Annotated in this window: 33 protein-coding genes and 1 tRNA gene (1 of these 34 cut by a window edge); 25 read left to right on the top strand and 9 right to left on the bottom strand. The window is 51.7% G+C overall.

Annotation, left to right across the window (positions count from 1 at the left end; all coding sequences use genetic code 11):
* Positions 1-337: 337 nt before the first annotated feature.
* From ACYU87_RS25245 to ACYU87_RS25235, 3 genes are all read left to right on the top strand, one after another.
* Positions 338-1,564, top strand: coding sequence for a metallophosphoesterase family protein (locus tag ACYU87_RS25245; protein ID WP_461136786.1), 1,227 nt, complete (start codon positions 338-340; stop codon positions 1,562-1,564).
* Entirely contained in the window at positions 1,561-4,650 is a 3,090-nt protein-coding gene (locus ACYU87_RS25240; protein ID WP_461136785.1) for an AAA family ATPase, read from the top strand. Before ACYU87_RS25245 ends, ACYU87_RS25240 begins: the two co-directional genes overlap by 4 nt.
* A 273-nt stretch (positions 4,651-4,923) precedes the next feature.
* A complete protein-coding gene (locus ACYU87_RS25235; protein ID WP_461136784.1) occupies positions 4,924-5,946 on the top strand; it encodes an alkaline phosphatase D family protein in 1,023 nt (340 codons plus the stop codon).
* 117 nt (positions 5,947-6,063) lie between these two features.
* Here ACYU87_RS25235 and ACYU87_RS25230 read toward each other — a convergent pair whose 3' ends face one another.
* The 3 genes from ACYU87_RS25230 to ACYU87_RS25220 all read right to left on the bottom strand — a co-directional run bounded on the left by ACYU87_RS25230 (position 6,064) and on the right by ACYU87_RS25220 (position 9,470).
* Positions 6,064-6,879, bottom strand: coding sequence for an enoyl-ACP reductase FabI (locus ACYU87_RS25230; protein ID WP_461136783.1), 816 nt, complete (start codon positions 6,877-6,879; stop codon positions 6,064-6,066).
* A gap of 117 nt (positions 6,880-6,996) precedes the next feature.
* Entirely contained in the window at positions 6,997-8,034 is a 1,038-nt protein-coding gene (locus ACYU87_RS25225) for an alpha/beta hydrolase (RefSeq protein WP_461136782.1), read from the bottom strand.
* Positions 8,031-9,470, bottom strand: coding sequence for a methyltransferase RsmF C-terminal domain-like protein (locus ACYU87_RS25220; protein WP_461136789.1), 1,440 nt, complete (start codon positions 9,468-9,470; stop codon positions 8,031-8,033). Before ACYU87_RS25220 ends, ACYU87_RS25225 begins: the two co-directional genes overlap by 4 nt.
* A gap of 80 nt (positions 9,471-9,550) precedes the next feature.
* Between ACYU87_RS25220 and ACYU87_RS25215 the strand changes: the two genes are divergently transcribed.
* The 3 genes from ACYU87_RS25215 (at position 9,551) to ACYU87_RS25205 (ending at position 11,515) form a co-directional block, all read left to right on the top strand.
* On the top strand, positions 9,551-10,063 hold the full coding sequence (locus ACYU87_RS25215; protein WP_461136781.1) for a KdsC family phosphatase: 513 nt from the start codon (positions 9,551-9,553) through the stop codon (positions 10,061-10,063).
* 51 nt (positions 10,064-10,114) lie between these two features.
* Positions 10,115-11,386 (top strand): adenosylmethionine--8-amino-7-oxononanoate transaminase, encoded by a 1,272-nt coding sequence (bioA, locus tag ACYU87_RS25210; RefSeq protein WP_461136780.1) that lies wholly within the window; start codon positions 10,115-10,117, stop codon positions 11,384-11,386.
* A gap of 56 nt (positions 11,387-11,442) precedes the next feature.
* Positions 11,443-11,515 (top strand) — tRNA-Gly (locus ACYU87_RS25205).
* A gap of 195 nt (positions 11,516-11,710) precedes the next feature.
* Here ACYU87_RS25205 and ACYU87_RS25200 read toward each other — a convergent pair.
* Both ACYU87_RS25200 and ACYU87_RS25195 read right to left on the bottom strand, forming a co-directional pair.
* Positions 11,711-13,105 (bottom strand): DUF389 domain-containing protein, encoded by a 1,395-nt coding sequence (locus ACYU87_RS25200; RefSeq protein WP_461136779.1) that lies wholly within the window; start codon positions 13,103-13,105, stop codon positions 11,711-11,713.
* A gap of 111 nt (positions 13,106-13,216) precedes the next feature.
* Positions 13,217-14,617: a chloride channel protein gene (locus ACYU87_RS25195; RefSeq protein WP_461136778.1), complete on the bottom strand. Its 1,401-nt coding sequence runs from the start codon at positions 14,615-14,617 to the stop codon at positions 13,217-13,219.
* 279 nt (positions 14,618-14,896) lie between these two features.
* Between ACYU87_RS25195 and ACYU87_RS25190 the strand changes: the two genes are divergently transcribed.
* The 4 genes from ACYU87_RS25190 (at position 14,897) to ACYU87_RS25175 (ending at position 21,450) form a co-directional block, all read left to right on the top strand.
* Positions 14,897-16,033 carry an efflux RND transporter periplasmic adaptor subunit gene (locus tag ACYU87_RS25190; RefSeq protein ID WP_461136777.1) on the top strand — a complete coding sequence of 379 codons (1,137 nt, stop codon included), beginning with the start codon at positions 14,897-14,899 and terminating at the stop codon, positions 16,031-16,033.
* A gap of 55 nt (positions 16,034-16,088) precedes the next feature.
* Positions 16,089-19,319 carry an efflux RND transporter permease subunit gene (locus ACYU87_RS25185; RefSeq protein ID WP_461136776.1) on the top strand — a complete coding sequence of 1,077 codons (3,231 nt, stop codon included), beginning with the start codon at positions 16,089-16,091 and terminating at the stop codon, positions 19,317-19,319.
* Positions 19,297-20,751 (top strand): TolC family protein, encoded by a 1,455-nt coding sequence (locus ACYU87_RS25180; protein ID WP_461136775.1) that lies wholly within the window; start codon positions 19,297-19,299, stop codon positions 20,749-20,751. Before ACYU87_RS25185 ends, ACYU87_RS25180 begins: the two co-directional genes overlap by 23 nt.
* Before the next feature lie 111 nt (positions 20,752-20,862).
* Positions 20,863-21,450, top strand: a complete 588-nt coding sequence (locus ACYU87_RS25175; protein WP_461136774.1) for a fasciclin domain-containing protein — start codon at positions 20,863-20,865, stop codon at positions 21,448-21,450.
* Positions 21,451-21,766: 316 nt separating this feature from the next.
* Here ACYU87_RS25175 and ACYU87_RS25170 read toward each other — a convergent pair whose 3' ends face one another.
* On the bottom strand, positions 21,767-22,846 hold the full coding sequence (locus ACYU87_RS25170) for an alkaline phosphatase (protein WP_461136773.1): 1,080 nt from the start codon (positions 22,844-22,846) through the stop codon (positions 21,767-21,769).
* Positions 22,847-23,320: 474 nt separating this feature from the next.
* On the opposite strand from ACYU87_RS25170, the gene ACYU87_RS25165 reads away from it, so the two are divergent.
* On the top strand, positions 23,321-23,602 hold the full coding sequence (locus ACYU87_RS25165; protein ID WP_461136772.1) for a hypothetical protein: 282 nt from the start codon (positions 23,321-23,323) through the stop codon (positions 23,600-23,602).
* Positions 23,603-23,827: 225 nt separating this feature from the next.
* Here the strand turns inward: ACYU87_RS25165 and ACYU87_RS25160 are convergent, their stop codons facing one another.
* Positions 23,828-25,321 (bottom strand): serine hydrolase domain-containing protein, encoded by a 1,494-nt coding sequence (locus tag ACYU87_RS25160; protein WP_461136771.1) that lies wholly within the window; start codon positions 25,319-25,321, stop codon positions 23,828-23,830.
* Positions 25,322-25,334: 13 nt separating this feature from the next.
* Positions 25,335-26,429 carry a helix-turn-helix domain-containing protein gene (locus tag ACYU87_RS25155; RefSeq protein WP_461136770.1) on the bottom strand — a complete coding sequence of 365 codons (1,095 nt, stop codon included), beginning with the start codon at positions 26,427-26,429 and terminating at the stop codon, positions 25,335-25,337.
* Positions 26,430-26,968: 539 nt separating this feature from the next.
* Here ACYU87_RS25155 and ACYU87_RS25150 point away from each other — a divergent pair.
* From ACYU87_RS25150 to ACYU87_RS25105, 10 genes are all read left to right on the top strand, one after another.
* Positions 26,969-28,348: a sigma-54-dependent transcriptional regulator gene (locus tag ACYU87_RS25150; RefSeq protein ID WP_461136769.1), complete on the top strand. Its 1,380-nt coding sequence runs from the start codon at positions 26,969-26,971 to the stop codon at positions 28,346-28,348.
* A 491-nt stretch (positions 28,349-28,839) separates the two neighbouring features.
* Complete coding sequence (locus ACYU87_RS25145; protein WP_124908155.1) at positions 28,840-28,920, top strand: potassium-transporting ATPase subunit F; 81 nt, start codon at positions 28,840-28,842, stop codon at positions 28,918-28,920.
* Between the two features lie 19 nt (positions 28,921-28,939).
* Entirely contained in the window at positions 28,940-30,700 is a 1,761-nt protein-coding gene (gene kdpA, locus ACYU87_RS25140) for a potassium-transporting ATPase subunit KdpA (RefSeq protein ID WP_461136768.1), read from the top strand.
* Positions 30,701-30,746: 46 nt separating this feature from the next.
* Positions 30,747-32,819, top strand: coding sequence for a potassium-transporting ATPase subunit KdpB (gene kdpB, locus ACYU87_RS25135; RefSeq protein WP_461136767.1), 2,073 nt, complete (start codon positions 30,747-30,749; stop codon positions 32,817-32,819).
* A gap of 63 nt (positions 32,820-32,882) precedes the next feature.
* Positions 32,883-33,446 carry a K(+)-transporting ATPase subunit C gene (locus ACYU87_RS25130; protein ID WP_461136766.1) on the top strand — a complete coding sequence of 188 codons (564 nt, stop codon included), beginning with the start codon at positions 32,883-32,885 and terminating at the stop codon, positions 33,444-33,446.
* A gap of 61 nt (positions 33,447-33,507) precedes the next feature.
* On the top strand, positions 33,508-35,229 hold the full coding sequence (kdpA, locus tag ACYU87_RS25125; protein WP_461136765.1) for a potassium-transporting ATPase subunit KdpA: 1,722 nt from the start codon (positions 33,508-33,510) through the stop codon (positions 35,227-35,229).
* A gap of 80 nt (positions 35,230-35,309) precedes the next feature.
* Positions 35,310-36,473: a porin gene (locus tag ACYU87_RS25120; protein WP_461136764.1), complete on the top strand. Its 1,164-nt coding sequence runs from the start codon at positions 35,310-35,312 to the stop codon at positions 36,471-36,473.
* Between the two features lie 98 nt (positions 36,474-36,571).
* Positions 36,572-37,216, top strand: coding sequence for a DUF1648 domain-containing protein (locus ACYU87_RS25115; RefSeq protein ID WP_461136763.1), 645 nt, complete (start codon positions 36,572-36,574; stop codon positions 37,214-37,216).
* Between the two features lie 29 nt (positions 37,217-37,245).
* The gene (locus ACYU87_RS25110; RefSeq protein WP_461136762.1) at positions 37,246-38,373 is read left to right on the top strand and encodes a sensor protein KdpD; all 1,128 of its coding nucleotides are present in this window, start codon (positions 37,246-37,248) and stop codon (positions 38,371-38,373) included.
* Between the two features lies 1 nt (position 38,374).
* Positions 38,375-40,156, top strand: a complete 1,782-nt coding sequence (locus tag ACYU87_RS25105) for a sensor histidine kinase (RefSeq protein ID WP_461136761.1) — start codon at positions 38,375-38,377, stop codon at positions 40,154-40,156.
* Between the two features lie 178 nt (positions 40,157-40,334).
* On the opposite strand, the gene katG is transcribed toward ACYU87_RS25105, so the two are convergent.
* Positions 40,335-42,632, bottom strand: coding sequence for a catalase/peroxidase HPI (katG, locus tag ACYU87_RS25100; RefSeq protein WP_461136760.1), 2,298 nt, complete (start codon positions 42,630-42,632; stop codon positions 40,335-40,337).
* 930 nt (positions 42,633-43,562) lie between these two features.
* Here katG and ACYU87_RS25095 point away from each other — a divergent pair.
* The 4 genes from ACYU87_RS25095 to ACYU87_RS25080 form a co-directional block, all read left to right on the top strand.
* Entirely contained in the window at positions 43,563-45,092 is a 1,530-nt protein-coding gene (locus ACYU87_RS25095; protein ID WP_461136759.1) for a SulP family inorganic anion transporter, read from the top strand.
* 248 nt (positions 45,093-45,340) lie between these two features.
* The gene (locus ACYU87_RS25090) at positions 45,341-45,640 is read left to right on the top strand and encodes an ArsR/SmtB family transcription factor (RefSeq protein WP_461136758.1); all 300 of its coding nucleotides are present in this window, start codon (positions 45,341-45,343) and stop codon (positions 45,638-45,640) included.
* Positions 45,641-45,653: 13 nt separating this feature from the next.
* Positions 45,654-46,760: an NADH:flavin oxidoreductase gene (locus tag ACYU87_RS25085; RefSeq protein WP_461136757.1), complete on the top strand. Its 1,107-nt coding sequence runs from the start codon at positions 45,654-45,656 to the stop codon at positions 46,758-46,760.
* Between the two features lie 260 nt (positions 46,761-47,020).
* Positions 47,021-47,080, top strand: partial view of a DUF7674 family protein gene (locus ACYU87_RS25080; protein ID WP_461136756.1) — the beginning only. Its footprint extends 309 nt past the window's final position; only the first 60 of its 369 coding nucleotides appear in the window; its start codon is at positions 47,021-47,023; its stop codon lies off the right edge, out of view.

The following is a 47,080-nucleotide window of genomic DNA, read 5'->3' as shown; positions in this document are numbered from 1 at the left end:
GGGTATTGCACGCAATGGGTTGATTGTCAGGGGCTTTCGCTTGTGGTATCAACTCATTCCCGATGTTTGGGAGTGCAAAGGTAGGTGCTTTTTGCCCCCCTGTCAAGCCCTATCCCCAAAATAATTGACGAGTAACCAAATAATATTTGGCAAGCCCCGCAGGATCAATTAGTTACCGGTCAGAACTATTTTCAAACTTTTTTCAATTACCCAGGTTACACCGTGCTTATCGAGCCAAAAGACCCTTCTGAGTCGCTTGTAAGCCTATTATGCAAGCGCTATGAGTTATATTGCATCTTTCTTTTGTATCAATTAATCTGGTACAATTTGTCATCCAATGAAAATACTACATACGGCAGACTGGCATTTAGGGAAGCGACTTCAGGATTTTCAGCGGTTACAGGAGCAACGGGAGGTGCTGGCCGAGATAACTCAGGTAGCCAATGCGGAAGATGTGGATTTGATTCTGGTAGCTGGCGACTTGTTTGATACATTCAACCCCGACCCTAAAGCCGAAGATTTATTATATAGTACGCTAAAAGAATTGACCGCCAATGGCCGGCGGACCGTAGTGGCTATTGCCGGCAATCACGATAATCCGGATCGGATTGAAGCACAGGACCATTTTGGTCGGGAGTGTGGGATCATCTTCGCAGGTTTTCCAAAAACAGAAGTACGTTCGTATGAACTGAGCTGCGATGCAAAGCTGCTGTGCTCAGCGCCAGGATTTATCGAATTGAAGCTTCCCCGCCATGACGCCCCCGTTCGTATTATCATGACACCTTACGCCAGTGAGACCCGACTTCGTTCGTACCTCGGCATGATCAGCATCGACGAGGAGATCCGACACCATTTGGGAGAACATTGGACCGCCCTGGCGACTACTTATATGAATGAGCAGGGCGTCAATTTACTGATGGCTCATTTGTTTGTTATGAAACGTGGTGGCGAACAGCCCGAAGAATCGGACGATGAGCGGAGTATTTTGCAGGTTGGGGGCGCTTCGGTCGTTTATACCGATATGATTCCGCCCCAGGTTCAGTATACCGCGCTCGGGCATTTACATCGATTTCAGCAGATAGCGGGAGGGCCTTGTCCTGTCGTGTATAGTAGCAGTCCATTGGCCTATAGCTTTGCCGAAGCCGATCAGCAGAAATACATCGTTCTTATTGACGCCGAGCCGAATCAGGCGGTAACGGTTACGCCGGTTCCGCTCACCACCGGAAAGCGGTTGTTGCGCCCTCGGTTCAAACGAGTGGACGAAGCCGTTGACTGGCTAAAGGAGAACCCCAACTGTTACGCCGAAATAACGCTGCAAACGCCAACGTTTCTGACCAGCGATGAACGACGTCAATTACAGCAGGCTCATGAATCGCTGGTAACGATTATTCCGGATGTACGCGACGTAGAGGAAACACCCGAGGAAGCAACGCCAGCCATTGACCTTACGCAAAGCATAGAGACGCTCTTTACGAGTTATTTTAAGAACAAGAACAAAGGGCAGGAGCCAAACGAGCGGCTACAGCATTTGTTCCGTGAGATTTTAGCAACCGAACCTGAATGATTCCCATTAAACTGTCCATCCAGGGACTTTACTCCTACCAGGACCTACAGGAGGTTGACTTCCAGCAACTAATTGGATCGAGTGTATTCGGCATTTTCGGTAAGGTTGGCAGTGGCAAAACATCCTTACTGGAAGCCATCAGTTTTGCGCTATACGGCAGAACAGAGCGGCTAAATGCCAGTGACAAGCAAGCGTATAATATGATGAACCTGAAATCGAAGCATCTTATCATTGACTTCGAGTTTCAGGCCGGTGCCGACCAGCATTTATATAAGTTCGTTTACGAAGCCAAGCGCCATCCTAAGAAACACCACGAGATAAGTTCCGGCGAACGACGGATGTTTATTCGTAAGGACGATGAATGGCAACCCATTGGCAACGAGAAAGAGGATGTAGCCATACTATCGAAACAGATTCTGGGCCTCGACTACGACAATTTCAAGCGGACGATCATCATTCCGCAAAACCAGTTCAGGGAGTTTTTGGAGCTTAGTCCTGTCGAACGGACCAAGATGATGAATCAGCTCTTCAAACTCGACCAGTATGACCTGGCCGCACGGGTAACCAAGCTGAGTAAGGCAAACGACGATCAGTTAGCCGAACTTCGTGGGTTACTGTCTCCGCTGGAAGCCGTTACGCCCGATGCTATTGAGCAGGCCAGCGGTACTATTTCTGCCATTTCTGACGCTCTTCTACAGAAAGAGAGCGACATTAATGAGTTGGTTCCTGTCGAAAAACGCTTGCTTGACGACCAAAAGCGGAGTCAGACGCTGATTCTGATGCAGCAGGAGCTGACGCAGCTTCTGCGTAAAGCGGGCCTGTACCAACAACGTGAGCATGATTTGTTACTCTATGAAACCTGTTTGCTCGTCTTTCAGGCCGATTTTGCTAACCTCGACAAAGAAAATAGTCGCAAAACCCGGTTAATCGATCAGGAGCGTACAGCGCAGCAACAGCTTATCTCGGTAACCAAGCGACTGGTCGGTTTACGGAGTTTGTATGAGGCTGCCAAACAGGCTTACGAGAACCGAGAGGAGTTACAGCAAAAAATCAATGAATTAGATACGGTTCAGGAAATACGAACGCTGCAACAATCAATTAGCCAACAGATACGCAACCGGGATGCTTTGGCGAGCCAGCTTGATCGGCATACGCATCAGATTGACCAGCATAGAAAGGATCGTAGTGGTCACCAGCTTATACTGGAGAATGGGCTCGGGCGGGCCTCTGATCTGGAACGTCTGTATAAAGTCAAAAACTGGTTTACGGCGTACAAGCCCCTGAAGAAGCAAGCCGACGATTTTCAGGTGGCCATCGATAAATACGATCTGGCAATTGATTCATTGAAGCAGCAAAAGAATGATGTACTGGTAGGTTTTCCAGCAGACTGGACTGATCTGACGCTTAAAACCTTGCCCAGCCACATTGAGGATGCGTTGGTAAAATTTAAGGAAATACGATCGGAGCGAGAGCTGAAACACCGGCAACTGCTGGTTCAGGACGAATTGCGCAAATATGCCGATGCGCTAACGGAAGGGATGCCCTGCCCCTTGTGCGGAGCCGAGCATCACCCAAATCGGCACCGGGGCGACGCTGACATCGTTGACGTAAAACGAAGCGAAGCGGCCTTGCAAAAAGTAGAACAGCGGATCGAAGCCACATCAACGCTTCAATTAACCATTAAAGAACTGGTCACAAAACTCCGCAGCGAACTGGAAAATGGGAAACGGCTTGTTCAGGAGCGCACCGAAATTGTCAGGCAGTTGACTGAGCACGAGGATAGTTTTGTCTGGTCAGAGTTTTCGAAGGAGCGGGAGGGTGAGGTTGTGGATGCGATCCGGAAGGAAAGTGATGCGCAAAAACGGGTACAGGATGCCCAGCAAGCCGTCCGTGATCTCGAAAAGCGTATTGATGAGCTAACTGTCACCCAGGCCGAACTAACCGGAAAAGTTGCGGATGCGAACAATGACCTTTCCGGTCTCAATGGGCAACTAAAAACAGCCGCTGAATCGCTGGTACATTTTCGGCTCGACGAAGTAAAGGATTGGCGACTGGACCAGATTGCTGACCTCCGCGAATCGTTGAGCCAAGTCTATGATCAGGCGAAAATCCATTTCGATGAGACATCGAGGGAAAAAGGGGAAGCGGAAAAAGCGTTAGCAACCGCTGAAGAGCAAATCCAGCAATTACGCAATCAGCAAAACGACATTAGCCTGGAACTGGATACTCTGGAATCGACCATTGCCCGGAACCTGGACGATCATAACCTTACCCGTGATCAGGTAAAGCAAATTTTACGATCCGGCCTGAACGTCAGTCAGGAACGACAGCAGATCAATGAATACAACGAAAAACGTGGTGGCCTGCAGCTTCAGGTCAACACGCTGGAGGTCGAGCTGGCGGAGCATCCATTCGACCCCATAGCCTTAAAAACGATTCAGGCACAGCTAAGCGCACTGCAGGCCGAAAAAGATGCCCTGAATAAAGAGCACGGCCGCGCGACCAGCGTTCTGTCATCGCTCGAAAAACAATGGCAGCAAAAGCTCGCGCACCAGAAACGCCACGACGAACTTGACCTCCGCAAGCAGGATTTAAAAAAAATGGACGAGATGTTTCGGGCGCAGGGTTTCGTAAACTACGTTTCGTCGGTCTATCTGAAAAATCTTTGTGAATCGGCAAACGAACGCTTTTTCAAGCTGACCAACAATCAGTTGAGGCTGGAACTGGACGAGAAAAATAACTTCCTGGTCCGGGATTACCTCAACAGCGGTGAAGTGCGTAGTGTAAAGACCCTGTCGGGTGGTCAGACATTTCAGGCAGCGCTCTCCCTTGCCCTGGCCCTGTCCGACAATATTCAACACCTGACAAAAGCCAAACAGAACCTATTTTTCCTGGATGAAGGGTTCGGTACGCTCGATAAAGATTCGCTGCAAACCGTCTTTAAAACGCTGAAAGCGCTCCGCTCCGAGAATCGGGTGGTTGGTATTATTTCGCACGTAGAAGAATTACAGCAGGAGGTTGACAACTTTATCCGAGCTGAATCGACCGAGAACGGAAGCCGGATTATTCGAAGTTGGGAAAGTTAGACCTGTGGAAAAGTTGGTTATGTCGAACGGGCTTTACTCGCATTAAATCTGTTTTAAACGTACAGGAAGTAATTTCTCAGCACGTCATGCCGAACTTGTTTCGGCATCTCAAAGCCTCCTAAAAGGCAAGTTGGAGATGCCGAAACAGGTTCGGCATGACGTGCAGCCTAGTGAAATCATCCCTAAGCAGCTTCATTATTAACAAATCTTGAAGTTGCCTGCTAAACAAGCCACCTTTTCTACATTTGCCTCCTACTAACCGAACGCATACGTATGAAAAAACTTGTTACACTTGGCCTGCTCGGCTGCGTAGCGCTGGCCGGGTGCCACACGCCAAAGTCAGGTACAACGTCAGCAGTACAACAGACGCCAGTCACTAAAATCGCCTTTGGGTCGTGTAGCGATCAGAAACGGCCTCAACCGTTGTGGGATGACATTGTGGCTCAAAAGCCGGACGTCTGGGTTTGGCTCGGCGATAACATTTATGGCGACTCGGAAAGCATGGACACGCTGCGCACAAAATACGCCCGGCAGAAAGCCAATCCAGTGTATCAGCAACTACGCCAGTCAACGTCCATAATCGGCGTTTGGGATGATCATGACTACGGCGTTAATGATGGGGGGAAAGAATACCCACGCCGAAAAGAAAGCCAGCAATTGATGCTCGATTTTCTGGATGTACCATCTACCAGCCCATTTCGTACGCAGGAGGGCGGCTATTCGGTTCACACCTATGGCCCTAAGGGTCAGCGCGTAAAAGTGATTCTGCTGGACGGGCGTTATTTTCGTGATCCGCTGAAAAAAGACGGCAAGGCCAACGTTCCGGACCCCTCCGGCGACATACTGGGTGACGCGCAGTGGAACTGGCTGGAACAGCAACTGACCAAGTCTGATGCCGATGTGCATATTATTGGCAGCGGCATTCAGGTTCTACCCGAGGAGCACATTTATGAGAAATGGGCCAACTTCCCCACGTCCCGCCAGCGGCTGCTCGATTTACTGGCTAAAACGAAACCAAAAGGTGTGCTGTTCATCAGCGGTGATCGCCACATGGCAGAGGTATCCAAGATAAGCGTACCTGGCCTGTCTTATGACTTGTTCGACATAACCAGCAGTGGTCTTACCCACGTATCTGCCCCGCACGAAGAACCAAACCGCCATCGGGTTGGCGAGATTGTGTCCAAACTTAATTATGGGTTGATCACCATCAATTGGAAGTCAACGCCTGTAAAAGCCACCGTTCAGATTAACGGCGATGAACAGGCAACATACCTGACACAGGACATTAACTTCTAACAATGAGCTTGTGTCAATTTTCTAAAAGACAGTAAAATGAGTAAGCGGTGAAGGGGACTAAAGATGATGCCAGTGCATTTCTTTAGTCCTCTTCACCGCTTACTCATTTTCAGTTATCTATTCTTTCGTAACCAATGCCATCACCTCTTCCGAAATTCCGGTCATGGAGAAACCACCATCGTGGTATAGATTCTGCATCGTGACCATACGGGTCAGATCCGAGAACATGGTGATGCAGTAATCGGCACACTGGTCTGCGGTAGCGTTGCCCAGTGGAGCTGTTTTATCGGCAAAATCGTAAAATTTGTCGAAGCCGCCGATGCCGCCACCAGCCGTTGTTGGTGTGGGCGATTGCGAAATAGTGTTCACCCGAACCTTATGCGACTTGCCATACCGGTAGCCGAAACTACGGGCAATCGACTCCAGAACGGCTTTGGCATCGGCCATATCTGTATAGAACGGGAATGTCCGCTGGGCAGCCATGTACGTCAGTGCCACCACCGAACCCCACTCACTAATGGCATCCAGTTTATACGCCGTTTGCATCATTTTATGAAATGACAGCGCCGAAATATCAATACTCTGTTTGAACCAGTCGTAATTAAGATCGGTGTACGCTTTTCCCTTACGGATGTTCGGACTCATACCGATGCTGTGCAGGACGAAATCAACTTTACCACCTAACACCTCGGTTGATTTCGTAAACAGGTTTTCGAGATCTTCGACCGATGTTGCGTCTGCCGGAATGATTTCGGCTTCGCATTGTTCAGCCAGTTGTTTGATCGCTCCCATCCGCATCGCAATCGGTGCGTTGGTCAGCGTGAATGTAGCGCCTTCTTCTTTCGCTTTCAACGCGACTTTCCAGGCGATTGATTTTTCGTCTAGGGCACCGGATATGATGCCACGCTTTCCTTTCAGTAATCCGTAAGCCATGTGTCTCTAATGATGACCGGGTCGCCGGTGCGATGACGAATGATAAATGATGACCAGACTGGCGTTTCTGTTTCAGTTAGTCAAAAATTACCATTCCTAATTTGCCCCAAAGTTAGGTTATTTTTTTTCGCCAAGGGCAAGCGTCGGTGTTGATACTGGAACTGGCGGTAATTTTAAGACCGTTGCCATAAACTTTTCTGTAGCCATATAAACCCCTTTCAGATCATGTGACGTGAAGTGCGAGGCAATCACATGCTCACCGGCATTCGGGAAAGCCATTTTCTGCTTTTTGTCGGCTGGCGTACCTAGTTCGTCGTACATCGCCAGCATGGCAGGCACCGAAACGACTTTGTCCTGATGGTCATCGTCTTTGTAGTAATACGCCATAAAGACCGGCTGTTTCACTTGTTGAAACTGGTCGGGCGTCATGAACTGGTCGAGCATCGTTTGCAGCGTAATTAGGCCATTGGTGTGATACTGGGGGAGCCAATACCGGGCACGACCAGCGTTGTAATGGGTATTGACAACGTGTTCACCCTGAAAAACCTGATCCAGAATCTGCTTGCCCCACGGACCGGTAACGAGTTTAAGCGCCGGATTCGCCGTGGCAATACAGGGTGAATACAGAATCAAACCATCAATTTCAGGGTGATGAGCGGCCAGATAAAGCGTCAACATTCCGCCGGCCGATGTACCCATTACAATGACTTTATTGCCCAACGATTTTCCTATTGCCAGAGCCCGCTCGGCCGAAGCAGCGTACATCGAGGGAGTCAGCTTTTCCAGCGCATCGGGTGAGTTCACGCCGTGTTCGGCGGTGCGGGCGAGGTACAAGTTGCAGCCAAAATGGGCCGCAATCTGCTTATGAATGGGATCGCCCTCGGCCCAGGTTGCCGAAAAGCCCGGTATATAAACGATGCTGTACGGCGTTTTGACCTTGTGCAGGCTATCGGCCCAAACGATGCGGGCTTCGTTATCGGGGCGTAAGTTGGCCTCTCTCTCCGACTCCGCAATACGCTGTTCCAGTTTTACCAGATCAGGATCAAGCGTCACCGTTTCCTCTTTGATACCGTCGGAGTGGGTGGTTGGCCCAAGTAGGTAACCAACCGCAAGAACGGCCCCCAGTAAGCCTGCAATCAGGAAAAACCGTTTCATACGTATTCTTTTATATCCATTCGGATCCGCCAGTCCTTCGGCAGGTAATTATTGACACGCGTACCAACGCCTTTTACCCACCCCAGATTCATGCCCTGATAACGAGCTAGCAGCCAGCCCTTAACAGGTTCGTCGAACACCAGATTCTCCTTCTTAAAGTATCGCAGCGCATCTTCCTTACTCAATTCCAGACCGGGTAGTTGCTGATTGACCGCTGTACTGAGCGCCAATGCGTGGGATGGAATAAAGTCCTGCCCCTTGAACTGTCCCATATCCAGCCCGAATCCCTTACTTTTCAGGGCACTATCGAGAAACAGAAAGGTTTTTTCCAGCGCTTTCGGCAGCGCCATTACATCGCCATTGGGTTTCTCCCAAAGCGAAAAGTCAGCTGGCTTTTCGAGCCATTTCGCAGCCGACGCCGTTTCACGCGGACGGAGCGCCCGTATGGTGCGGAAGGTGCGCGCATCCAGTTTCACCACCGGGGTGAAGGCTGTTTTCTGAAAAACACTGATAAAGAACCCCTCGCCCCGAACCCGATGCGGATAGCACTGGTAGCCCACGGCGTCGCCCGTTTCCGGATCGCCAGCTTGTTTCTCTACGATGTTCCAGTCGGCAGGCAGTACCAGCGGTCTATTTCGAAAACCGTTCTCGGTCAGGTAGCGAACGTTCTCGGTGTTTTCAGTATCGTTGTAGGTACAGGTGCTATAAATCAACACACCGTTGGTATCCAGCAGGGGGGCAGCCGCAGCCAGAATCCGTTTTTGCCGGGCCGAACATAGATTCACACTTGCTTCCGACCATTCCTGCATGGCATCGGGATCTTTCCGAAAAAGCCCTTCGCCCGAGCAGGGTGCATCGACCAGCACGACATCGAAAAAACCGGCCAGATTGGCCATATCCTCCGGATCGTGATTGCTGACCACCACATTCGGATAGCCCCATTTATCCAGATTTTCGCGCAGCACAGACACCCGGCTACGGATCACTTCATTACAGATCAGCAAACTGTCGGGGTGCAGCGCCGATGCCAGTAACGTGCTTTTCCCGCCGGGAGCCGCGCATAAATCCAGCACGCGCAACGGACGACTCAGGTTAACGGTTTGCCGTAAGGCCTCATGCAGCAGCATCGAAGACGCTTCCTGAACATAGTAAGCCCCGGCCTGAAAAAACGGATCGAGCGTAAAGCTTGGTCGCTCGGGCAGGTAAAAACCCTGCGGACACCAGGGTACCGGCACCAGGCCCGTTGTAGTATAGCCCGGATTGGCCACCTTCCGGGGATTCATCCGAATACTTACGGGCGTCGGTTGTCGTAATGCTTCCTCAAACTCGGTGAACTCGGCACCCGACTGGATAGTCTCCAACTGCGCCTTCATTTGCGCCAAAAAAGCGGGGGGCCATCCAGCCGGGGACCATCCAGTCGGGGACCATCCAGCCATACCGTCGGGCGAAACAGGCTTATGTGTTGTCATTTGACAAAAATACGCAACTGTCGGGCGGTTTTCACTAAACTTGCAGCATGACTAGCCCACAAGACCAATTCAAGCAAATCAAGACCTTTATTTTTGATATAGATGGCGTACTGACCGATGGTGGTGTATCGCTGCTGGCATCGGGGGAGCGATTCCGGACGGTTTTCATCCGCGATACGTACGCCATCGAACAGGCGCTGAAGGCAGGTTTTCGCGTCGGCATCATCTCGGCGGCCAATGCCGACGGGCTCCGTAGCTGGTTGACTTCCATGAATGTTAAAGACATTTTCATGGGTGGCCCCTCCGATCAGAAACTGAATGCGTACCTAGGCTACATAGCCCGCGACAGCCTCAACGAATCCGAGATTCTGTACATGGGCGATGACCTGCCCGACTACCCGATTTTAAACCGGGCCGACGTTTTGAGTACTTGCCCGGCCGACGCCGTTGCTGAGGTTCAGGCCGTTTGCCAGTACATCTCACCTTATGCGGGTGGCCGCGGTGCGGTGAGGGATGTGGTCGAACAGGTTATGAAAGCCCAGGGAAAGTGGGGTATGTAATTCGCTTTTACCGGGATGACAGACGTCTTTTTATCAAGCATCAACGTTACCATGAATGACTTAGCCGAACGCGATCAGGCCGTAATCTGGCACCCGTTCACCCAAATGCAAACCGCTCCATTGCCTCTTCCAATAGTGCGGGGCAGCGGCTCAATACTCTACGGTTCTGACGGCCGCGAATACCTGGATATGATTTCTTCGTGGTGGGTGAACATTCACGGCCATGCCCATCCACACATTGCCAAACGGGTATCTGAACAGCTCCAGATTCTGGAACACGTCATTTTTGCGGGGTTCACGCACCAGCCAGCGGTTGAGTTGGCCGAGCGACTCCTAGCCATTCTCCCCCCGAACCAGTCGAAAGTATTTTATTCAGACAATGGATCGACGGCGGTAGAAGTAGCCTTAAAAATGGCATTCCAGTATTGGCACAATCTGGGTACACCCCGTAAAAGGATCATTGCCTTTGAGAATGCCTATCATGGCGACACGTTCGGGGCTATGGCGGTTGGCGGGCGCAGTGCTTTCACGGCACCGTTCGTTCCGTTTCTGTTCGATGTCGATTATCTGCCGGTGCCAACGGCGGGGCAGGAAGCAGTCGTTCTACAACAGGCGGAAGCCCTGTTCACAAACGACGTAGCTGCTTTTATTGCCGAGCCACTCGTTCAGGGCGCGGGCGGCATGGTTATGTATGAACCGGGCATACTGGATAAGTTGATTCAGCTGGCCCGTAGTCAGGGGGCACTCGTTATTGCCGACGAAGTGATGACCGGTTTCGGCCGGACGGGTAAGTTGTTTGCCTCAGACCATCTGGCCGAAAAGCCCGACCTTATGTGCTTGTCGAAAGGGTTAACGGGTGGAACCATGGCGCTGGGCGTTACGGCCTGTGCGGCCCATATTTACGATGCCTTTCTGTCTACCGACAGACACAAGACGCTCTTTCACGGTCACTCGTTCACGGCCAATCCGCTGGCCTGTACAGCCGCGCTGGCCAGTATGGACATCCTTCTCTTGCCCGAAACACAAGCCAGTATTCAGCGTATCAGCCGGAGCCATGCGGACTTCGCGCAACGGTTGGCCACGTACGCGTCGGTCGATACCATTCGCCAGCACGGGACACTGCTTGCGTTCGATTTAAACGTTGGCGAACAGACCTCTTACTTCAATAATATTCGGGATACAGCCTACAACTTCCTGCTTGACCGAGGGGTTTTGATGCGTCCATTGGGCAATGTTTTGTACCTGATGCCTCCATATTGCACCACCGATGAGCAACTTGCGTTTGCTCATAAGCACATTGAAGCGTTATTAGCGACAATCTGAGTATGGGCACCTTGACATTTAACGTTGAATCACCCACCTTTGCCTGACCAATCGACGCGGGAGTAGCTCAGTTGGTAGAGCGGCAGCTTCCCAAGCTGCAGGCCGTGGGTTCGAACCCCATTTCCCGCTCAAGTATAAGCCTATGAAAATTAACCGGTTAGCAGAAATGTTGGTCGGTTTTTTTATTGGGTTGATCAGTTTACCCAACTATACTAGTTACTCTTTTCAATCCTTCTTATGCTTTGTTTGACGGAAACTGTTTCCCAGAAATTACTGACAGACCAACACGTGATTTGAGCAACTAAATTTCTTACACTAGCGGCCTTATTCAACCAGCAGCTTTATTTTCCGACTCTTTGTCCGGGTCTGCAGCCAGCGTTCAATTCGCTGCTTCTCGCCCGCCGTGTGTCGGCGAGAAAATTTTGCATACACCAGCATGACCGTATCCGGCTTATTACTGGTTGCGTTCATCACCAGCGACCGGGCGGCCGTAAAGGTCTGTACATCCGGCATCAGTGTCTTGAGCTCGTCACGCAGATCGGCTACTGGTAGTCGTGACGTTTGGGTTAAGTCAATGTAGCGACGTAATGAATCGATGGTATTGTCTTTTCGGGAAATAGTTGCCTGGCTATACTGAATGACTTGGTCGGCGAGGGTTGTTCTAAGCGCATTCACATCAATTTCTGAATCTTTAAAACTCCCCTGTTTAATGATGAGGTTCGCGTCGCCCAGGCCATAAGCAGGCATTTTAGCGCATAGTTGGCTGATGGAGTCTTTAGGTAGGGGTTCCCCTACCAGCGAAAGTTCCAGTGTACTCTGCTGACGATTGAAGCGAGCTGCGTATTGGATAACCTGGCGATACTGAAAGTCGCATTCGTTCGCAACAAACCGCTTCGCTGACTCCTCAAAAATGGTTTTGCGAACAATCTGATAACCCAGGTAGCTACTGGGCACTACCACGACCAAAACAGCAAACCAAATCGTATGTCGTACCCGCCGTTCCACGTCAGGAGTGGGATATTGCTTTTGTTTGTACCCCAAGTACCGAACAATCAGGAACGTGGCTATACTGATGCATATAGCGTTGATGAGGAACAAGTAAAAGGCTCCCGCAAAATAGTAGAGATTACCCGTAGCTAATCCATAACCTGCGGTACATAAGGGGGGCATCAGAGCCGTAGCGATCGCCACACCCGGAATAACATTGCTTACTTTTTCTCGTCGTGAACCGGCAACAATACCCGCCAAACCGCCCAGAAAAGCCACCAGCGCATCCCAGACGGTGGGTGAAGTACGGGCCAGTAGTTCCGACTGAGCCAGGTGTAACGGGCTTATGAAAAAATAGACCGTGGAGGTTAACAAGCTGATGAAGGCGGCCAGGCTTATGTTCTTTAACGCCCGCTGGATCATAGCCAGGTCGTTGATCCCCACGCCCATTCCGATACCCATAATAGGCCCCATCAGGGGCGAGATGAGAAAAGCCCCGGTTATGACCGCCGGCGAGTTGATGTTTAAGCCGATGGATGCGATGAATATGGCGAAAATCAGTGTCCACAAATTGATGCCGCGAAACTCGATGCCCCGGCTAATGGCCTGTATAACATCCGCTTCGTCGTCTTTATCCTCTTCCAGACTGAACCGTTCGCGCAGAAACTTACCAAAACGGGCTAAGGTGCCCGATATCTTGGTTTGGGATGATTTAGGGTCGTCAGCAGTCATGCGTTACCAGGTCAAATACAACTTAATTCTTGTAAAGTAAAGTAGCACGGCTCATTCAATGGTCATACCTGTCGGATGAATCGACTGACTTACCTGATCATGCTCTAGGTTCTATTGAGCTTCATTATGTTTTGAATCCTGCTCACCCGCAACCGGCTGCGCCATCGTTTCGCGGACAAATCCGGTTTTTAAATGCTCATAAAATGAGACAGGGTCAACCAGCGAGGCTGCCCCCTGCGCCATTAGGCCGCCGAGTAATAACTGGAAAATAGCGGAGTGCCGGTCCGTCATTTCCAGCACCAGAATAGCCGCGGTGAACGGCGACCGGACAACACCCGTCAGAAAGCTGACCATGCTCACCAGAATCACTAAATTTGTATCGCCGGGCGCGACCTGGATCAGTCGCGAAAGGCCATCGCCAAGAATAGCCCCGGCGCTTAGGGACGTAGCGAAAATACCTCCGGCCGCTCCTCCGCTGTAACTGAGGGCCATCCCCGCAAATCGTACGGGAAACAAATACCAGGGCGTTGCATGATCGTTTTGAAACAACAGCCGGTTAATAATCGGCTTTCCGGTGCCAACAGCCTCGGTGCCAACCCAGAAAGCGAGACCAGCTAACAGTAAACCACAGGCCGCTACCCAGCCCGCTTTTTCGGGCAACGTGCGAAATCGCTGCCGATAGGCATTGAGCCATAGTAACAGCTTAGCGAACAGAGCCCCCGACAGACCACAGACCATAGCAATCAGCACGAGGACGCCCAAAAACCAACCCGTCGACGCGGTAACTTTGGGAAAACCCAGATACAGGTAAGGCCCCTGAATGGCCTGTGCAGTCATACCAGCAATGATAACGGCGGTAAAAACAGCCGTTCGAAAACGAGTGATGTGTGTCTGGGTAAGCTCTTCAACGACGAAAACAATGCCTCCCAGTGGCGTATTGAAGGCCGCGGCCAGACCAGCCGCCCCGCCCGTGACCAGCGCAATCTGACGGGATAACTGCGGCCACCCCGCCGGTTGTAATCGATTGATTGCCCGAAAAATAGCCGCCGAAATCTGAATCGTTGGCCCTTCCCGACCAATAACTCCTCCACCCAGCAGCAACACGACGCTACTCAGCACTTTGACGATAGCTACCCGGATACTCAGCAGATAGGCCGTTCGCCCATGCGTGGCTGGATTGGATAACTCTATGCCGGCCATTACCTGCGGAATACCACTTCCACGAGCCGCCGGGGCCAGTTTAGTCACCAATAGCCAGGCTATCAGGAAGGCGATGGGCGTGGTAATAAACAACAGATAAGGATGCGTCTGGAGCCAGGAGAAGCTGATCTGCTCCGCCCAGACGAATAACTCTTCGTATCCTACCGCTACCAGCCCGGTCACCAACGAGGCCACCCAGAACGGCAAACTCTGAAGAATGACCCGGCGGACTCGCTCGGTATAAAGTCGCTTGATAACGTGCTGGTCCAGCCAGGAAAGTACCTGGGCGTAGCGGGAGAATCGGTTGGTCATGCAGCAGAAGTAAATGAACTTGTATTGATAACGTAGCGATTCAACGGGTGATTAGTGCAACAGAAAAATCTAAGTACATTCTACGTAGTCTTTAAGGCTTTTATGAACCGGCAAGATCCACGAAAGATGCTCCAAACACTAATTCTAAGCAAATTCTAAGAATTTTCTAAGCTGGCCTTTACTTACTCTACCGTATTTGCAGGAGTGGTTACTGTGGCAGTCCGGTAAGCGAATGGTGACGTACATAGCCACACTTCATTGATCAGACCCAATCTCTTTATGCAACCTTACTCAGGCCTATTAGCCCTGTTCGTTGGTATCTTACTAGGCTCCTGTTCGGGGAAAAGCGAGAAAAAACCGGAAGCCGCCACGCCCACGCTTCCGGTTATTCAATTGACAAAGCAAGACGCAACGCTTGACCGGGATTACGCCAGTAATCTCGAAGCAGTTCAGAACGTTGAAGTCCGCGCCCGAGTTGCTGGTTTTTTAGACAAAATTCTGGTCGACGAAGGAAAACCCGTCCGTAAGGGACAACTGCTGTTTCAACTCAATCCAACTGAATTTCAGGTAGAAGTAGACCGGGCACAGTCTAATCTGCAAAGTGCCACTGCGCTGGCGGAATCGGCCGAGGTTGAAATGGGACGGGTGAAATTGCTGGTGGATAAAAATGTCATATCGCCCTCGGAACTGAAACTCGCCCGATCAAAAATGGCAACCGCCCGGGCGGGGATCAACGGAGCCAAATCCGCCCTGGCTAAAGCCCGGTTCCATGTCTCCTTAACCAGCATCCGGGCTCCCTTCGATGGTGTCATTAACCGAATCCCCTTCAAACAGGGTAGTATGATTGAGGAAGGAGCGCTGCTGACCTCCATCTCCGACCTTCGGCAGATGTACGCCTATTTCAACGTATCCGAAAAAGAGTACCTGTCCTTCATCAAAAAGCGGCTCGATCCCGACAAGACTACAGTTCGGGAGGTCGATCTGCTTCTGGCCGATGACACCGCCTATCCATTAAAGGGCAAAATCGAAACCGCCGAAACCGAATTCGAGGACAACTCCGGTACGATTGCCTTCCGGGCTACGTTTCCCAATCCAAAACGCCTGCTCCGCCACGGATCTACCGGCAAAATTCGCGTGTCTACCGATGTAGATGATGCCTTGCTGGTGCCGCAAAAAGCCGTTTTTGAGGTGCAGGATAAAAACTTTGTGTACGTCGTTGACGCCCAGAACAAAGTCCGTAGTCGAAATTTTATTCCCAGAAGCCGGGTCGACCAGTTCTACATTGTCCAGTCCGGGCTTAAACCGGGCGATCGTGTGGTTTATGAAGGTATTCAGAGTTTGAAAGATGGCATGAGCATCGTTCCCAAATCGCTGCCTGCCAAAAGCCTGCAGGCGTTATATGCCACTGCCCGGTAATGAATGCATCACCTGAGGCTACACTGCCCTCGATCAACCTGAAACTAACTGACTTATGTTCAATACGTTCGTAAAAAGGCCTTTACTCTCGACGGCGATCTCCGTACTTATTGTCCTGCTGGGGGTGCTAGCTCTGACGGGTTTACCCGTTACGCAGTTTCCCGATATTGTGCCTCCTTCGGTGACAGTCACGACCAAATACACGGGTGCCAGTGCGGATGTTAGTGTCAAAGCCGTAGCCACCCCACTCGAACGAGCGATCAATGGGGTGCCCAACATGACCTACATGACTTCTACGTCGGGCAATGATGGCTCCACACTCATCACCGTATTTTTCAAAGTCGGCACGGATCCCGATCTGGCAGCGGTCAACGTACAGAACCGCGTAACGACCGTCATGGATGAATTACCCGAAGAAGTCATCAAAGCCGGGGTTGTGACGGAGAAAGAGGTGAACAGCATGTTACTGTACCTCAACATTGTTAGTGAAGACCCCAAGGTCGATGAGAAATTCATTTACAACTTCGCCGACATTAATGTACTGGCCGAACTGAAGCGGATCGACGGCGTGGGCTTTGCCGCAATCATGGGTAATCGGGACTATTCCATGCGGGTATGGCTCAAACCCGATCGGATGACGGCTTACGACATCTCGCCCGACGAAGTTATTGCGGGTATTCGCAAGCAGAACGTCGAAGCGGCCCCCGGCAAAGCGGGTGAAAGCGCCGACCGGGCTCCCCAGACCCTTCAGTACGTTCTCCGCTACACGGGTAAGTTTTTCGAACCTGCTCAGTACGAAAACCTCATTCTACGGACCAATCCGGATGGGTCGTTGCTCCGGTTGAAAGATATTGCCGAAGTCGAATTCGGGTCGCTGGACTACGGAATCCTGTCCAAGAACGACGGGCGGCCATCCGCGGCTATTATGCTCAAACAGCGGCCTGGTTCCAACGCCAGCGACGTAATTGCCAATGTCAAAACGCGGATGGCCGAATTGAAAGAAAGTTCGTTTCCCTCAGGAATGACCTACAACTACGCCTACGACGTATCGCGTTTTCTGGACGCGTCTATTCATGAGGTCATTCGCACCCTGATCGAGGCCTTTGTGCTGGTGTTTATCATCGTCTTTTTATTTTTACAGGACTGGCGTTCTACGCTGATTTGCGCGCTGGCGGTTCCGGTCGCCCTGATTGGCACATTCGCCTTTATGAGCTACATCGGCTTCTCCATCAATCTGTTGACGCTGTTCGCGCTGGTGCTGGCCATTGGTATCGTTGTCGATAATGCCATTGTGGTCGTGGAGGCTGTTCACGCCAAAATGGAAGAATCCAGTGGCGGGTCTGGCCCGTTAACGCCCCGAGCCGCTACGTTTGCCGCTATGGGCGAGATTGCCGGAGCCATCGTGGGCATCACCCTGGTCATGTCGGCGGTATTTATTCCGGTGGCGTTCATGAGTGGTCCGGTGGGCATTTTCTACCGGCAGTTCTCGTTAACGCTGGCCATTGCCATTGTTATTTCCGGTATCAATGCGTTAACGCTTACGCCCGCTTTGTGCGCTATTTTGCTTCGTCCTGTACATGGTGAGCAGACAGGGCTGTTGGGCCGTTTCTTCACCCGCTTCAATGAACGCTACGAATGGGTTGCCAGCAAATATGAGGGGTTGCTGCGTCGGGTGGCGCACCGGGGCGCCGTTACGTGGGGTGTGCTGGGGCTGTTTATTCTGGCAACCTGGGGCATCAGTACCATATTACCAGGTGGCTTTATCCCGACCGAAGATCAGGGTATGATCTACGTCAACGTTACGACCCCCGTCGGTGCTACCGTCGACCGAACGGAGAAAGTACTGGATGCCATTGAAGCGATTGCCTCGGAACAGGAATCGGTCGAGAACGTTTCGACGCTCGCGGGATTCAGCCTGATGACGGACGGAGCCGGGGCCTCTTATGGCATGGGCATGATTAACCTCAAGCACTGGGACGAACGAACCGTATCGATGCAGGAGTTGATTACCACCCTGGAAGAAAAAACCAAACACATCAACGACGCTACGATTCAATTTTTTCCACCACCTACCGTGCCGGGCTTCGGTAATTCAAGTGGATTTGAAGTGCGGATGCTGGATCGGGGACGCAGTGGCGATCTGTCGAAGACGGCTGATGTGGCCCAGAAATTTATTGCAGCCCTGAAACAACGCCCTGAAATCAGCAACGCGTTTACCAGTTTCGACCCCAGCTTTCCTCAGTATTTACTGCACGTCGATCAGGAAAAAGCAGCCCAAAAAGGGGTATCCATCGACAATGCCATGAGTACGCTGCAAACAATGATGGGAAGCTACTACGCGTCTAATTTCATCCGGTTCGGGCAAATGTATAAAGTGATGGTACAGGCCGCGCCCAGTTACCGGACCAAGCCCGAAGACGTGCTGAACATGCGGGTCAAAAACGATCAGGGCGAGATGGTCCCCTACGCCAACTTCGTCCGGCTGGAGCGCGTGTATGGCCCCGAGCAGATTACCCGCTATAATATGTACCCTTCGGCGATGATCAACGGCGATGCGTCTCCCGGTTACAGCAGTGGTGACGCCATTCGGGCCGTTCAGGAAGTAGCGGCCAGTACATTACCTAAAGGATACGCCTTCGAATGGTCCGGTATGTCGCGGGAGGAGGTTGAATCGGGCAACCAGGCACTTTACATTTTTGCAATCTGTCTGGTATTCGTATACATCCTTCTAATGGCCCAGTACGAAAGCGTGTTCCTGCCTTTATCGGTGCTCCTGTCTTTGCCCACCGGCATATTCGGTTCCTTTTTCTTCCTGCAACTGATGGGATTGCAGAATAACATTTACGCGCAGGTAGCCCTGGTCATGCTCATCGGTTTGCTGGGTAAGAACGCCATTCTGATTGTCGAATTTGCCAGCCAGCGTCAGCGCGAAGGAGTATCGATTCTGGACGCAGCTGTCGAGGGCGCGGTTTCGCGGCTTCGCCCAATCCTGATGACCTCTTTTGCCTTTATTGCGGGCCTGATTCCCCTCTGTATGGCATCGGGTGCGGGTGCGCTGGGCAATCGGTCCATCGGTACGGCCGCGGCCGGGGGTATGTTCACAGGTACCCTGTTTGGGCTCCTCATCGTTCCCGGTCTGTACGTTTTCTTCGCCAAACTCGCAGAACGATTCGGATCCAGCCAGCCCATCGATGATCAGAACAACAATCCTGTTCAGAAAGCCGACACGACGTCGGTTCGTTTATCCACCCAACCGCACGTCAATGGCGCCGTCATTTCTAAATAAGTCAGTTCGTTCCAGTTGCTATTTTCTCCTGATCGTTGGCCTGCTCGGTAGTTGCCAACTGCCAAGACCACTGCTCCATCCATCCGCTCGCCCGATGCCTGTTTCCTTTGCCGGACGGGCCGATACGCTGGGTATCGCCAGCCAGAACTGGCGAACTTTTTTCGCCGATGCCCATCTGGTGCAGCTTATTGATACGGCGCTGAGGGGCAACCTGGATTTACAGATCGCCACTCAGCGAATTGAGGCCGCACGGGCCGCCTTCGATTACACCCGTGGCTTTCTGGCTCCGCAGGTAAACGCTGTAGCATCGGCGGGGGTAGATCGTTATGGCCAGAATACGCTGAATGGGGTGGGAAATTTCGATACGAATCTGTCCAATAACATTCGGGGGAACCTGGTCATTCCAAACCCGACACCGGACTATTTTCTGGGTGCCCGAAGTACATGGGAAGTGGATATCTGGGGGAAGTTGCGGAACCGCCGGAAAGCAGCTTACCTACGGTTTCTATCCTCCGAGAAAGGGCGTCATGCGGTTGTTACAGCCCTTGTCGCCGAAGTAGCCCAATACTATTACCGGTTGCTGGCACTGGACGGTGAACTGGAAATCATCCAGAAAAACATCAACTACCAGCAGAACGCCCTTGGGTTGGTTCGTATTCAGAAAGAAGCGGGGCGGGTAACAGAACTGGCCGTTCAGCAGTTTTCGGCTCAGTTGCTGAATACCCGGAGCCGGCAGGGCCAGGTCCGCCAGCAAATTATCGAGAATGAGAATCAGTTGAACCGGCTGCTGGGCCGCTATCCCCAACCCATTGCCCGGGGCAATTCCTTACAAGATCGCGAACTACCGGGCCAGGTGCTGACGGGGATTCCCGCCCAGATGCTGATTCGCCGACCCGACATTCAGCAGGCTGAGCTCGAACTTCAGGCGGCCAATGTAGACATCGAGGTAGCGCGGGCCGAATTTCTGCCCAGCCTGAATCTAAACGCGTATCTGGGCCTGAACGCCTTCCGCGCAGCGGTGTTGTTCAATCCAGCATCAATAGCCGCCGGATTGCTGGGAGGTTTGTCTGGTCCGGTCCTGAACCGGCGCTTTATAAAAGCCAACTACAAACAGTCGGTAGCGCAGAGCCGGGAATCTCTGTATCGGTATCAGCAAACAATCCTGACGGGTTTCAGCGAGGTAACCACCAACCTGAAAGGAGTGGAAAATTACCGTGGCGTAGCTGAGTTACAGGCCCAGGAGGTAGCCACCTTACAGACCGCTGTTACGACGTCGAACGATCTGTTTGTCAGTGGCTATGCCTCCTACCTGGAAGTTATCACCGCCCAACGTAGCGTTCTGGAAGCCGAACTGGCACTCATTAATACGAAACAGGCGCAGTTCCTGGCAGTAACGGATTTATACAGGGCATTGGGGGGTGGCTGGCAGTAAGTAACTGGTGTATCTACCCATCTGCCACAGGAAACATTAGATGAACCTACAGGTTAGTGTTACAGCAGATACCTCGTCGCCCTGTTGGCTGACCATTCAACCTACTGAATCATGAAACTGACCCACAACGTTATTTTTTCACTCGTCAGTGTTTCCTTATTAATCTTATCCGCATCAGCAACGGCGCAAACCAAAACCTCAGCAACGGGGCAGGAGTCCACCCCGCTGAAAGCCAGCGGTAGTAAGACGGGGACCAGCCTGGGTCTGAGCGCAGCCAAATCGGCCGAACATACTACGTTGCTTCAGTTGCTGGAGGCTTCTGGTTTGCTTAAAAAAGCGAATGACAAAGGTCCCTATACCGTGTTTGCGCCCACGAATGCAGCTTTTTCGCAGCTTCCGGATGGTGAGTTAAGCGAGTTATTATTACCATCGAGCAAACAACGGCTCATCCAATTTCTCGCCTACCACGTTGTTAAAGGAAGACTCACCTCCGACCAGTTAAAAGACGGCCAGAACCTGACAAATCTGACCGGGCAGATTCTGGTCGTTCACAAACAGGGAAACAGCATGACCATTAAAGATGGACGGGGTACGGTAGCGGAAGTGCTACAGGCCGATGTCCGTGCAACCAATGGCGTCGTGTATTCCGTGAATCGGGTACTTCAGCGTACGGTGAATAAAGGCCCGATTGTACGCTGATAATCGGTTATAACGTTTATTTTTCACTCACGTATCTGTCCCATAACTAAGCCAGTTTTGTTGGCGTCAATTCCATTTCCTGCGCCAGAAATTTAGCCATCTAACCGGATTGCCGGTCAATGGCCTCGAAGGCGCTTTGAACGTAAACCGGACTGGCCATTTGGGTAGCCACCTAAATCGTGGAAATTGCTGGTACCGTCGAGCGTGACAGTCGTTTTGCGTTGTCAACCAGCGTTCTTTATCCTGTCCGAAGGTTATAGTCGAGACAAGGATGGGTCAGTAGAAGAGTGCGTTTTTTTGACAAAAATAAAGTTGATTAAGGCAAACGAAGCGCAAAAGCCGCCATCATTTTATCGTAGATTGTTGTGTTTTCATAAATGCCGATAAAAGCTTCGGCGCCAGGCCCGTAGGCAAATACCGGAACCATGATGCCAGTGTGCCCTTTGGTAACGTATTTTCCTTCGGCCTGGCCGGCCTGCATATCACCATCGGTTATAGCCAGTCCACCCGTTTCATGGTCGGCCGTAATCACAACCAGCGTATTGCCGTCTTTCTGGGCAAAATCCAGTACAGCACCAATGGTTTTATCGAAATCCAGCATTTCGCTGGTGATATAGCTGGTCTTGTTGGCATGGCCGCCCCAATCAATCTGTGAGCCTTCGATCACCATGAAAAACCCTTTTTTTGATTGGTCGAGTAACCGAATCGCCGTTTGGGTTCCATTGAGCAGAATAGCACCCCGCCCTTCGGCAATCGGTTTAGGTTCGCCACTGGCCGTAAAAAAGGCGAGCTTCCCCGTCGTGAACTGATTGACATCGGCTGTAGAATCGGCGACCTGATAGCCGTTGGTTTTAAAGGCATCTGCCAGATTTTTCCCGTCGGCACGTTTTGTAAAATACTTCTGCCCACCACCAACAAATACATCGACATTACTCGTGAGCAGTTGGGCGGCAATGTCTTCGTTCTGCGATCGCGACGGAACGTGGGCATAAAAGCTGGCCGGTGTAGCATGGGTAATGGAACAGGTGACCACGATGCCTGTACCCAGGCCGCTCTTTTTTGCTGTTTCGAGAATTGTTGGGTGAGGCTTTTCATTCGCATCGACACCGATTGCCCCATTTTTGGCTTTTTTGCCAATGGCGAAGGCTGTTGCTCCCGCACCTGAGTCGGTCACGAAAGCATCCGCCGACTGTGTTTTCTGGAAGCCGATGGCGGTACAGCGCATCAGGTTAAGTGTGCCGTGATTGGCCGTGAGACCCGCAAAAATCTGGGCCGTTCCCATACCATCACCGACCATAAAGATGATGTTTTTGGGGTGCCTGGACCGTGCTGTTTTCTGGGCAACAACTGGCAGAAACGGAAAAAGGATAGCTAAAAAATAAATGGGCGCTTTCATGGTTTGGGTTCCGTTTCGAATCAATGGAGATAAACGTAAAAATCCTGGTAAGCGTCAATGCCTGCCGGGTTAAAGGTAGAGCCCCAGCTTTACGCCAACATCACGTTCAGTTTATCAGTACTTTATGTTTAGATCTACTCCTTAACAAAATTATCATGAGCCGGTCTTATAGAATTTTGTAGGCGATATTTCTTCTTTATCAGCCGGTGCCAACTGATCTCCGCCAGCTTTATCTGAATTGACTTGTATCCACCGCCAAGCTATTATACCTTTGCCCCCGGTGGGCTTGGCTGGTAACCTTGTCCGCGCTTCCCCTACGTATTGGTTCTCCGACCTAACGCGTAGGGGGTCTTTGTTTGTACGCAACCCGCTACGCAGCAAACAAGTAATATGCTTATTCTTGATCGTGTTTTTAAACGTTTTCCCCCCTCTTCTTCGTTATATAGGTAAAAAATATCTCTAAATAACAACATCATGAATACCGAGGCCCACAATCCCATTCCCATCCTGACCCAGGGGGACATTCAACAATATGTGGCTACGCATGAGTTTAACGAGATTGGTGACCGGGAGTGGTTCCGGCTCATCCCCCATAGTGAGGACCTGTTTCGAACACCCAAATACGACTTTTCATCCGGTGTTGAATTAACCACGGGCGATATACTGTGGATAGCGGTTGGGCTGAATAAAGGGTATCAGGCAAAACCTTACACGGCTGACTCTGTCTCAGCTCCCGATTTAGCCACAGTGCATTAACCTGGATCATTAACGGATACGATAAGAGAACAGGCCCGGTAGCGTAACCGGGCCTGTTCGTTTTTTATGCCTTCTCAACCTGACAAATTCGGTTATGACTACCTGCGAATTTTCGACATCACCCCTGTCCTTGAGCGCACTAACAGGGATATAAATCTACATAACAGCGAATGGCAGCACAGTTCTCCATTCAGATCGTATTGGCGAGTGGTCGGCTAACTTTATTCAGTTTATCTTGGTCATTTCCCACATTACTTTGCCGTTAAGCAGGCCTCGACAGGCTTTGACTTTTCCAGTCGCATCACGCACAAAGACGCCTTCCGTTACGTAATCCGTGAATCGGACGGTGTTACGACCTGTTGGGTAAACATCGATGCCCATCCGCCAGGAAGTACCCTTTTGAACCAGGTGATCGCCTTTGCGGGTTAAATAGATCAGTTCATCATTTCGTTTGTAAGTGCCTTCATAGGCAGCCAATTGATCCGATCGCAAGCGCACTGGTTTGATAGCACCGGGTAGTACATTTGACCAGTGATAGACCTGGGCTACACTGCGAACAATTTCATTGATGAGACCGGTACCATCATTTTCATTGACCATCACGACTACTCCGTTTCCCTCGTGAAGACTCCCCATAAACATACTCACAAACCCAGCATTTTGTCCTGAATGGAAGAAGTACTGGTCGGACTGGCCATCAGACCGCTGGGTTAGAAAAAAGCCCAAGCCCATGTTGGTACTGTCCAGAGCCATTCGGTCAACGCTATAGCCTGATCCACCAAAAATGTCGCGCGCTTCGGGGTGCAGCATTTCCTGAGCCACCGTCTGCGAGAGAAGGGTTGACTTGCCTTGATAAGCCCGTTGCAATTCAATCATGAATTTGGCCAGATCGGTCGGTGTGGTATACAGACCCGCAGCGGCCTGCTGGGGGTAGACATAAGGCTTTCCTTTAAACCAGTCTTGCCGACAATAGGCCCAGGCGGCCTGGTCTTTGTACCGAGCAGGCAGCGGTTGTTCGAACGTACTGGAGGTCATTCTCAAAGGCGCTAAAACAGTCTGATAAACAAAGTCAGCATAGGGCTTGTGCGTCTGATCCATAACGGCTAATTGGGCAATCATAACACCCCCCCCGGAATAACGCCATTGAGTGCCCGGCCGAAAACTTATCTCAATGCGACGGGATTGAGCAACCGAATCGCCGTTCAGAATTTGAACCACTGTTGGCAGAGGATCTTCCGGCTGAATGCCCCAGAAACCATGCTGAGTCGCTCCGGCCGTATGGCTCAGGAGTTGCCGAAGCGTCACGGCTCGCTGTCGGGTGAAATCGGACTCCGGTATTTTCCAGGAAGTCAGGTATCGATTAATTGGCGTATCCAGGCTCATTATCCCTTGTTCAACCAGCTGTAGAGCCGCTACGGCTGCGACTGGTTTGCTGACCGAACCCGCCGAGAAAAGAGTTTCTGTGGTTACTGGAAGTCGACGGGTGGTGTCGGCCCATCCATATCCTTTGGCCCATGCCAGCTTGCCCTGGTGTACCACGGCTATGCTAACGCCCGGAATACCGTAGGCTTTCATCCGCTCGGCAATGGTCCATCTGGGCTGGCCGACGACAGGAATGTAAGTAGTCAATCCCTGCTCGACGGCTTCCTGCTTGGTATCCACCACTTGTCCCAAACAATAAGGGCTTGCCAGTATTGCAAGCCAGATATAAGCTTTCATAGACGATTTTTTGTCAAACATGGCTGGTTCGCTGGCCTGAATCGTCCCATCGGGTAGTTTGGCACTCCTTTAAATACGCACTGGGCGATTGACCCGTGTGTTCTTTGAAGACCCGGTTGAAGGTAGTTTTAGAACCAAAACCAGCATCCAGGGCAATGCCTAACAGGCTGAACTGTTGGGCCTCTCCCCGTTGTAGTCGTCGCTTGATATCGTTAACACGCAGTTCGTTCAGGTAATCCGGCAACGACTTCCCCAATCCTGCGTTAATGGCCTGAGAAACTGTATTGGCTGATAGTCCAACTCGTTGAGCAAGTCGATCCAGGGTTAAATCAGAGTCTCGGTATAGCTTATCTTTTTCAAGGGCGTCGATGATCCGGTTGATGTGGTTATCGGAAACCGGGCTTGCCAACTTTATCTTCTCGATGGACCGATTCCGGCTACGTATTAGGGTAATTAACGCGAGCCAATAAGTGAAGACAGGGAGAATAAACTCTGTTAAGTAAAATTTAGGATGTCGTTCCGGCAGATACCACTGATTAAGGAGCGGATCGATCACGGCTATTGTATAAAAGCCGACTAGTCCAGTCAAAAACCAACGAAACCAGCCCAGTGGACCGGGCTGTTTTGGCAACTGACTTAAACTCAGTTTTAGGTAGATGAACATGGAAAAGCACATGCCATAATATTCTACGTAGCGGGTGACTGGTTTATGAATCGCCTTCCAGAACCAGGTTTTATACTCAAGAGTGTGTAAGCTGATGAAGAGAAAAAAAGCAAACTGAACCATCATTGGGGCCAGATGCCAACCCTTGAAGCGAACGGGTTGGTGCATCCAGGTCTGAACAGCAAAATAGAGGAGAGGACCAAACCCCCACGAGAAGAACAGGGGAGTAAAATACCAATTGTTATGCTGGGCATAGATTCCCGTTCGAGACAACCAAAAGTCAACCACTTGCAGCGTCAATCCTAACACGAGCCAGCCCAACCAGAAAAAAGCCGGTTGCTTTGTTTTACTCACCAGTAACCACAGCCCGGTGGTACAACCCTGAACAATACAGAAGATTTGAAACAGAACCACCCAATCCACAAACACATTCATAGCAAACATGCCCTCCAACTCAAGAGGCTCATTAGTCGAAGACTGCCTAAGGTAGTTAGCTACAGGAAATTGTGCAAATAAACCGGCTCCAGTGTTAATGCTTGCTGAAATGCCCAGTGAAGATAAATACCACAAGGAGCGTTGGGCGGCTTCGCGACCCTACACTGGTGCAAACGCCGGATCATACGGAACCACCAGCAAAGCTATAAGCTAATAGCTGCATACTACTATGCCAGTAGCCTCATCATATCTCCTCTGCGCAGTCACTCTGATCGTTTACCCGTCGCGGTGGAACATTCGTCGATCCTACCATTTTGATAAAATACATTACCAAAATAACCTGGTCACGCTACGTACCTTACCCGGACACTTACATACAGCAAAACTGATCTTCAGTTATTTACAAGGCAACTACAACTTTTGGCACGATAGTAATGGCCGTTGTGTACTACCTGTTTATTCAAAGCCTGTGCCTCAGTATGGACTTTCTACACACACTGATTAACCTGTTTTCCGAGTAGATTTGTAACAAGTTGCCCCCTACATCGATGCTCGGTACCCTTTTGCTGATTGACGACGAACCCAAGCTACGGCAGTTGATGGCTCGTATCCTGAGTTTGGAAGAATTTAAAGTCCTGGAGGCAGATTCGGCCCGAAGCGGTCTACGCGTACTTCAGCAAACCGAAGTTCATGTGGTGGTCTGCGATGTTAAGCTTCCCGACGCCAATGGAATAGACCTGACGGCTCAGATCAAACAAGCCTATCCAGCGGTAGAAATCATTGTTCTGACCGCCTACGGTACCATTGCCGACGGAGTAACCGCCATGAAAAACGGCGCATTCGATTACATTACCAAAGGGGATGATAATGACAAGCTGATTCCCTTAGTAAATCGGGCCATGGACAAGGCCCAGTTGCAATGGCGAATCAGGCATCTGGAAGATCAGGTGCAGCAACGGTATAGCTTTGACAGTATACTGGGGCAATCGCGGGCGATTCGGCAGGCCATTGACCTGGCCCGTAAAGTCGCGACAACGGATACAACGGTGCTGTTAACCGGTGAGACAGGTTCCGGAAAAGAAGTATTCGCGCAGGCCATTCACCAAGCCAGCCCGCGTCGAGCGGGTCCGTTTGTTGCCATCAACTGCGGGGCACTGAGCAAAGAAATCCTGGAGAGCGAACTCTTTGGACACCGCGCCGGAGCCTTTACGGGGGCCAACCGCGACCAGAAAGGATTATTTGCCGAAGCACATAAGGGTACGTTGTTTCTGGACGAAATCGGGGAAATGCCGCTCGACCTTCAGGCTAAGTTGCTGCGCGTTCTGGAAACCCACGAGTTCACCCGAGTCGGCGATACGAAGCCTACGCAGGTCGACGTACGCATCGTTGCCGCTACGAACCGGAGCCTGGAACAGGAAGCCAGTCAGGGCCATTTCCGGCTCGATTTGTTTTACCGACTTTCGGTATTTGCCATCGAACTGCCCGGTCTGCACGCGCGCCGGGAAGACATTCCTTTACTGGCCGAGCAGTTTGCCCGGCTTGGGGCCGCGAAACTGGGTAAAAAGCCGATGGTCTTAAGTCCCGCCTTTTTAGATGCACTTATGCGCTACAGCTGGAAGGGAAATATTCGGGAGTTAAAAAACGTCATTGAACGGGCGGTCATTTTAAACGACGGCCCCACCCTGTTGCCGGAGTTTTTACCCCTGGATGTGCAATCGGCGGCTAATACAACTACGAGTCCCGCCTTTGACCTGGCCGCCGTCGAAAAAAAGCATATTGCTCAAACCCTGAATTACACGCACGGTAACAAAGCCGAAACAGCCCGCCTGCTTGGTATCGGGTTAAGTACGTTATATCGCAAGATAGAACAGTATCAGCTGGTCACGACAGCGGCTATTTTCATTTCCGCAGCTACCCTTATTCATTAATCCAGTCGTATTAGTTTATGGTTCCGGTTATCCGGAACCGGAACCGCGAGGTTTCTTAAAACCGGGTGCAGGTATTCTCTTCGTTTGGTTTTGAGAAACCTCGTGGTGGCCGCTTTAAGAATCGGCCACCACTTCATCGATTAATAGCCAACAGGTCGTTTGGCACCAGTCGAACGGCACCAAACAGCACGACAAAAAACCTTATCAAAATGGGAACTAACCTTGTCATTTTGATAAGGTTTTTTGTTATCCAGCGTTTTTACCCCCTTCGCACCTATCAACTATATCACTGTTTGTCAGTTAGTTATCTTCCTATTGAGTCAGTACCGCAAATGCTGGCTGGCTTTTTGGCACTGTGTTATAAACTAAAACAGTAACACACGCAAACATGGGTACGCTTCTGCTTCTACTAGGTTCGGCACTAGGCTGCTTTGTCCTATTCTACAAAGCCATCGAGTGGTTCGAACGCATCTGATTTAACTCCCCTCCTTATGATCACTCTCGTCTTTATTGTAGCGCTGCTGGTTTTCGCCTACATGCTGTATGTGCTGATTAAACCAGAAAATTTTTAACCTATTTTTTCATTACGCAATGACAACCGAATGGATTGGCGTACTGGCCATGTATGGACTGACGGTCCTGCTGGCGATTCCGCTGGGCAAGTACCTTGCTAAAGTATTTAAAGACGAACCAAACCGCACCGGCGGGGATGCGGCCTCCCGATCGGCGTTCGATTTTATGAAGCCGCTGGAACGGCTGATTTATCGACTGGGGGGCATTGATCCAACCGCTGACCTGACCTGGAAACAGAATCTGGCTGCGCTCCTGACAATCAATCTGGTTTGGTTTGTGCTGGCGTTCGGGCTGCTACTATCTCAGGGAAGTCTGCCGCTTAACCCCGACGGTAACCCCTCGCAGACCCCCGATCTGGCCTTTAATACGGCCATCAGTTTTATGGTTAACTGCGATTTGCAGCACTACTCAGGTGAGTCGGGGGCAACCTACCTGACGCAACTGGCCGTCATGATGTTTTTGATGTTCACGTCGGCAGCAACCGGTATAGCCGCAGCGGTGCTGTTGTTTCGCTCGTTCCTGCCACAAATGGCTGAAACGGTTGGCAACTTTTACGTCCTGTTTACCAAAGCCATTACCCGGCTTCTGTTACCTGGCTCGCTCATTGTCGCCCTGATTTTGGTGCTTAACGGCGTGCCCGCCAGTTTCGACGGGAAAGACACAATCGTTACGATGCAGGGTGATACGGTGAACGTATCGCGGGGACCAGCCGCGGGTATGATCGCCATCAAACATTTGGGCACCAATGGCGGTGGCTGGTTTGGGGCCAACTCATCGCACCCGCTGGAAAGCCCCAACTACCTGACCAACATGGTTGAGATGATCGCTCAAATGGTCATCCCCATAGCGATGATCTTCGCCCTTGGTTTTTTCATCAATCGGAAACGCTTTGCCTGGATGATTTATGGGGTGATGACCATCGGATTTCTTCTTCTGGTCGTGCCAACGATCATCACCGAATTAGGTGGTAGCCCCGCTATCGCTCACCTGGGTGTTAGCCAGCCAACGGGGGCTATGGAAGGGAAAGAAGTGCGGTTTGGCACCCTGGCCTCAGCCTATTGGAGCATTGCCACAACAGTCATTTCAACGGGGTCGGTCAACTCCATGCACGATTCTTCCATGGCGATGTCGGGGGTTATGGAGCTGCTGGGCATGATGGTGAATGCCTTTTACGGGGGCGTCGGGGCCGGGCTGTTGAACTTTTACTTTTTCCTGATCATTGCCGTCTTCATTTCAGGGTTGATGGTGGGACGAACGCCGGAACTCTTCGGCCGAAAAGTGGAAGCCCGAGAAATCAAGATTGCCTCCATTGTGGCGCTGCTGAGTGCTTTTCTGGTGAAGGGTGGTACGGCGCTGGCGGCCTGGATTTTTATGCAGCATGGCGATGCCGCCGGGGTGGCGTCCAGCTGGGCCGTAAAGCCCGCTGCCTGGCTTAACAATCCCGGTTTTCACGGCTTCTCGGAAATGCTTTACGAGATGACCTCGGCGAATGCCAACAACGGATCGGGCTTCGAAGGACTGGGCGATAACAACTTTTTCTGGAACTACACAACGGGTATTGTACTGATTCTGGGACGATTCATCCCCATTATCGGACCAATTGCGATTGCTGGCTTGCTGGCTCGCAAGAAGTACGTTCCGGAATCGGCGGGAACATTACCCGTGGATACAGCGACGTTTGGCCTGATGATTTTTGCCGTCATTTTCATTCTTACGGCCCTGTCCTTTTTCCCCGCCCTGGCGCTGGGACCGCTAGCCGAATATTTCTCACTTAACTAAAACCCGTTACGCCGTTTGTCGGCGTGACTACTAAAAGAATACCAACATGGCAAAGCAATCATCGGCCCCTACCAACTTGTTTCAGCGGGAACTCGTTGGCACAGCCATACGGGAATCATTTGTTAAACTGAATCCTGCCATCCTGATTAAGAATCCGGTCATGTTCACCGTCGAAATTGGTACCCTGATTATGGTGCTGGTAACGGTTTACATCGCCCTTTCGGGTGATACGTCGCAAGGATCGTTAACGTACAATATTTTTATTACGCTGATTCTGCTCATTACGGTTCTGTTTGCCAACTTCGCCGAGGCCATTGCCGAAGCGCGGGGCAAGGCCCAGGCCGAATCACTCCGAAAAACCCGGCAGGAAACACCCGCTAAAGTTATTCGGCCCGTGGGAAACATGAAGCTCGACGAAGTGCAGACCATTTCATCGGCTCAGCTTAAAAAGGGCGATGTATTCATCTGCGAACCAGGTGATACCATTCCATCGGACGGGGAAATTATCGAAGGCCTGGCCACAATCGACGAGTCAGCCATTACGGGCGAATCGGCACCGGTCATTCGTGAAGCCGGGGGTGATAAATCATCCGTAACGGGAGGCACCAAAGTACTGTCCGACAAGATCAAAGTACAAGTAACGACCCAGCCCGGCGAGTCGTTTCTGGATAAAATGATCGCGCTCGTGGAGGGCGCTACCCGGCAGAAAACACCAAACGAAATTGCGTTAACAATTTTGCTGGCTGGCTTCACGCTGATTTTTATCATCGTCTGCGTGGCCTTAAAGCCCTTTGCCGACTATGCCAACACCCCCATTACGATAGCCGCCCTGATCTCGCTCTTCGTTTGTCTAATTCCGACGACTATTGGGGGCTTGTTATCGGCCATCGGGATTGCGGGTATGGACCGGGCGCTGCGGGCAAACGTCATTGCCAAATCGGGCCGGGCTGTTGAAACCGCCGGTGACATTGACACGCTGCTGCTCGACAAGACGGGTACCATCACCATCGGCAACCGGAAAGCGACCCATTTTTATCCGGCACCGGGAATCAAGCAAGACGATATGATTCGGGTTTCGGCCCTGAGCTCCCTGGCCGATGATACCCCGGAAGGTAAGTCGATTGTTGAACTGGCCCGCAGCGGAGAGGGGGGGGGCGATGTCACCCGGAACCTGAACACCACCGGCTCAAAACTGATCAAGTTTACGGCCGAAACTCGTTCGTCGGGGATTGATCTTGCCACAGGCGAACGAATCAGAAAGGGTGCCACAGACTCAATCCGTACCATTGTTGAACGGGCCGGGAATCATTTTCCTCCCGAAACGGACAAGAAAGCCAGGGAGATTGCCGCCAACGGCGGAACGCCCCTGGTCGTGATCGAAAACGAAGAAGTGAAAGGTGTTGTCGAATTACAGGACATCATTAAACCGGGCATCGCCGAACGCTTCGAACGGCTTCGTAAAATGGGCGTAAAAACGGTAATGGTCACCGGCGATAACCCATTGACGGCCAAGTTCATTGCCGAAAAAGCGGGCGTCGATGATTACATTGCCGAAGCCAAGCCGGAAGACAAGATGCAGTACATCCGCACGGAACAAACCGGTGGCAAACTGGTAGCCATGATGGGCGACGGCACCAACGACGCTCCTGCTCTGGCCCAGGCCGACGTGGGTGTGGCGATGAACTCAGGAACCCAGGCGGCCAAAGAAGCCGGCAACATGGTAGACCTGGACAATGACCCAACCAAACTGATCGAAGTGGTTGAAATTGGTAAACAGTTGCTGATCACGCGCGGAACGCTGACGACGTTTTCCATTGCCAACGACGTAGCCAAGTATTTCGCCATTGTACCCGCTTTGTTTACCCTGTCGATTCCGGCCTTACAGGCCCTCAACATCATGCGTCTGCACTCGCCGGAGTCCGCTATTCTGTCGGCCGTAATTTTCAATGCCATCATCATTCCCATGCTGATTCCGCTGGCCCTGCGGGGGGTAGATTATAAACCAATCGGAGCCAGTGCCCTGCTCCGCCGGAACCTGTTGCTGTACGGTGTTGGCGGTCTGGTTGCCCCCTTTGTCGGTATCAAATTGATTGATCTGGCCGTCGGATTATTTGTGTAAAAACGATAAGAATAGAGACGCAAAGGGTTGCGTCTCTACAATAACCATTAAACTATAAATCGCATGAAAACGCACTTGGCACCAGCCATTCGCCTGACACTTGTCATGCTGGTCTTGTTATCCGTCATTTATCCGTTGCTTGTGTCCGGCATTGCCCGGTTAGCGCCCGGTGGTGGCAAAGGCGAAACCGTTACCGTCAACGGAAAGGTGGTAGGCTACAAATTGATTGGCCAGAAATTCACGGAAGATCGATATTTCAACAGCCGCCCTTCCGCCGTAGAGTATAACGCAGCCGGTTCAGCGGGGTCTAACAAAGGCCCCTCTAACCCGGACTATCTGAAAACGGTACAGACCCGCATCGATACGTTTCTGGTTCATAATCCTGGCGTCAGCAAAGCCGATATTCCTGCCGAACTGGTAACAGCCTCCGGCTCTGGATTGGACCCGGATTTGTCGCCTGCCGGAGCCAAGATTCAGGTGGCCCGCGTTGCTAAAGCACGGGGTATCTCGGCAGAGCGGCTAAACCAGTTGGTTGATCAGCAGACGGAAGGGCCCCTGTTGGGCATTTTTGGCCCAGCCAAAGTAAATGTGCTGGCGCTGAATGTAGCCCTCGACCAAGTAAAATAAGCGATTGCCGGTCGGTCCGGTTGATAACCGAGCCGACTCGGTTCAGTGATTAAACAGCATTATGATAACGCAATACTTGGGGCTTGGTCTGTTGTTTGGCCTGGCCGTTGGGTTAGCCATCGGGGTTGGGTGGTACATGAACCGCGTGTTCAAAGGCGAGCCGAGCCGATTGGATTTTCTCGCTCCGCTAGAGAGATTCCTGTACCGACTGGGCGGCATCGACCCGACTCTACCCATGACCTGGCGACAGTACGCCGTAGCCATGCTGACCATCAATGGCTTGTGGTTGGTGTACGGGTATATTCTGCTACTGGTGCAGGCGGATATCCCGCTTTGGAATCAGGGCGAATCCACACCGGGCGGTATCCCGTCTATGGAATGGACGCTGGCCATCAACACCGCAATCAGTTTTCTGACCAGCACGAACTTACAGCATTATTCGGGAGAAAACGGGGTCACGTATTTCATCCAGATGGCGGTGCTAACCTTTCTTCAGTTCGTTTCGGCGGGAACGAGCTTGGCCGTTGGCGTAACGGTGGTGCGGTCGTTGCAGGCTAAAACCAGTTCGAGCGTCGGTAATTTTTACCAGGATTTTGTCCTGTCGATTACCCGGATTTTTTTACCGATCGCCTTGCTAAGCGCGGTGCTACTGACGTTCACGGGCGTTCCGATGACGTTCGAACCCTATCAGGCCATCAAAACACTGGAAGGCCTCGACCAGACGGTGACGACCGGCCCGGTGGCAGCTATGCTGTCGATCAAGCACCTGGGCTCAAACGGGGGCGGTTTCTACGGGGCAAATACGGCGCACCCATTCGAGAACCCCAACTTCGTCAGCTACATCATCAACCTGATCGATGTAGTGGTGCTGCCGATGGCGTTTGTTATTTTCCTGGGCTATTTTCTGAATCGCCGGAAGCTGGCTATCATCCTGTTTACGATCATGACCGGCTGCTGGCTGGTGCTGACCCTGTCGATAATTCAGCAGGAACTCGGCGGGAATATAGCAATCAGCCAACTGGGCATTGACCAATCGGGCGGGAGCCTGGAAGGGAAAGAAATGCGGTTTGGTGCGCTGGCATCGGCTTTCTGGTGTGGGGTAAACATCGTCATTCCGGCGGGTACGCTGACCTCCATGCATGATAGTTACACCCCCTTGTCGGGACTATTTATGCTGCTTGGGATGCAACTGGATGCCTTTTATGGTGGAGTCGGCACGGGTTTTCTGTACATGTTTCTATACGTTATCCTGGCTATTTTCATCGGTAGTCTGATGATTGGCCGGACGCCTGAATTACTGGGTAAAAAGGTCAGTATTCCAGAGATCCAGATCGCTACTTTCATCATTGTCGTCCTACCGTTGCTATCGCTGGGAGCTACGGCGATAGCAACGGTCATTCAGAATGTCAATCCAGACATCGGCTGGTTGAGCAACAAGAGCTACCACGGCTTTACAACGATGTTATATGAGTATGTTTCTTCGGCGGCTGGTAACGGGTCGGGTTTTGAGGGACTAGGCGATAATACCCCCTTCTGGAATCTGTCTACGGCAGTTGTGATGTTCTTTGGCCGGTTCATACCCATTATCGGACCGCTGGCCATCGGTGGTCTGTTGTTCGAAAAGCAGTACACCCCTCCTACCGCAGGCATATTACCTACCGAATCGTGGACATTTGGCCTCCTGTTAACAGCTATTATTCTCATTATCGGTGCGTTAAGCTCCTTTCCAGCACTGGCTATAGGTCCAATCGCGGAATTTTTAACCCAGGCTAACAGGCCCTGATTTTTCAAAAACTCATGCCTGACTCTCCTATTCGGTAAGACAGACATGATCAACAACGTGAGTACAACAAAACAATAACTATGAAAACTATTTTTACCACATCAGCCCTGGTGGCTGGTGTACTGACCGCTTCGCTGGCCCAGACAACGGATACAACCAAGACCTCGGCCCCCACGCAGGCACTCACCACGGTAGCACCCAATTCGGGACTAACCGTATCAGGTTACATCGAAGCCTATTACAGTCACGACTTTACGGCACCCAAAACAGCGCAGGAACGTCCGGCTTTTCTCTACAACCATAAGCGAAACCGGGAGGTAAACATCAACCTGGCGTTCCTTAAAGGGGCTTACGTGAGCGAGCGCGTCCGGGCCAATCTGGCCATTCAGGTGGGTACCTATGCGCAATACAACTACGCAGCCGAGCAGGCGCTGGTCAGGAATATCTTCGAAGCCAATGCGGGCATTAAGCTCAGCGCTGATAAAGACCTCTGGCTGGATGCCGGCATTTTCGCTTCACATATTGGTTTTGAAAGCGCGATTTCCAAAGACTGCTGGACGCTGACCCGGAGTATCCTGGCCGAAAACTCCCCGTACTATCTGTCCGGTGCCAAACTGACATACAACACGGCAAACGGCAAATGGACACTGCTGGGATCGGTCCTGAATGGCTGGCAGCGGGTGGCTAAATTACCGGGTTATAGTGGCCCGTCTGTTAGTACGCAGGTACAGTTCCGGCCTTCCTCGAACGTGACGCTGAACTGGAGTACGTTCATCGGATCCGATCGTCCTGATTCGCTCAGGCAGGGCCGGTTCTTCAATAACGTTTATGCCATTATCAATCCCACGGGTAAGGTTGGCGTTATTCTGGGCTTCGATATTGGCGCAGACCGGAAGCCAGTCGTCAGCACTAATCAACGGGTGGGCAGCGGTTCTTACGTATGGTACTCGCCGGTTATTATTGCCCGACTTGCCACCAGCGACAAAAGCTATCTGGCCGGTCGCCTTGAGTACTACAATGATAAAAATGGCGTCATCATCGCCACCGGTTCGCCGAACGGATTCCAGACCTGGGGCTATTCGATCAACTACGATTACGCCATTCTGCCCAATCGAACCGCCGGACCAGCCCTTGTCCGAATCGAAGGGAAAGTGTACAACAGCAAAGACGCCATTTTCGAAACAGCCAGTGGCTTCGGGCGCAACAACGTGTCTGTGACAACCAGTCTGGCGGTTCCTTTCTGACCCATTGGACGAATCAGGGGAGCGTGTTTTACTGAAGACAGGCATTTTCACTACTGATTCACCGGCTTTCTGATCCCTGAACCCTAACCTTTTTGATCGTGCCAATCAAGCGAGTGTATTCGTTTATAAGCTCAGCGCTGATCGTGTTGCCATTCCTGGTTCTTCTGATAAACTGGGAGCGGCTGCCCGATCAGTTGCCGCTTCATTTTGATCAGTCCGGACAAGCGGATCAACTCGGTACGCGCGAGCAGTGGCTAACGAGTATTTCATGGCCGATTCTGTCGCTGGGTGCCATACGAATCATATTTCTACAGCTCATTAGCCGCCAGTCGGGCCTCAGTCATTCCCGTCTCGTTAGCTTATACCTGTCTACGGCCGTTTTGCTGGCGGGGGCTGTGTTGCTTCTGATCGGCCAGGGTATCTGGAAAAAGCCGCTGTATCAGGAATGGTTACCAATGCTATTTTATCTGTTTGGCAGTTGCTTTGTATACTATGGCGTTTCGCCCAATCTGTCCGCTACAGATTCTAACGAAAAGCAGGATAGCCGATCCTTCGCGATTCGCGAGCGGGTACACAGTCTGACACGCCTGGTGACCATACGCGTTAACATACTGGCCGTTCTGATCATGTGGTTTGCCCAGGTACAGGACCGTTGGCTGGTCGGTATTCTGGCTAATTTGCTTGTTTATGGGTTTATTACCGGATACGCTTTTTACCTGCGCCGGCCATTCAACAACGTATAGGTATTACATCGTTTAACTGATCCACTTCCATGACAGACGAACGCGACCAATCGGCTGATCAATTTCTACGACTTATTCAGGAATCGCGCCGGGGAAAGTTCAAGATTTATATCGGGATGAGCGCGGGCGTCGGCAAGTCTTATCGCATGCTTCAGGAAGCACACGCGTTGTTAAAAAGTGGCATCGATGTTAAAATTGGGTTTATCGAAACCCACAACCGGGCCGAAACCCACGCGCTGATCGATGGTCTTCCCATCATTCCGCGTCGAAAACTGTTTTATAAAGGCCGGGAGCTGGATGAGATGGATGTACAGACCATCATCAATCAGCATCCCGAACTGGCCATCGTTGATGAATTGGCCCATACCAACATTCCGGGCTCTAAAAATGAAAAACGCTGGCAGGATGTGCTGGACATTCTGGATGCCGGTATCAATGTTATTTCGGCGGTTAATATTCAGCACATCGAAAGTCTCTACGATGAGGTGCACGGGATTACCAATGTCGATGTGACCGAACGCGTCCCTGACCGGGTATTGCACATGGCCGATGAAGTAGTCAACATCGACCTGACCGCCGATGAACTGATTACGCGGCTCAGGGAAGGAAAAATCTACGATCAGGCTAAAGTCGCTACTGCGCTGACTAACTTTTTTCAGCCCGAGAAAATCCTGCAACTCCGCGAACTGGCTTTACGGGAGGTGGCCACAGCCGTTGAACGTAAAATTGAAACGAGTATCCCCAAAAACCTGCACGCAAAGCCGGAGCGGTTACTGGCCAGCATTAGTTCAAACCCGGACATAGCCCGGCGGGTAATTCGCAAAACCGCCCGGCTGGCGGCTTACTACAATTCTCGCTGGTACGTTCTTTACGTGCAAACGCCCGCCGAAAGTCCTGATCGTATCCGGCTGGATCTGCAACGCCATCTGATCAACAATTTCAAACTGGCGACCGAGCTGGGCGCAGAAGTTATTCAGGCGAAGGGGGCCAATGTCGTAAATTGCATTATGGAAGAAGTGCAAACGCGAAACGTCACGACTGTATGCATCGGAAAGCCCCACTTTAACCTGATTCAGATCATTCTACGAACATTTGCCTTTAACCAGCTGCTTAACAGACTTTCAGAGTCAGATACGGACCTGATTATTCTTTCCTGATATGACACTTAAAACCAAAGTATCGCTCTCCCTGGTCTTTCTCTTCGGCATCATTCTGGTACTAGGGGGCCTGGGTGCTTTCTACCTGAACCAGCTGGCAAATGATTCCAAAGCGATTCTGAAAGACAACTACATCTCACTGGAGTTTGTCAGCAACATGCAAAAAGCGCTGACGACACTCGATGATCCCGATGCGCTGGCTGACTTTGATGCCAATCTGAAAAAACAGGAAGCCAATGTAACGGAAGTTGGTGAAGAGTCATTGACGCAGGCTGTTCGTCGGGAGTTTACCCGGCTGCGGGCGGGGGCTACCGATACGCCCACGATCGACCGTATCCGGCAGCACCTTTTTGCCATCGATGATATCAATCGGCAGGCGATTGTTCGTAAAAGCAAAACGGCCGAGCAAACCGCTTCCGATGCGTTGCTCTGGCTGGGGTCGATTGGTACGGTCTGCTTTCTGGTTGTTTTCTCGTTTGTCATCAATATTCCCAGCTACATAGCGGGGCCTATCCGGGACCTGACCCGGGGCATCAAACAGATCAGCAGTCGCAACTTTGAGGAACGACTGCACTTTAGCTCCAGTGATGAATTTGGCGAACTGGCCCGCTCCTTTAATTCAATGGCCCAGAAGCTGTACGAATTTGAACACTCGAACGTAGCCCGGCTCCTGTTCGAAAAGAAACGGATCGATACGCTGGTCGAAATTATGAGTGAAGGCATCATCGGGCTGGACGAACGTCGTCGGATTTTGTTTATCAACCCGGTTGCCGAGCGCCTGCTGGGGGTAGAACGGCAGAAGCTGATTGGCCAGTACGCGCCCGATGTAGCGACATCCAACGATTTACTCCGCTCGCTGATTCAGGATATTATGGTCGATCGTGGGGAACCCGGCATACCCCCGGTCGGCGAAATCCGTCCGCCGGAGCATGGTGCCGGGCTCCTGAAAATTTATGATCCGGGCTTGCTCGGGAAAGGGAAGGAAAGCTACTACAGCAAAGAAATTCATGCCGTAGAAGTAACGCCAACGGGTGAAACGAAGCCGGTTCACGCGGGCTACGTGATTGTTCTGCTGAACATTACGTCATACAAGGAACTGGATCTGGCCAAGACGAACTTTATTGCCACCGTATCGCATGAGTTGAAAACGCCCATTTCGGCCATCAAAATGAGCCTGAAACTTCTGGCAGACAAACGCCTGGGCAATCTGAACAGTGAGCAGCAGGAGATGGTCACGCATGTGGAGGAAAATACGGATCGGCTGTTGCGCTTAACCGGCGAACTGCTCAACATGGCCCAGGTCGAATCGGGTCAGATACAACTCCAAATTCAGGCGTCGGACCCCGCCGAACTGGTACGGGTGGCCACCAACGCACTGAAGACGCAGGCTGAGCAGAAACAGATTCAGTTTAACCTGAACATACCCGCGAATTTACCCGCCGTGAAAGCCGATCCCGACAAAGCGTCCTGGGTGCTGATCAACTTCCTGTCCAACGCCGTTCGGCATAGCCCGGACCAGTCTACCATTGACATAACCGTTCGTCAGGTAAAGGACCAGGTTGACTTTACGGTGCGCGACTATGGGGCTGGACTACGGGAGGAGCACCGGGATCGGGTCTTTGACCGTTATTTCAAAGCCCCTGGCCTCAATGGCCCCTTCAGCGGAACGGGGCTGGGACTGGCGATTTCCCGGGAGTTCATTCAGTCGATGGGTGGGCAGATCGGCTTACACCCCGACGTAACACCCGGAGCCGCGTTCTACTTCCAACTGGCCAAAGCGTGAACCCGATTCAGGTAATGCGGGCGCTTACTGCCTTTCGCTATTCCACTCCTTGTTTTAACTTCTAGACCCGTAAGTTACAGATAAAGAAATGGCGGCTTCGTAGGTTCACAAACCAATGCCCGATACCACTCCAAGGAGGTACCGGGCATTGATTTATTAGTTTCTATGCATCAAGACGCTATTCGTCTTTAACATCGTACCGATCCAGCATCATCACCTTGTTCCAGGCCGCCACGAAATCATGCACAAACCGTTCTTGTGCGTCGTCCGCCCCGTACACTTCGGCGATGTTACGCAGCTGCGCATTGGACCCAAAAATCAGATCGCACCGGGTGGCCGTATACTTGACCTCGCCACTCTTCCGATCCCGGATATTGAAGAACATCTCCTGCGGATCCTGAGGGAACCACACGTAATCCATGCTGGTCAACACCTGAAAAAAATCGTTGGTCAGCTGCCCCGGACGGTCCGTAAACACCCCGTGCTTCGAGTAATCGTAATTCTGATCCAGCACCCGCAGGCCACCCACCAGTACCGTCCACTCCGGCGCGGTCAGCGTCAGCAACTGAGCCCGATCCAGGAAGATCCGCTCGGGAGGCACCCGGTAGCCTACGTTGTCATTGTGGTAATTCTTGAACCCGTCCGACACCGGCTTGAGCCAGTTGAAGCTTTCCACGTCGGTCAGTTCCAGGGTCGTATCCACGCGGCCCGGCGTAAACGGAACGCTCACCGCAACGCCCGCATCATGAGCCGCTTTTTCGACGGCCACGCAGCCACCCAGTACGATCAGATCAGCCAACGAAACGCGTTTGTTACCCGACTGGCGGTTGTCAAACTCGCTCTGAATACCCCGCAGGGTCTGCAACACCCGGTTCAGTTCATCCGGTCGGTTGAGTTCCCAGTTGTTCTGGGGTTCCAGACTGATGCGGGCCCCGTTGGCACCACCCCGCTTGTCCGAATGGCGATACACCGAAGCCGCCGACCAGGCCGCCGAGACCAGCGCCGACACAGTGAGACCACTGGCCAGGATGTGCTGCTTCAGGGTAGCGATATCAGCCTCGTCGATCAGCTCGTAATCCCGATCGGGTCGGGGGTCCTGCCAGATCATGTTGTCGGCGGGCACCTCGGGACCCAGGTAGCGTTCTTTTGGGCCCATATCCCGGTGCGTCAGCTTATACCAGGCTCGGGAAAACGCGTCCGTGAAGTAATCGAAATCAGATAGAAACTTCTCGCATATTTTGCGGTACTCCGGGTCTACCTTAAGCGCGATGTCGGAGGTCATCATCATCAGATTATTCAGCTGACCAGCGACGTGGGCATCCGGCGTTTTGGGCGCGGTTGGATCAATGGGCGTCCATTGGGTCGAACCAGCCGGACTTTCCACCTTCTTCCAGTCGAACGTGAGCAGGTTTTCCAGGTACGAGTTGTCCCATTGGGTAGGATGCTGGGTCCAGGAACCCTCAATCCCATTCGTCATGGTGTTTACGCCGTTGCCCGAACCAACCGGGTTGTGCCAGCCAAAGCCCTGTGCGTGAATGGGGGCAGCTTCGGGAGCAGCGCCGATCTTTTCCGGGGCCACCATGCCGTGACTCTTTCCGAAGGCGTGTCCACCGGCAATCAGGGCTACCGTTTCTTCATCGCCCATGGCCATCCGGGCAAACGATTCACGAATTTCGCGAGCCGAATCCTGCGGATCGCCGTTGTTGGCCGGTCCTTCCGGGTTCACATAAATCAGCGCCTGGTGGGTAGCGGCCAGCGGGTTTTCCAGATCGTAGTGGGCATCTTTGGGTTGACCCACCCAACGCAAGTTGTTGTTTACCATCTCGTCGGGGTGGCCTTTGTGGTTGGCCGATGCCGGCACCTGATCGACGGGTTTGCCGCCCCAGAACTCGGGGCCCCAGTACGTACTGCGGTCGGGCTCCCAGGCATCCCGGCGTCCGCCCCCGAAGCCAAACGTAGGGAAGTTCATAATTTCGAGCGCGCAGTTGCCGGTCAATACAATCAGGTCGGCCCAGGACAACGACGCCCCATATTTTTTCTTGATGGGCCACAGCAACCGGCGCGACTTGTCGGTATTGCCGTTATCCCACCAGGAATTGATGGGCGCAAACCGCTGCATGGCTTGTCCCGCGCCCCCTCGTCCGTCGGCAATGCGGTAGGTACCCGCCGAGTGCCAGGCCATGCGAATCATTTGCGGCCCATAGTTGGCATAGTCGGCGGGCCACCACTCCTGCGAATCGACGAGCAGCGCTTTGATGTCCTGCTTGAGTTGCGGAAAGTCAATCTTGTTGAACAATTCTTTGTAACTCTCGTCGCTCAGGGGATTGGCCGCTGGCTGATCCTGGTGAAGCAATTCGACCGGCAGGCGGTTGGGCCACCAATCGTCAATCTGGGGGGCGGTTCCCAGGGCACCGCCTACGCGGGTGCCTCTGAATGGGCATTGCTCAAGTCCTTCGGGATTCTCAATAAATTTCATGGTGAATTTCTGTGTGTACTATTGAATTTAACCGGGGTTATTCTGAAATGAATGATGCCGTAAATGGTTAACCGACTACCATGAATGACTCAAGTACCCATGCGCGTTGCTGATCAGTACGGTCATATCTTGACTTAATTGCGAAACAAACGGGCTTGCCCGTCCGTGTTGGGAGTCGAAACCGGGAATTGCTGAGGTGTGGATTAACGGTAGACCCGTGAGCGCGCAATCGGATCAGGAACATTGAAAAATGACTGTCTGAAGAATTTTTCAACTCAAAAACCGGGTTGATTGATTGATACCGAAGTGGGCAACAAATGCCCGTTCGGCCTGCTAAAACAACGACTTTTGTCGTAACGCTGGGTGACTACAAATTAAACAGGGTAACTATAGTTATGTTTATGCATGCTTAGCGTATGGGCTAGTTTAGACCTATTCTATCCCTGATGACGTACCCGATTCGGCGATTCTCATTATTCTATTGCAGACGTGGGGTATGTTTAGTTACCTTTGTGCGATGAAAGTAACGGCACTACTAGTCCTTCTTAGCGTATCGTTGGTAGCCTGCCAGCCCAAGAAGAAGCATACGGAGGCTACCGGAATCAAAGTAACACGGGAGCCTTCGGGACGCATTGTTTCGGTTCCTGACAGCTCACGAATAGATAGCTTATAAACCAGTGCTTCTGAACGCCCCCTCCTTCATTTCCCCCGCCGGGAGTCCACCCTGAAGACTCATGTCAGTCTTGCAGTAATGCCGTTTAGCAGGATTTCTCCGGCTAATCCGGTCTACCTATACACTTTTTCGTACTGCTCCCGGGCAGCATGACCACGCCAGCAGTTGGGCTATTCCTGACGACAAACTGATGCTGGCCAGTAAACTTCTTACGTCCGATCCAAGCTTCGGACCAACTCATCTATAACCGCATAGTCATGAAGGGGTACATTAATCTATTTGACTTCACGCAAAAAGTAAATTACAAAACGGAGATTCTGGCGGGCCTTACCGTTGCCATGACCATGATGCCCGAATCGCTTTCGTTTGCCATTCTGGCTGGTTTTCCGCCTTTGGTCGGTCTCTATGCTGCCTTCATCATGGGGCTTGTCACCGCCGTTTTCGGTGGCCGCCCCGCCCTCATCTCGGGCGGAGCGGGCGCGACGGTTATCGTATTAATTGCCCTCATGAAATCGCATGGCCTCGAGTATGTGTTTGCTGCGGTTGCGCTGGCGGGTGTTATCCAGATTCTGGTGGGCATTTTCAAATTCGGCAAGTTCATCCGCCTGGTTCCCCAGCCCGTTATGTATGGCTTTGTGAACGGGCTGGCCGTTATCATCTTCATGTCGCAGCTTGAACAGTTCAAGACGGTCGTGAATGGCGAATCAACCTGGCTTAGCGGTACACCGCTTCTGATCATGGGCGGTTTGGTCTTACTGACCATCGCCATTATTATTCTCCTGCCCAAAGTTACCAAGGCGCTGCCCCCTTCCCTGGTGGCCATTGTAGTCGTCTTCTTGCTTGTGCTGGGTTTTAATATTGATACGAAAACGGTCCGTGACATTGCTTCGGTAAGCGGTGGTTTCCCCCCGTTTCATATTCCGCAGGTTCCGATCAACCGGGCAACGCTGCAGCTTATTTTCCCCTACGCCTTGATCATGGCCAGCGTTGGTCTTACCGAAGGATTGCTGACGCTGAACCTGGTCGATGAGCTGACCGCCACCCGCGGTAATGGTAACCGGGAATGTATTGCCCAGGGCAGTGCCAATATGTTGAATGGGTTTTTCTTTGGCATGGGAGGCTGCCCGATGATTGCCCAGACGCTGGTAAACCTGTCTGCGGGTGCGCGAGCCCGGTTGTCAGGTATTGTGGCGTCGCTGACGATCTTACTGATTATCCTGGTAGGCGCTCCCGTTATTGAACGGGTTCCGATGGCGGCTTTAACGGGGGTGATGATCATGGTGGCTATCGGCACGTTTGAGTGGGTGAGTTTCCGTATCATCAACAAAATGCCCAAGCAGGATATCTTCGTAGGAATGCTTGTCGCGGTGATCACCATTTACCTGCATAACCTTGCGCTGGCCGTGTTGATCGGGGTGATTATTTCCGCTCTCGTTTTTGCCTGGGAAAGTGCTAAACGCATTCGCGTTCAGCCATTCACCGATGAGATCGGAATCAAACACTACAAGATTTACGGCCCGCTTTTCTTTGGTTCAGTAACCGCTTTCAATGACGCGTTCACGATCCTGACTGACCCCCGCGAAGTGATTATTGACTTCTCGGAAAGCCGGGTGGCCGACATGTCGGGGATTGAAGCCCTCAATAAGCTAACCGAGCGGTACCATAAAGCAGGTAAACGCGTGCAGCTGAAACATCTGAGCCCGGATTGCCGCAAATTGCTGGACAAGGCAACGGATGTGATCGAGGTCAATATTCTCGATGACCCTACGTATCCGGTTGCTGTTTAGCCAGACTCCGCTTGTTACTAATATAAACTAAGTAGTCTCACTGGCTGTTTTTCCGGCTTAAATTACCCGTGAATGACTGGGTAATTTAAGCCGGAAATTGGTTTTGAGAAGAAACTAACCGCTACGTGCCCGTGCCACAGTTTACGAACCGTGGCACGGGCACGGCTGTTTATCCATGTTTACAAAGGCCTGCTTGTAAAAAATACGACTTATTTCTACATATCGGGAAAAGTCGATATATTTGCCACATGGAACAGGTTGACATCTTCAAAGCGCTGTCCAATCAGACGCGTCTGCAAATGCTGGAGTGGCTCAAAGAGCCCGAGATCAATTTCCCTGGTCAGCAGGCATACGGATACGAACAAGGCGTATGCGTTGGGCAGCTACAGGCGAAGGCCAACCTTACCCAGTCAACGGTTTCCGAATACCTCTCCATTCTGCAGCGAGCCGGGTTTATTAAGGCCACCCGCAAAGGGCAATGGACCTATTACAAACGCGACGAAGCAGCTTTTGAGCGGTTAAGTAAACTTATTTCTACAACATTGTAACGCAAACTAAAAGATGAATACCCAGAGTTTGTTCAAGCCGTTTCAGTTAAAAACGCTGAACTTAAGAAACCGGATCGTCATGGCGCCGATGACGCGCTCGTTCTCCCCCGATGGCATACCTACCGAACAGGTAGCCGCCTATTACCAGAAGAGAGCGGAAGGGGAAGTAGGCCTGATTCTATCGGAAGGCACCGTCATTGACCGCCCTTCGGCTTCTAACGACGCCAATGTGCCCCATTTCTACGGTCAGGAAGCGCTGGCGGGCTGGCAGCACGTTATTGACGAGGTGCACGCCAAAGGAGGGCAGATGGGGCCGCAGATCTGGCACATGGGTGTTATGGACAACCACCGTTCCGGATGGGTACCGCCCGTGCCTTTTGAAGGACCGTCGGGGCTCAACCGGCCGGGCTTTACCAATGGTTCGGCCATGACCCAAAAAGACATCGACGACACCGTTCTGGCCTTTGGGAAAGCCGCTGCTGATGCAAAGAAAGCCGGCTTTGACTGTGTCGAAATTCACGGGGCGCATGGTTACCTGATCGATCAGTTCTTCTGGGATGCGACCAATTTACGGACCGACGTCTACGGTGGCAAAACCCTGGCGGAGCGTACACGTTTTGCCACGGATGTAATTAAAGAAGTCAGAAAACAGGTAGGTGACGACTTTGCGGTGATCATCCGATTATCTCAGTTCAAGCCCGCTGAGTATACCCACAAACTAGCCGAGACACCACAGGAAATGGCCGCCTGGCTTGAGCCGTTGGTAGACGCAGGCGTTGATATACTTCACTGTTCACAACGTCGTTTTTGGGAGCCGGAATTTGATGGATCCGACCTCAACTTTGCGGGCTGGGCCAAAAAGCTGACCGGCAAAACCACCATTACGGTGGGTTCGGTAGGTCTCACCGGTGAATTTTTCGGCGCTTTTGCGGGCGAAAGCTCCCAGCCAGCCTCCCTGGATGAGCTGAACAAACGGATGGACCGGGGTGATTTTGACCTCGTTGCTGTAGGCAGGCCGCTCTTGTCTGATCCTAACTGGGTCGCCAAAATAAAGACAGGCCGAACCAGTGAGTTGAAAGGCTTCAGCAAAGAGGCCTTTGCCGAACTGGTCATGGAGTAAGTTCGCCACCGAATTACAACTGGTTCTTCTATAGCCAGCACAGAAAAAGCTCCATCAGGAGCTTTTTCTGTTTTTAGATAACCGGCCTTAGAACAAAAGCCTGGCGCTTCAGAATGATAAATCATCCTGCCGAAATGAATCGTTTTTTGCGATCACCGGCAAACCATGCAACGCATAATCATCAGATTTATAGCTCATTGGCACAGTTCCCCTGAAAATGGCCCCGAATTGGCATACTCATCTGAAAAGTATGCTATTATATGGAAACCATCATCGACCAAAGCAGCTTACGCAGCTTATTGATTGAACAAATACCGGAA

It is taken from the genome of Spirosoma lituiforme (genome assembly GCF_054776635.1).
This window is presented reverse-complemented; position numbering and strand designations above follow the sequence as displayed.

Coding starts and splice junctions, on each gene's coding strand:
- ACYU87_RS25245 (WP_461136786.1), top strand. CDS start 338: ATGAAAATACTACATACGGCAGACTGGCATTTAGGGAAGCGACTTCAG.
- ACYU87_RS25240 (WP_461136785.1), top strand. CDS start 1,561: ATGATTCCCATTAAACTGTCCATCCAGGGACTTTACTCCTACCAGGAC.
- ACYU87_RS25235 (WP_461136784.1), top strand. CDS start 4,924: ATGAAAAAACTTGTTACACTTGGCCTGCTCGGCTGCGTAGCGCTGGCC.
- ACYU87_RS25230 (WP_461136783.1), bottom strand. CDS start 6,879: ATGGCTTACGGATTACTGAAAGGAAAGCGTGGCATCATATCCGGTGCC.
- ACYU87_RS25225 (WP_461136782.1), bottom strand. CDS start 8,034: ATGAAACGGTTTTTCCTGATTGCAGGCTTACTGGGGGCCGTTCTTGCG.
- ACYU87_RS25220 (WP_461136789.1), bottom strand. CDS start 9,470: ATGGCTGGATGGTCCCCGACTGGATGGTCCCCGGCTGGATGGCCCCCC.
- ACYU87_RS25215 (WP_461136781.1), top strand. CDS start 9,551: ATGACTAGCCCACAAGACCAATTCAAGCAAATCAAGACCTTTATTTTT.
- bioA (WP_461136780.1), top strand. CDS start 10,115: ATGAATGACTTAGCCGAACGCGATCAGGCCGTAATCTGGCACCCGTTC.
- ACYU87_RS25200 (WP_461136779.1), bottom strand. CDS start 13,105: ATGACTGCTGACGACCCTAAATCATCCCAAACCAAGATATCGGGCACC.
- ACYU87_RS25195 (WP_461136778.1), bottom strand. CDS start 14,617: ATGACCAACCGATTCTCCCGCTACGCCCAGGTACTTTCCTGGCTGGAC.
- ACYU87_RS25190 (WP_461136777.1), top strand. CDS start 14,897: ATGCAACCTTACTCAGGCCTATTAGCCCTGTTCGTTGGTATCTTACTA.
- ACYU87_RS25185 (WP_461136776.1), top strand. CDS start 16,089: ATGTTCAATACGTTCGTAAAAAGGCCTTTACTCTCGACGGCGATCTCC.
- ACYU87_RS25180 (WP_461136775.1), top strand. CDS start 19,297: ATGGCGCCGTCATTTCTAAATAAGTCAGTTCGTTCCAGTTGCTATTTT.
- ACYU87_RS25175 (WP_461136774.1), top strand. CDS start 20,863: ATGAAACTGACCCACAACGTTATTTTTTCACTCGTCAGTGTTTCCTTA.
- ACYU87_RS25170 (WP_461136773.1), bottom strand. CDS start 22,846: ATGAAAGCGCCCATTTATTTTTTAGCTATCCTTTTTCCGTTTCTGCCA.
- ACYU87_RS25165 (WP_461136772.1), top strand. CDS start 23,321: ATGAATACCGAGGCCCACAATCCCATTCCCATCCTGACCCAGGGGGAC.
- ACYU87_RS25160 (WP_461136771.1), bottom strand. CDS start 25,321: ATGAAAGCTTATATCTGGCTTGCAATACTGGCAAGCCCTTATTGTTTG.
- ACYU87_RS25155 (WP_461136770.1), bottom strand. CDS start 26,429: ATGTTTGCTATGAATGTGTTTGTGGATTGGGTGGTTCTGTTTCAAATC.
- ACYU87_RS25150 (WP_461136769.1), top strand. CDS start 26,969: ATGCTCGGTACCCTTTTGCTGATTGACGACGAACCCAAGCTACGGCAG.
- ACYU87_RS25145 (WP_124908155.1), top strand. CDS start 28,840: ATGATCACTCTCGTCTTTATTGTAGCGCTGCTGGTTTTCGCCTACATG.
- kdpA (WP_461136768.1), top strand. CDS start 28,940: ATGACAACCGAATGGATTGGCGTACTGGCCATGTATGGACTGACGGTC.
- kdpB (WP_461136767.1), top strand. CDS start 30,747: ATGGCAAAGCAATCATCGGCCCCTACCAACTTGTTTCAGCGGGAACTC.
- ACYU87_RS25130 (WP_461136766.1), top strand. CDS start 32,883: ATGAAAACGCACTTGGCACCAGCCATTCGCCTGACACTTGTCATGCTG.
- kdpA (WP_461136765.1), top strand. CDS start 33,508: ATGATAACGCAATACTTGGGGCTTGGTCTGTTGTTTGGCCTGGCCGTT.
- ACYU87_RS25120 (WP_461136764.1), top strand. CDS start 35,310: ATGAAAACTATTTTTACCACATCAGCCCTGGTGGCTGGTGTACTGACC.
- ACYU87_RS25110 (WP_461136762.1), top strand. CDS start 37,246: ATGACAGACGAACGCGACCAATCGGCTGATCAATTTCTACGACTTATT.
- ACYU87_RS25105 (WP_461136761.1), top strand. CDS start 38,375: ATGACACTTAAAACCAAAGTATCGCTCTCCCTGGTCTTTCTCTTCGGC.
- katG (WP_461136760.1), bottom strand. CDS start 42,632: ATGAAATTTATTGAGAATCCCGAAGGACTTGAGCAATGCCCATTCAGA.
- ACYU87_RS25095 (WP_461136759.1), top strand. CDS start 43,563: ATGAAGGGGTACATTAATCTATTTGACTTCACGCAAAAAGTAAATTAC.
- ACYU87_RS25090 (WP_461136758.1), top strand. CDS start 45,341: ATGGAACAGGTTGACATCTTCAAAGCGCTGTCCAATCAGACGCGTCTG.
- ACYU87_RS25085 (WP_461136757.1), top strand. CDS start 45,654: ATGAATACCCAGAGTTTGTTCAAGCCGTTTCAGTTAAAAACGCTGAAC.